Consider the following 57,671-nt stretch of genomic DNA (forward strand, 5'->3'; position numbering starts at 1 on the left):
GGGATAATTTGGCATTGACTACTTGGCACGCTGTTGAGTTCTCAAGGAACGGACGCACACCCACCACCAGTCCCTCGACCGGCCCCGGGGGCAACCTTCCGCAATTCTAGCACCTCCCACCGGCCCTGAAGACCCGCGCAGACCGCGTGGGCCCCGGCGCACCAAGAGCGGTGCGGCCAGTGGAGGATCGCCACCCGGAACCGGCCACCTCGCGGTGTCCGTGCCTTCCCTGCGGCGCGTCGAGAACGTTAGCAGCCCCTGCGGTCACCGCCAAATCCCCCGGCCGCTCGCGGAGACGGCCTGTCGAGAGGACGCCCGCGAGCACCGCCGGGCCGGGCTGGCCGTCGGCCTCGCTGCGCGCCCGCGAGCGCCGGCCGGTAGACGAGCCTCGCCGTCGGACCCGGGGAACCGGCTTCACTGCTCTGCGCCGAACCTGTCGCAGCCGCCGGACTGGCGGACCGGCGGACCGTCCACAGGGCGATCACGACGTCCCGCCCAGAGCCATGCGAGCGCTAAGGTCACCTACGTGCACCAAACAGCACCAAACACGGCCTCCACCGCGTTCGCGCTGCGCTGCGCCGCCCTCGCGGCCGTCGGCGCGCTGATCTGCGGTCTCGGGGGCGTCGCCTCGTGGTGGGCGCTCACGGCCGGCCCCCTGCCCGTCTCCGTCACCGCGGCGCTCGACCAGGTCGTCGCCCGCGGCGCTGCCGTCGTGCTCGGCCTGATCGCGGCGTGGTGGGGCACCGCCCTCGTGCGTCTCGCCGTCGTCGGCGCGCGGTGCGCACGCGAGGGCGCCGGACCCGACGGCGCACCGCAGCTGCTCGCCCGCTCGCTGCCCCATCCGGTGCGCCTCCTGGCGAGCGCGGTGCTCGGGGTCTCCGTGGTCGCCTCGACCGCCCTGCCGGCCACCGCCTCGGCGTCGCCACCGGCGGACCCGGGGCCGACGCGTCCCGCCGCCGTCGCCCCGGGGTGGCCGGGCGAGGTGCTGCGCGACCTCGGCGACGGCGCCGGCACCACCGCGCCGGCGCCGACCGCCAGCGCGTCAGCCGGACCCTCCCCGGACGGGCCGCCGACCGGCACGTCGGCCCCGGCACCGCCGGGCCCGGTGTTGCCGCCGCCGGCGTCCGGGCCCGACGCCGGGCGGCCCGGGGTGACCCCCTCCTGGCCGGCGGCGACGACGACGCAGGCGCCTCCCGTGCCGGCGCGTCCGCTGCCTGCGCCACCGGCGACCGAGCACCCGTCGCCTCGCGGCAGCGGCTCGGGCTCCGCTCCCGCGGCGCACCCGGCAGGTGACCTCGGGCGCGTCGTGGAGGCCCACCCCGGCGACCAGGCTGACGCGCACGCTCCAGGGTGGACGCCCGTGCGACCCACCCAGCAGGTGGTGTCCGCCGCCCCGGACCTCGGGCTGGACCGCGGCCGACCTGTCACCATGGACGACCATGAGGTGGTCGTACGCCGTGGGGACACCCTCTGGGACGTCTGCGCCCGTCATCTCGGTCCTGACGCCACAGCCGCGCAGGTCGCTGCCGAGTGGCCGCGCTGGCACGAGGCGAACCGCGCCGTCATCGGTCCCGATCCGGACCACATCGAGCCAGGTCAGCGCCTGCAGCCCCCCGCCGGCGCGACCCCATGAGCCCCAGCACGCTGACAGACCACCGACCCCGTGAGCACCGTCCGCCGGGCCCGCACCCAGCCAGGAGAGTCGTCGTGACCCGCACAGCCAGCACCGACACCCCGCCCGTCCGCGTGCTGCCCGTCCCCGTCAGCGAGCCGGAGCCGTTGCGGATGCCGACCGTCGAGCGGCCGTGGACGCCGCCGGCGGGTCAGGGCGTCCTGGCGCTGAGCTTCAGCTCCGCCAGGCAGCCGGACGCCGAGCTCGACCCGGTGTTCGGCCCGCAACCGACGAGCACCGAGGACCTCCCCGACCCGGAGGCCTTCTGCACGACGCTGGTGCGGGCGGTCGTGGAGGTGCTCGACGGCACCCGCCCCGTCGCCCAGCTGACCCGCTGGCTCGCCTCCGACGTCCACGCGGGCATCACGCGGCGCGCCGCCCTGGCGGCCCGCATGCGCCGGCGCGAGGAGACGCGCGCCGCCCGCCCTGCGGTGGTGCGCGCCGTGCGTGTGTGCCAGCCCGCTGACGGAGTGGTCGAGGGCGCCGCCGTGGTCATCAGCAGGGGTCGTGCCCGCGCCGTCGCCGTCCGGCTCGAGGGCATGGACCACCGCTGGCGCGCCACCGCCGTCGAGGTCGGCTGAGCCAACGGCGTCGACGGGGAGGACCCCCTGACGTTCGTCCGCCCGGGCGGGGTCGCCTCCGTCCCGGCCCGCGGTGCACCACCTGTCAGCGGCGCTTCTTCCTCGCCCGCCGCTGCGCGCGGTTGCCGTCGGCGCCGACGGCCTCGCCGTCCTCGTCCTCACCGCGCACCTCGACGCCACCCTCGCCGTCCACCGTCGGCGCCGTGTACTGCAGCCGCTGGACCCGGCCGCCGTCGTCGAGACCCTTCGCGATGACCTTGGGGGTCTCCTCCTCGGGGTGCTCCCCGGGCTCCTCGCCCTCGGCAGGCTGCGCCACCTGGACCTCGAGGTTGAACAGGAAGCCGACGGACTCCTCCTTGATGGCCTCCGTCATCGCCTGGTACAGCTGGAACCCCTCCCGCTGGTACTCGACCAGCGGGTCCCGCTGGGCCATCGCCCGCAGGGAGATGCCCTCCTGCAGGTAGTCCATCTCGTACAGGTGCTCGCGCCACTTGCGGTCCAGCACCGACAGGACGACGCGGCGCTCGAGCTCGCGCATCGCCTCGGGACCGACCTGCTCCTCACGCCGGTCGTAGGCGTGCTGGGCGTCCGAGGTGAACTCCTCGACCATCATCGGCGCGGTGAGACCGGCCCGGTCCCCGGCCGCCTCGACGAGCTCCTCCTCGGTGATGGACACGGGGTACAGCGTCCGCAGCGCGGAGAACAGCTGCTCCAGGTCCCAGTCCTCGGCGAAGCCGTCGGAGGTCGCCGCCTGCACGTAGCCCGTCACGACGTCGTCGATGAAGTGCCGGACCTGCTCGTGCAGGTCCGCGCCCTCCAGCACGCGGCGGCGCTCGGCGTAGATGACCTCGCGCTGCCGGTTCAGGACGTCGTCGTACTTCAGGACGTTCTTGCGGATCTCGAAGTTGCGCGCCTCGACCTGCGACTGGGCGGACTGGATCGCCCGCGACACCATCTTCGACTCCAGGGGCACGTCGTCCGGGATACCCGCGCGGCTGAGCAGCGACTCGGCCACCTGGGAGTTGAACAGCCGCATCAGGTCGTCGGTCAGCGACAGGTAGAACCGCGACTCCCCCGGGTCGCCCTGGCGCCCGGACCGACCGCGCAGCTGGTTGTCGATGCGCCGGGACTCGTGCCGCTCGGTCCCCAGGACGTAGAGGCCGCCGAGGTCGCGGACCTCGTCGTGCTCGTCGGCCACCTGCTGCTGGGCCTCCTCGAGCGCCTTGGGCCAGGCCGCCTCGTACTCCTCCGGGTCGTCGTTCGGGTCCAGCCCGGCGTCCGCGAGCGCCTGGACGGCGAGGAACTCGGCGTTGCCGCCGAGCATGATGTCGGTGCCTCGACCGGCCATGTTCGTCGCCACGGTGACCGCGCCCTTGCGGCCGGCCATCGAGACGATCGCCGCCTCCCGGGCGTGCTGCTTGGCGTTGAGCACCTCGTGCGGGATGCGGCGCTCGTGGAGCTTGCGGGAGAGGTACTCCGACTTCTCCACGCTCACGGTGCCCACCAGCACCGGCTGGCCCTTCTCGTGCCGCTCCGCGATGTCGTCAGCGACCGCGTCGAACTTCGACACCTCGGTCTTGTAGACCAGGTCAGCCTGGTCCACCCTCTGCATCGGCCGGTTGGTCGGGATCGGGATGACGCCGAGCTTGTAGATCTGCTGGAACTCGGCCGACTCGGTCATCGCCGTACCGGTCATCCCCGACAGCTTGTCGTACAGGCGGAAGTAGTTCTGCAGGGTGATCGTGGCCAGCGTCTGGTTCTCGGCCTTGATCTGCACGCCCTCCTTGGCCTCGATGGCCTGGTGCATGCCCTCGTTGTACCGGCGGCCCTTGAGCATCCGGCCGGTGTGCTCGTCGACGATCATGACCTCGCCGTTGGCGACGACGTAGTCCTTGTCGCGCTTGAACAGCTCCTTGGCCTTGACGGCGTTGTTGAGGTAGCCGACGTACGGGGTGTTGACCGAGTCGTAAAGGTTCTCGATGCCGAGGTAGTCCTCCACCTTCTCGATCCCCGACTCGTGGATGCCGACCGTCCGCTTCTTCTCGTCGACCTCGTAGTCGACCTCGCGGCGCAGCCGCTGCACGATCTTCGCGAACTCCGAGTACCAGCGGGTGGCGTCACCCTGCGCCGGGCCGGAGATGATCAAGGGGGTCCTGGCCTCGTCGATGAGGATGGAGTCCACCTCGTCGACGATGGAGAAGTGGTGACCGCGCTGCACCAGGTCGCCGACGTTCCAGGCCATGTTGTCGCGCAGGTAGTCGAAGCCGAACTGGGTGTTCGTGCCGTAGGTGATGTCCGCCCCGTACTGGTCGCGCCGCTCGTCCGGGCGCATGCCGTCCAGGACGCACCCGGAGGTCACCCCGAGGAAGCGGAAGACGCGCCCCATCAGGTCGCTCTGGTACTGCGCGAGGTAGTCGTTGGTCGTGACGACGTGGACGCCCTTGCCCGTCAGCGCGTTGAGGTAGGCCGGCGCGGTGGCCACCAGCGTCTTGCCCTCACCGGTCTTCATCTCGGCGATGTTGCCGAGGTGCAGCGCCGCACCGCCCATGAGCTGGACGTCGAAGTGCCGCTGGCCCAGGGAGCGCTTCGCGGCCTCACGGACGTTCGCGAAGGCCTCGGGCAGCAGGTGGTCGAGCTTCTCGCCGTCGGCGATGCGCTCGCGGAACCTGTCGGTCTCCTCCCGCAGCTCGGCGTCCGAGAGCTTGACGAAGTCCTCCTCGAGGGCGTTCACCTGGTCGGCGTAGCCCTGCAGCTTCTTGAGGACCCGGCCCTCTCCGACTCGCAGCAGCTTCTCGAGGATCGGCACGCGGACACTCCCAAGTCGGTCGAGGCTCTCCCGCGGGCTGCGGGTGCCGCACGGGTGCGGCGTCGTCATCGTACGGGGACCGCACCCGCCGCGGGCCACCTGCGCCCGCCGCGGCCGCCGGACCGCCACGCCGACGGCGTTGCCGCGCTCGCGCGCAGTCGGCAGGGTGTGCCCGTGGACGCACCCGAGCTGACCGGCGGCGACGGCACGGTGCGGCTGCGCCCCTACCGGCCGGACGACGTCCCGCACGTCGTCGAGCAGTGCCGCGACGCGACCACCACCCGCTGGGTCGGCGGGCTGCCGCGTCCCTACGGGACGGACGACGCGACGCGGTACGTCGAACGGGCCGCCGCCGGCTGGGCGGAGGGGTCCTGGCTCGCGCTCGCGGTCGAGCACGACGGCCGCTTCGCCGGCGGCACGACCCTGCGGCCGGACGGCCGCGGCGGCGCCGAGGTCGGCTACGGCCTGACTCCGGCCTCCCGCGGCCGCGGGGTGGCCGCGGCCGCCGTGAGGCTGCTGCTCGCCTGGGCGTTCGACGCGCTGCCCGTGGAGGTCGTGCACTGGCGAGCGGCCGTGGGCAACTGGCCCTCGCGCCGGGTCGCGTGGGCGTGCGGCTTCACCGTGGAGGGTCGGGTGCGAGGCCTGCTGCCCCACCCGGACGGGCGCCAGGACGCGTGGGTCGGCTCGCTGCGACGCGGCGAGCCGACCCGGCCGACGTCCGCCTGGCTGGACGTCCCCGAGCTGGTCGTGGGCGACCTGCGCCTGCGCCGCAACCGCCCCGAGGACGTCGAGCGGGTCGCGGAAGCCTGCGCCGACCCCACCACCCAGGCGTGGCTGCCGCAACTGCCGTCGCCGTACACGGTCGAGGACGCGCGCTGGTACCTCGAGAGCCGGCCCGAGCAGAACGCCTCGGGTGACGGCATCTACTGGGGCGTGGCGGACGTGGACGACGACGTCCTGCTCGCGCAGGTCGGGCTCATGGGACTGCGCGCGGAGCGCGGGGCCGGCGAGGTCGGGTACTGGACGCACCCCGACGCCCGCGGCCGCCGTGTCATGCAGCGGGCCGTCCGGGCGGTCAGCAGGCACGCGCTGCTGGCACCCGAGGAGGGCGGTCTGGGGCTGACGCGGGTCATGCTCAGGGTCGCCGACGGCAACGAGGCCTCGGCGCGGGTCGCGCTGGCGGCCGGTTTCACCGAGGTGGGGCGCGACCGGCGGGCGGAGCGGCTGCGGGACGGCTCGGTGCGCGACTTCCGCCGGTTCGACCTGCTGGTCGAGGAGATGGAGCAGGCGTGGGTGCACCCGGCGGCGCTGAGGTGAGCGCAGCGCACCAGGACCCGCGGGTGCGGCGCCCGCGGGAGCGGCTGTCCGCCGCGCAGGCGCGGCGGGTGGCCCTGCACGCCCAGGGACTGGCCCGGGCACGTCCTGCCGGGCCGGTCACGGCGCGCCACCTGCAGGGCGTCGTCGACCGCGTCGGCGTCGTCCAGGTCGATTCCGTCAACGTGCTGACCCGGGCGCACCACCTGCCCTTCTTCAGCCGGCTCGGCCCCTACGACCTCGCCGTCCTGGACCGGATGACGTCCCGGCCACCCCGGCGCCTCGTCGAGTACTGGGCGCACGAGGCGTCCCTCGTGGCCCCGTCGACGCACCGGCTGCTGCGCTGGCGGATGCACGGCCACGAGTCGTACGCCTGGGGCTGGGCGCTGCGCGCGGCGCGCGAGCACCCCGAGGTCGTCGACGCCGTCCTGGCGCACGTGCGCGCCCACGGCCCGTGCACGGCGAGCGAGGTCGGGGCGGCGCTCGAGCACGAGGTACCCATGCACGAGGGGCAGTGGGGGTGGAACTGGTCGGTCGTCAAGGGCGCCTGCGAGTACCTCTTCTGGGCCGGCCGCCTCACCTCGGCCGGCCGCACCCCCGCCTTCGAGCGCAGGCTCGACGTCCCCGAGCGCGTCCTGCCGGCCGAGGTGCACCAGGCCCCGGACCTCCCGGAGGCGGACGCCGTGCGCGCGCTGGTGGAGATCGCGGCCAGGGCGCACGGGGTGGCGACGGCGTCGTCCCTGCGCGACTACTTCCGGCTGCGGCCCGCACAGGGGGCGGTGGCCGTCGGGGAGCTGGTCGAGGCCGGCGTCCTGCACCCGGTGACGGTGGAGGGGTGGCCCCGGGCGGCCTACCTGCACCGCGACGCGCGTGTCCCGCGCGCCGTCACCGCCCGCGCGCTCGTCGCCCCCTTCGACCCGCTGGTGTTCGACCGACGACGCACCGAGGAGCTGTTCGGCTTCCGCTACCGGATCGAGATCTACGTGCCACGGGAACGGCGGGTGCACGGGTACTACGTGCTGCCCTTCGCGCTCGGGGACCGCCTCGTCGCCCGGGTCGACCTCAAGGCCGACCGCCCCGGTCGGCGGCTGCTCGTGCAGTCGGCCTGGGCCGAGCCGCTCGACCCGGCGACCGCGCCGCAGGTCCCGGAGGCGCTCGCGGCCGAGCTGCGGGACGTCGCGTCCTGGCTCGACCTGGACGACGTCGAGGTGGCGGGGGCGGGTGACCTCTCCCCCGCGCTGCGCGCGGTGCTGCCCCGGGTCTGAGGCGCCCTTCAGGAGAGGTCGAGGATCTTCTCGCGCACGGCGTAGACGACGGCCTCCATCCGGGAGTGCAGCTGCAGCTTCTCCAGGATGTTGCGGACGTGGTTCTTCACGGTGTTCTCGGAGATGAAGAGCTCCGCGGCGATGTCCCGGTTCGCCATGCCCCGGGCCACCAGCCGCAGCACCTCGAGCTCGCGGTCGGTGAGCCTGGGCACCGGGACGGGCGCCCGGGACTCCGCCCGGCGGCTGAGGGCCGCGAACTCCTGCAGCAGGGCGCCGGCCATCGAGGGGGAGATCAGCGACTGCCCCGAGACGACGGCGCGGATGCCGTCCGCCACGTCCTCGCCGGGGACGTCCTTGAGCAGGTAGCCGTTCGCTCCGGCCCGGACCGCCTGGAAGAGGTCAGACTCCTCGTCGCTGATCGTCAGGATGACGATCTTGGTGCTCGGGGCGACGTCCTTGATCGCCGAGCACGCCTCGATGCCGGACCGGCGCGGCATCCGGATGTCCATGAGGACGACGTCGGGCAGGAGCTGCTCCGCCCGGGCGACCGCCTCGGCCCCGTCGCCCGCCTCGCCGACGATCTCGATGTCCGGCTCGGCGGACAGCACCATCTCCAGCCCGCGCCGGTACAGGGCGTGGTCGTCGGCGACGAGCACACGGATGGGCTCCGCGTCGCTGCTGCCTCCCGGCGGTCGCCTGTCGCCCACCGCGCCGTCCTCGGCCACGAGCACCCCCTCGTCGGACCTGTGTCCCGCCCGATCCTGCCACCCGTCCGCACCCCGGTGCCCCACCCGCCGGCTGGCGAGACCGGGCACCTGGGTGCTGACGGGCCGGGACGGCGGTCGCAGGCGGCGTCGGACCGCCCGCGCCGACGGCGGGGCGGCGCCGTCAGCCGGCGGTCTGCTCCTGCAGCTCGTCCGGCGCGTCCTGCGCCGGGGCGGCCCCGGCACCCGCCTCGAGCCGGATGACGCCGTAGCTCCACCCCCGGCGCCGGTACACGACGGACGGTCGACCCGTGTCGGCGTCCACGTACAGGTAGAAGTCGTGGCCGACGAGCTCCATCTCGTACAGGGCGTCGTCGAGGGTCATCGGCCGGGCGGGGTGGTCCTTCTCGCGGATCACGACCGGCGAGTCGCCCCAGCCGTCGTCCGGCTCCTCGTCCTGCCCTGCGGGCGCGCCGTTGAGGGCCGCCGCCGCCGCACCGGCGGCGCCGGGCTCGCGGATGCTCGACGGCGCGTGCCGGCCGTGGTGGACCTTGCGGCGGTCGCGGGCGCGCCGGAGCCGCTCGAGGAGCTTCTCCTGCGCCAGGTCGAGTGCGGCGTACGGGTCGTCGGCGCACGCCTCGGCCCGGATGACCGGGCCCTTCACCCGTACGGTGATCTCCACCCGCTCGGAGGTCTGCGCCTGGCGAGGGTTCGGCTCGTGGCTCACGGCGACCTCGACGCGCTGGACGCGAGGCGCGAGCTGCTGGACCTTGGCGAGCTTCTCCTCGAGGTGGCGCCGGAAGCGCTCGGAGACCTCGGTGTGCCGGGCGGTGACCACGATGTCCACGGATGTCCTCCTGGTGTGGGCTGACTCGTACCGGTCGTCGGACCGACGACCTCGGCGCGCGGGGTGACGTCCCGCGGCGGCTCAGGCGGCCTCGTACCACCCCCTGCGCGGCGCTCGCCGCGAGGTCGCGGCCGGCTTCGGGGCCGGGCCGGCGACCGTCCTCGGTGCGACAGGGCCCGTCATGGCACGACGGTAGTCCACGGCCGCAGGCCCCGACAGCCGGAGCCCGCCCGGGCGCGGCGCGCCGACACGAACGGCCTCACCGGCCGTGCGGGGCGTCGACCGGGGCCGCGTCCGGGGCCGCGTCCGGGGCCGCGTCCGGGCGCCCCGAGCGGCGCGGGGTCGCGGCCAGGACGACGACCGCGTGCACGCGCGCCCCGGCGTCGCGCAGCACGGCCGCGGCCGCCGCGGCGGTGGCCCCGGTGGTCAGCACGTCGTCGACGAGCACGACGTCCAGGCCCTCGACCGACGCCCCGGTGCGCAGCCGCAGGCGGCCCGAGACGTTGAGCAGCCGGTCGGCGGCGGCCAGCCCCGCCTGGTCGCTGACACCGCGCGCCTGGTGCAGCACGGGCAGGCAGCGCGTGCGCCGTCCCGCGGACCGGCCTGCCGCGGCCTGGGCGCGAGCGAGGTCGCGGATCAGGTCCGCTCCGCGTCGCCGCCGCGCCGCCCGCGACGAGGGGACCGGCACGAGGTGCAGCGGCCGCCGACCCGTTGCCGCGAAGGCGCCGCGGCGCCCGGCGTCGAGCAGGACCTCTGCCGCGCTGCGTCCCAGCGCGGCGGACAGGTCCGACCGCCCGTCGTCCTTCCAGCGCAGCAGCAGACGGCTGACGACCCCCTCGTAGGCGCACCCGGCCCACGCGGGCGGTGCGCCCGCCACCGCCGTCGGCACCCGGTGCGCCCCCGTGGGCAGGAACGCCCGGCACGGGGGGCACAGCGTCACGTCGGGCGCGTCGCAGCCGGCGCACGCCGTCGGCAGCAGCAGCGCGGCGAGCGCTCGCCCCGCCGACCGCGCGGCGTCCGGCAGGGCTCCTGGACCAGGCGACGTGCACGATGCGGGTGCCGGCGCGGGCGGCCCCACGGCAGCCCTGGACGGAGGTGGTGCCACGGCGGTGAGCCTCGCGGGCGCTCGCAGGGGCCGCCAGCCCACCGGCGCGGGCTGTGGACGGTCGGGGGCCCGGCGCCCGCTGTGGACAGGCGTCGGGCCGGCGCCCCGGGCTCAGCCGGGGTAGCTCACCTGCCGGGCCCCGCCGAGCCCGCGGGCGGGGACCCAGGTGGCGCCGGCCTGCTCCAGCACCCCGTCGACCGTCCACACCAGGACCGAGCCCGGCCCGTTGCCGCCGGCCAGGCCCACGGCGCCCGGGGCGTGGGACAGCGACGACATCGACGGCGACCCGATCCTGAGCAGGTGCACCCGGACGTCGGACCCGTCGACCGACCGCCCCAGCACGGCGGCCTGCCCGGGAGCCAGCCACGCCGCCTCCTGCACCACCTCCAGGTGCGGGGCCACCACCAGGGGGCCCTCGGGGGACAGGGCGGTGGGGACCAGGTCGTCGTCACGGACGACGCCCGCGACGCGCACCCGGCCCCGACCGTCGGGCGCGGTGGAGGTGACCAGCGCCCGGGCCCCGTCCCGGGACAGTCGCAGGGAGCTGACCCGTTCGCCCGCCAGCCAGGGGGCGCTCACCCGGCTCACCCCGCCGTCCGGGCCGACCGCGGCCACGGAGCCGTCGGAGACCGCTGCAGCCGTCCACACCCACCCGTAGGGGTCGAAGGAGGGAAGGGTCAGGTCCGCCGCCGTCACCGACGGCGGCGGCACTTCGACCTCGCCGCGGGCGAGCACCCGCAGCTGGGAGCGCTGGGCCGTCAGGACGGCGAAGCGCCGCTCGGGCACCTCGACCAGCTGGCGGGGGTGGCTCACCGCCGGGTGCGACGGGCCCAGCCCGGCGAGCGACGGCAGGTCGGGGACGGGCTCGACCGCGCCACCCACGGCGCCGAGCACGATCGTGTCGCCCGCCAGGGCCACGGCCCGCGGGTCCACCGGCGCCTCCGCCGACAGCCCCGCGGGGACGACGGGCACCTCGATCGGCCCGCCGTTGACGGTGATCACCACGTCGTCGACCCCGGACACCGGCAGCAGCGTCGCCCTGAGCTGACCCAGCATCAGCGCCCGCCGGTCGGGCGAGGCGTCGAGGGCCTCGGCCGTGAGGTCCACCGAGGCCACGCCGTCCTCGATCCGGACCGAGCCGGGCGGCGCCAGCCGCGTCCCCTCGGGGAAGGCGTTCACGACCGCACCCGACAACCACGGGGACGGCCCGGCCAGCAGCTCGCGGGTCAGGACGGTGGCGTTGCTGGCGCGGCGCGGGAACCACCGCGTCTCGCGCACCATCAGCTGCCGGGTCGGCTCCAGGAAGTGCAGGTCGTGCGCGGAGTAGGTCAGGCCCAGGTAGGACTCGGCGACGAGCACCCCGTCGGGGACCTCGTCGACACGCCACTGGCCGTCCTCCCGGACCACGGTCATGGTCGTCTCCCGGGTGGTCCCGGGCGGTGCGGCCGTCCACCGGCCACCGGGGTCGATGGTGCCGGCCACCCCCACGGACACCGTCACGACGGCCCGGTCGGCGTCCGGTCCGTCGGCCTGCGCGCCGTCCGGGCCCGGGACCGCGCCGGCGTCGGCCACGTCGTAGTCGGGCGACGCACCGGTGTAGACGACGGTGCCGGCGTCCGGCTGCCACGACGCGGCCCGGCGCGAGGTGAGGAAGCTGCGGGCCGTCGTGTAGGCGCGCTCCGTCCCGCCGGAGAGCTCGGTGGCGACCGCGGCGTTGACGAACCCCTGGACGATCTGCAGCGGCGAGGCGCCCCGCGCCGGCTCGGGGGCGATCACGGACAGCCCCGCGAGGTCCTCCGCCCCGCTGCGCCCCTCCACCACGGGACCGTCCGTCGGCATCGTGGCGCAGGCGGTGAGCAGGGCGGCCGACACCGCGGCGACCAGCGTCAGGGGCAGCCGCCCCACCAGCCCCCGCACCGGCTTGCGGACCGGCCCCCTCACCGGTCGGCGACGGCGTGCCCGGCTCACGGCCGCACCGCCGGTCCGTCGTCGGCGGACCGCGCGGCGGACCCCGCGGCGGACCCCGCGGCTGGGGCCGGCGCGGCCGCGCCGTCCACGGGCAGGGTCGTCGGGCCACCGGTCGCCGGTTCACCCCGTGCAGGCGGCCGCGCGGACGGCCGGGGCGTGGGCCGTGCGGCCGCGCCACCGGCTCGACCGACGGCCGCCACCGGCACCAGGGGCAGGGGCGAGCGGTGCACCTGCACGCCGGCGCGGCGCGGCAGCGTGAGCCGGAACGACGCGCCCTGACCGGGCATGCCCCACGCCTCCAGCGTGCCCCCGTGGAGGTGCGCGTCCTCCAGGGAGATGGCCAGACCGAGGCCGGTGCCGCCGGACGTGCGGGCCCTCGCGGGGTCCGCCCGCCAGAACCGGTCGAAGACGCGCTCGGCGTCCTGCGGACGCAGACCGACGCCGCGGTCCCGGACGACCACGGCGACGGCGTTCGCGTCGGCGGCGAGCCGGACGTCCACGGGCCGGCCCTCACCGTGCTCGACGGCGTTGACCACGAGGTTGCGGACGATCCGCTCCACGCGCCGGGCGTCGATCTCCGCCATGCACGGGGTGTCCGGGACGAAGGTGCGCAGGTCGATGCCCTTGCGCTCCGCGAGCGGCTGGGCCAGGTCGACGACCCGGTCCACGACACCGCGGACGTCGGCGGGCTCGGCCTCCAGCGCCGCCGCGCCGGCGTCGAAGCGGCTGATCTCCAGCAGGTCCGCGAGCAGCTCCTCGAACCGGTCGAGCTGGGTGGCGAGCAGCTCCGCCGACCGGCGGACCGCCGGGTCCATCGTGTGCCGGGACTCGTGCAGCACCTCCCCCGCCATCCGGATCGTCGTCAGCGGGGTGCGCAGCTCGTGGGAGACGTCGGAGACGAACCGGCGCTGGAGCCGGGACAGCTCCTCCATCCGCTCGATCTGGGACTGCAGGCTGCCGGCCATGTCGTTGAACGAGCGCGCCAACCGCGCGAGGTCGTCGTCCCCGCGCTCGGCCATCCGCTCGTCGAGGCGTCCGGAGGACAGCCGGCCGGCGACGGCGGCGGCCTGCCGCACCGGCGCCACGACCTGCCGGGTGACCACGAACGCGACGGCACCGACCAGCACGACCAGCGCGGCGCCGCCGGCGAACAGGACCCGTTGGACGGCCTCCAGGGTCTCCTGCTCGCGCTGCAGGCTGAACACGAAGTAGAGCTCGTAGGGGCCCGCCAGCGGGATGGCCACCTGCTGCCCCACCACGAGGCCGGGCACCGTGCCGTCGCCCTCGGGGATCGCGACGGGCTGGGAGAACTGCCCCGTGGACGAGCGCAGGGCCTCCCGCAGCTGGACGGGGACGACGTCCTTGGGGAGCCCCGCGAGCTCGAGCAGGACCACGTCGCCGTCGTTGTTCGGGCTGCGCAGGAGGAGCACCCTGCGGTCCGACGGGAGCCCCGGCTGGGCCAGCAGCGGGACGGAGTCGTTGAGGAACTGCTGGACCCGGGCGGGCGTGTCGACCTGGGCCGTGGCCAGCGAGTCGCGGAACTCGGCCAGGGCACGACCGGCCTCGAGCTCGGCCTGGTCCCGGCGGGACTCGAACAGCCGGTCGCTGATCTCCGCGGCCAGGAAGGCCGCCACCAGGCTGACCGCCACCAGCCCCAGGACCATGGTGGTTGCCACGACCCGCAGCTGCAGGGAGCGCCGCCACGCCCGCCGGGCGGCCACCGCGCCGGTGCGCCCGTGGACCGCCACCCAGCGCGCGAGCCGGCTCACCGCGGGGAGCCGGGCCGGGGCCGAGCGCGGGACCGGCCGCGGCGGACGCGACGGGCTCACCTCAGGCCGGACCTGCCTTGTAGCCGACCCCGCGGACCGTCACCACGATCTCCGGCTTCTCCGGGTCGTGCTCGATCTTCGAGCGGAGCCGCTGCACGTGGACGTTCACCAGCCGGGTGTCGGCGGCGTGGCGGTACCCCCACACCTGCTCCAGCAGGACCTCGCGGGTGAACACCTGCCAGGGCTTGCGCGCCAGCGCGACGAGCAGGTCGAACTCCAGCGGCGTCAGCGGGATCGGGTCGTCCCCACGGCGCACCGCGTGCCCGGCGACGTCGATCGTCAGGTCGCCGATCGTCAGCGCCTCGGGGACCGGCTGGTCGCTGCGGCGCAGGCGGGCGCGCACCCGGGCGACGAGCTCCTTGGGCTTGAACGGCTTCGGCACGTAGTCGTCCGCGCCGGACTCCAGGCCGAGCACGATGTCGACGGTGTCGCTCTTGGCGGTGAGCATGACGATGGGGACGCCGGACTCCCCGCGGATCTGCCGACAGACCTCGATGCCGTCCTTGCCCGGCAGCATGAGGTCGAGCAGGACGAGGTCCGGCCGGACGGAGCGGAAGGCCTCGAGGGCCTCGTCGCCGTCCGCGCAGAAGGAGGGCTCGAAGCCCTCGCCCCGCAGGACGATGCCGATCATCTCGGACAGGGCGGTGTCGTCGTCCACCACCAGGATGCGACCCTTCATGAGGTCCATGGTGACACCTGCGGGAACGCGACCGGCCCGGCACGCGCCGCGGGCACCGGGACGCGCCGCCGTCGGGGGTCAGCCGGGGCCGGCGGGAGGCGGGGGGCCGGTCCACGACGGCGGGCCGTCCAGGCTGGTGACCTCCACCGTCACCGCACCCGCCGCGTCGGAGCCCTCCGCGGCGAGGAGCACGTCGCCGGCGAGGTGCGCCACCAACCTCGTCCCGGCGTCCGGGTCGTCGACGGCCCACTCCTCCGCCAGGAGCGCGCCGTCGGGGGCGTCGTGCCGGGTCGCCCCGAGGCGACGCACCGACCTCCGGCCCGCCAGCCCGGCGAAGCCGGGTCCGTCCAGCCGCAGCACGGGCACGGTGGCGGCGCGGGGCTGGTCCCCGGGGCCGGCCACCGCGCGCAGCAGCGCGACCAGCAGCCCGGGCGAGCCGCCGTCCAGCGGACGCAGGGACGTCACCCTCCGCCGGTCGGGGTCGGCGGGGCACGTCCAGACGAGCGCACGGCGGCCGTCGTCCAGGGTGGCCCGCTCCCCGATCGCCGCGGTGGCCGGGTCGGGCCCGGGCCCGACCCGGAAGCGCACGGGGACGAAGGCCGCGTCGCACGCGAGGTCGGCGGCGTCGGAGACGTAACGCCAACCGGCCGGCCCGGGCGCGCAGGAGAACGCCTCGGACCGGCCGGTGACGAGGTAGCTACCTCGTGGCACGCGCTGTCACCTCGGACGGCACCTCAGTACCGGTAGTGCTCCGGCTTGAACGGGCCGGCCACGTCCACGCCCAGGTACTCGGCCTGCGCCTTGGACAGCTCGGTGAGCCGGACGCCGAGCGCCTCGAGGTGCAGTCGCGCCACCTTCTCGTCCAGGTGCTTGGGCAGCACGTAGACCTGCTTGTCGTACTGGTCCGTCTTCGTGAACAGCTCGACCTGCGCGATCGTCTGGTTCGAGAACGAGTTGCTCATCACGAAGCTCGGGTGCCCGGTCGCGTTGCCCAGGTTCATCAGCCGGCCCTCGGACAGCACGATGATCGAGCGGCCGTCGGTGAACGTCCACTCGTGGACCTGCGGCTTGATCTCCGTCTTGGTGACACCGGGGACCTTGGCCAGGCCGGCCATGTCGATCTCGTTGTCGAAGTGGCCGATGTTGGCCACGATCGCCTTGTCCTTCATGCCTTGCATGTGCTCGGCGGTCAGGACGTCGAAGCAGCCCGTGGCGGTGACGAAGATGTCCGCCTGGTCCAGGACGTCCTCGATCCGGGCGACCTGGTAGCCGTCCATGGCGGCCTGCAGCGCGCAGATCGGGTCGATCTCGGTGACGATGACGCGCGCGCCCTGGCCGCGCAGCGACTCGGCGCAGCCCTTGCCCACGTCGCCGTAGCCGGCGACCACGGCGACCTTGCCGCCGATGAGGACGTCGGTCGCGCGGTTCAGGCCGTCGACCAGGGAGTGGCGGCAGCCGTACTTGTTGTCGAACTTGCTCTTCGTCACCGAGTCGTTGACGTTGATCGCCGGGAACAGCAGGGTGCCGGCGCGCTGCATCTCGTAGAGGCGGTGGACGCCGGTCGTGGTCTCCTCGGTGACGCCCTTGATGCCGCGCGCGATGGTCGTCCACCGCTGCGGGTCCTCGGCGAGGGTGCGGCGCAGCGTGTCGAGCACGACGCGGTACTCCTCGGAGTCGTCCTCGCTCGTCTCCGGGACGGCACCGGCGGCCTCGAACTCGACGCCCTTGTGCACGAGCAGCGTGGCGTCGCCGCCGTCGTCCAGGATCATGTTCGGGCCGGTGGCGCCGTCCGCGTCCGCGGGCCAGGCCAGGATCTGCTCGGTGCACCACCAGTACTCGGGCAGGGTCTCGCCCTTCCAGGCGAACACGGGCACGCCCTGGGGGTCCTGCGGGGTGCCGTCGCGGCCCACGACGACGGCCGCGGCGGCCTCGTCCTGGGTGGAGTAGATGTTGCAGGACGCCCAGCGCACCTGCGCACCGAGGGCGACCAGCGTCTCGATGAGGACCGCGGTCTGCACGGTCATGTGCAGGGAGCCGGCGATCCGCGCGCCCTGCAGGGGCTGCGCGTCGCCGTACTCGGCGCGCAGCGCCATCAGACCGGGCATCTCGTGCTCGGCGAGGCGGATCTGGTGGCGCCCGGCCTCGGCCAGGGAGAGGTCAGCGACCTTGAAGTCCAACGGGAGAACCTTTCGTCTACGGGGCGGGGTCAGCGGTCGACGGACGGCACGCCACCGCGCCGCGGCCGGCCGCGAGGCGGCACGCTGCGGTGCTGGACGTCGTCCCGATCGACCCGGCGCGGCCCCTCTGGGCCTGCGGCATCACCGACGCCGGACCGCCCCAGGGTACCTGCCGACGCGGGCCGGGGGCACGGGCGCGCCGCTGCGCCGTCCCGGGGGCGTCGCGCAGCTTCGCGCCCGGCGCGTGCCGGTCCTGTGCCATATTCCCTGCCGCAGCCTCCTGCCGCAGCACGGCACCCGTCCGCCTCCCCGCTCCCCGCGACCACCGGCGAACCGGCCGGCCCGACGTGGCAGCGGGCTGACGACGGGGACCCGGTGCCGGCGACGGACCGCACGGTTCCGCGCCGGTCCGACAGCCCGCCCCCGGGAGCAGGAGCGCCCTCCGTGCACGACACCACGCCATCGAGCACCCCTCCATCGAGCACCACACCCCCGCCCGCCGTGCACCCGACCCGTCCGCCGGGTGGGGCTCAGCAGCAGTGGGCCGCCCAGCCCTGGGCCGCCCAGCACCAGTGGGCCGGCCAGCACCAGTGGGCGGGCCAGCCCTGGGCCGCGCCCCCACCACCGAGCCGCCCGACGGCCCGGTGGGTCGTGCTCACCGCAGCGCTGACCGGCGTCGTGGGCCTGCTGCTCGGTGCCGCCCTCGGCGTCGCCGGGACCCTGGCGCTGACCGGTCGGGACGCCGGCGCCTGGGAGCTGGCGGGGCCGGCCGAGGAGCGGCTGCCCGAGCGGCTGCCGGAGCTCGTCACGTACGTCGAGGAGCGCACAGGACGGTCGTTCACCAGCGAACCCGTCGTCGAGGTGCTCGGTGACGCGGCCTTCGAGCGGGCGCTGGCCGAGCCGTCGCCGGTCGCCGAGGACCTCGCCGCGGGCACCGACCAGCCCGCGGGGGACTTCGCCGCCACGGCCGAGGCGCTCGGACTGACCGAGGACGCCGACCGGCTGACGGCCGACGCCGAGGGCTCCTGGTCCGGCGGCGTCGCCGGCTTCTACGACCCGGCCACGGACCGTCTCGTCGTCCGCGGCACCCAGTGGACGCCGACCGTGGAGGCGACCGTCGTGCACGAGCTCGTGCACGCGCTGCAGGACCAGCACGTCGACCTGGACGCCGCCACCGCCGCCACCCGGGACGACGACGACACCTACCTCGCCCTCAGCGCCGTCAGCGAGGGCCAGGCCAGCGTGGTGGAGACCGACTGGGTCGACCAGCAGGACGCCCGCTACCAGGACCTCTACTGGGACGAGGACGTCCCGGGCGGCTCGCTCCCGCAGGAGCCCCTGACGGAGGCCCTGTGGTACCTGCCGTACGACCTCGGCTGGACCGCGGTGACGGACCTGGAGTCCGCCGGTGGCACGGAGGCGGTCTGGCGCGCCCTCGCCGACCCACCGGTCACGCTGGAGCAGGTCCGCGACGCCGCGGCGTGGCAGGCGGGCGGCGCGCACCTGGCGGACCCCGTCCCGGTCGTCGCGCCCGCCGCCCCGCAGGGAGCCGAGGTGCTGGACACCGGGTCCCTCGGGACGTACCTGCTCACCCTGCTGACCGTCGAGGACCCGCAGGAGTGGTTCTGGCTCGAGGAGTCCGTGGCCGGCTGGGCCGGGGACCGCTACGTCACCTGGGTGCAGGGCGGCGGCGCGTGCACGGCCGCCGACGTCGTCCTGGACGACGGCAGGGCGCTGGAGGACCTGACCGCCGGCCTCGAGCCGTGGGTGGCCGCCGGCGGGGCGGTCACCGTGACGGGCGCCCCGGGGCCCGACGGCGCGGCGCCCGGGGCGGTGCTGCGCCTGCAGCGGTGCTCCGGGTGACCCCGGTCGCGTCGGCTCAGCGGACGCCGGCGACCCGGTGCCGCAGGTCCGGCTCCAGGTAGATCACGCGGGCGATCGGCACCGCGGCGCGGATCCGACGCTCGGCCGCGTCGATGGCGTCGGCGACGTCGTCGGCGCTCGCCGACGGCGGGACGGCGATCTTCGCGGCCACGAGCAGCTCCTCCGGACCCAGGTGCAGGGTCTTCATGTGGATCACCGACTCGACGCCGTCCCCCGGCAGCGCGGCCTCGAGGGCGGCGAGGTGCTCGCGGCTGGCCCCCTCCCCCACCAGGAGCGACTTCATCTCCACCGCGAGGACCACCGCGATGACGACCAGCAGCAGACCGATCATGGCCGTGCCCACCGCGTCCCAGCGGCCGTCGCCGGTGGCCAGCGTCAGCCCCACACCGGCGAGCGCGAACACCAGGCCGAACAGGGCCCCCAGGTCCTCCAGCAGGATGACCGGCAGCTCGGGGGCCTTGGACGTGCGGACGAAGTCCTTCCACGACCGGCCACCGCGCACCCGGTTCGACTCGATGACCGCGGTGCGCAGCGCGAAGGACTCCATCACGATGGCGACCAGCAGCACCGCCACCGGGACCCACTGCCACGACTCGATGGGGTGCGGGTCCGACCACTTGTGCCACGCCTCGTACAGGGCGAAGCAGCCGCCGAGGCTGAACAGGACGATCGCCACGACGAACGCGTACACGTACCGCTCGCGGCCGTAGCCGAAGGGGTGCTCGGGGGTCGCGGCGCGCTTGGCCCGCTTGCCGCCGAGCAGCAGGAGCGCCTGGTTGCTCGTGTCGGCCAGCGAGTGCACCGACTCGGCCAGCATGGACGACGACGACGTCAGCAGGTACGCGACGAACTTGGTGACCGCGATGCCCAGGTTCGCGAACATCGCCGTCAGCACCGCCCTGGTGCTGCCCTCCGCGGCCATCCGCTGCTCCTCTCGTCCCCGGCGCGGCGCGCCGCCCCTCCTGGCCGGCCGCGAGCGCGCACCGGGCGGCCGACAGGCTAGACCCGGGGCCGCACTCCCGCGTCCCAGCCTCCGCGCAGCGCGTCGCGCAGGTCGGCCACGTGCGGCGAGCTGGCCGGGTCGCAGCCGGTGGCGAGCGCGAGGTAGGTGGCGGCGAAGTCCACCCGGGCGACCAGCTGGGCCAGGCGCCCGAGCGGTGTCGCGGCGTCCGCTCGGACCTCGCTGGTGCGCACCCCCGCCTCGTCGGCGATCCGGCGCACCGCCCAGGAGACCTGCTCCTGCTCCGGTCCCAGCAGGACGAGGCGCAGCAGCGTGCGGGGCCCCGCGCGGCCGTCGCCCAGGGGGTCGGCGAGGGGGTCGGCGAACAGGTCGTCGACGGCGCGCGCGGCGAACGGGCCACCGAAGGTGGCGACGACGTCACCGGCGTCGTCCGGGAGGGCACCGTGCACGGCGGGCACCCGTGCGGTGCGGGACAGGACGGTCGCGGCCCGCCGCGCGGCCACCGCCCCGACGTCGTCGAGGCCCAGCAGCACCGGGACGCTCTCGTCGAGCTCGCGGGCGAGCACCTTGGCGGGGTTGACGAACGCCTCGGACGAGGGTCTGCAGGCCTCCGCCTCGGCGTCCAGCAGGTCGGCCACGGCCTCGAGGTCCGTGGGCCCGCCGAGCAGGCCGAGCCGCTCGCAGGCGCGCAGCACCGGGGTGAGCAGCGACCACGTCGCCGTGCGGGTGGTCGGGGCCGAGGTCGCCTCCCGGCCGGGCTCGGGCAGCGGCACGTGGACGCCCCGGGTGGCCGCCGAGACCTCGGCCAGCGGCGAGGACGCGGCACCGACCGTCAGGACGGCGGCCCCTCGGCGGCCGGCCTCGCGGGTCAGGGCGACCGGGCCCTCGGCGCCCCCGGACAGGCTGGTCGCGACGAGCAGGTCGAGCGGCCCGACCCAGGCGGGCAGGGCGCCGCCGGAGCGGTGCACCACCGGGACGGCACCAGCGGCTCCGACGAGGGCGGCGACGGCGTCGGCGACGACGGCCGACCCGCCGCGGGCCGCGACGACGACGGCTCGGGGCCGGTCCTGGGGCTCCCAGCGCGAGAGCGCCGAGTCGTCGGCGAGCTCGAGGGCACGGCGGACCTGGGCTCCGGCCCCGGCCAGCGCGCGCAGCGTCCCCGCCGGGTCCGCGGCCGCGAGGGCCTCCGCGTCGTCGAGGACCGACTCGTCGATCACGTCGTCACCGCTGCGGCGGTCGCGCCTCGTCGACGAGGAGCACGGGGACGCCGTCCTCGACCGGGTACGCCAGCCCGCACGCCTGCTCACGGCAGACCAGCTCGGGCCCGCGCGGCCCGTCGGCGTCGGCGAGCTCGCCCCTGCAGGCGGGGCAGCGCAGGATCTCCCGCAGCCAGGGCTCGATGGTGGCGGTCACGGTGCCTCCTGGGTGTCGACCGCGGAGGTGCCCGCGGCGTCGGTCGGTCCGGTCGTCGGTCGGGTCGTCGGTTCGGTCGTCGGTCGCGTCGGCGCGGTCGTCGGCCGGCCCTCGCGCACGAGGTGCAGCACCTCGTCGCGGACGGCGGCCATCGTGGCGTCGTCCACGGCCTCGACGTTCAGCCGCAGCAGCGGCTCGGTGTTGGACGCGCGCAGGTTGAACCACCAGCGGCCGCCCGGGTCGCTGACGGTGACGCCGTCCAGGTGGTCGACCTCGGGGCCGCGGTCGGCGAAGGCGTCCAGGACGCGCGCCGTGGCGGCACCGGCGTCGGCCACGGTGGAGTTCAGCTCGCCGCTGCTGCGGTACCGGCGGTAGCGCTCGACGAGCCGGGACAACGGCTGGTCGCCGCGCCCCAGCGCGGCCAGCACGTGCAGCGCGGCCAGCATGCCGGTGTCCGCGCCCCAGAAGTCGCGGAAGTAGTAGTGGGCGGAGTGCTCACCGCCGAACACGGCCCCGGTGCGCGCCATCTCCGCCTTGATGTAGGAGTGGCCGACGCGGGTGCGCACCGCCCGGCCGCCGGCCTCGGCGACCAGCTCGGGCACGGCCCTGCTGGTGATGAGGTTGTGCAGGACGACCGCAGGCCGGCCGTGCGCGCGCTCCGCGGCGACCTCCTGCACGGCGACGAGCGCCGTCACGGCACTCGGGTCGACGGGCTCACCCCGCTCGTCCACCACGAAGCACCGGTCTGCGTCGCCGTCGAAGGCCAGGCCGACGTCCGCCCCGTGCGCGAGCACGGCCGCCTGCAGGTCGCGCAGGTTCTCGGGCTCCAGGGGGTTGGCCTCGTGGTTGGGGAAGGTGCCGTCGAGCTCGAAGTACAGCGGGACCACGTCCAGCGGCAGCGCCGCCAGGCCGGCGGCGTCGCCGAGGACGGCCGGGGCGGTCAGTCCCGCCATCCCGTTGCCGGCGTCGACGACCACGCGCAGCCGCCGGCCTGCTCCCAGGTCCACGAGGGAGCGCAGGTGCGCCGCGTAGTCCGCGAGCACGTCGCGCTCGCTGCGGGTCCCGGCGACCGGCGAGGGCGGGACGCCGTCGCGCAGGTAGCGCTCCGCGAGGGCCCGCACGTCCTCCAGACCCGTCTCCCGGCCGACCGCCCGCGCCCCCGCGCGGCACAGCTTGATGCCGTTGTAGCGGGCGGGGTTGTGGCTGGCGGTGAACATGGCGCCCGGCGCGTCCAGCGCGCCGCTGGCGTAGTACAGGCCGTCCGTGGAGCACAGGCCGATCACCACGACGTCCGCGCCGCGGGTGGTCGCGCCCTCGGCGAACGCGTCGACCAGACCCGGCGACGAGGGGCGCATGTCGTGCCCGACGACGAGGGTCCGGGCGGCGGAGCCGTCCTGCAGCAGGACGTCCGCGGCGGCGGCTCCGAGGGCCCGCGCCTGGTCCGGTCCCCACTCGTCGGGGACGACCCCCCGGACGTCGTACGCCTTGACCACGGCCGCCAGGTCGGCGGAGCCCTCCCGTGCGCCGGACGCCGCGCAGGCGGCTGGTGTCGACATGCGCGCACCGTACCGGGGACGGGCCCGGCGGTGGGGCGGCGGTCGGCGCGGCGCGGGAGGTCCGTGCCGACCCAGGGCCGACAGAGGGCCGGCCCCCGGGGTCAGGCCGTCTTGCGGGTGCGCTCCAGCACCGTCTTGACGTCCAGCTCGACGCCGTCGTGGTCCCAGCGCCGGGTCTCGCAGCGGTGGCAGGAGGTGAACTGCACGGGGGTGCCGTCGGTGAGGGTCATGTCGAGCCGGGTGACCTGGGCGCTGCCGCAGGAGTGGCAGGCGGCCTGCGCGGCGGCCGGTCGCTGGGTCAGGGACCCCAGGGGCAGCGCCTGCGGCTGGTTGCCGCGGCGGCGGGAGCGCTGACGCGGCAGGGTGGTGGCACGGGCTGCGGCGGCGGTGGGGGCCATGACGGTGTCCTCCGGACTCGTGGTCTGCGGCGTGCGGCTCGCCCTCCGGGGCGGCGGCACCCGCTGTATCGGGCGCTACACGTCGGAAACTTGAATCCCGGACTTTCATGACGCACCCCGGATGCACCTTTCACCCGAACGGAGCATCCAGCGCCCGCCCGGTTCGCACCGTCCCGTACCGGTACCTCCCGGTCCACGCGGGTGACGGCGGGCCCCTCGCACCCGCCCAGGACCGGCCGGGTGGGCCCGCGACCTGCACCGCGGGTGCACGCGGGAGGCGGGCGCGACGTCCCGCGACGGCAGGGCGCCGCGGGGCCGGGGCGGCTCAGCCGTCGCGACCCCGGGCTGCGATCGGCCTCAGCCGTCGCGGTCGCGCAGGACGCGCAGGTGCCCGCGGCGGCCGACCTCGACCGCGTCGGAGGGTTCGGCGACGGGCGCGGGCCGGGCTGCCTCGCGGACGGCGTCCGCCAGCGCGAGCAGGTCGTCGTGGCTCGGGCCGGCCTGCGTGACGTCCGGGGCGATCCGCACGACCTCCCAGCCGCGCGGGGCGGTGAGGCGCTCGGCGTGCACGGCGCACAGGTCGTAGCAGTGGGGCTCGGCGTAGACGGCGAGCGGACCCAGGACCGCCGTCGAGTCCGAGTACACGTACGTCAGCGTGGCCACCGCCTGCCTGGTGCAGGCGCTCCTGCTGCAGCGACGCGATCCACCCACGAGGCGGGACGCTACCGCCTGGCGCACCCGCGCCGCCGCATTGGCCGCCCACCGCACCCGTGTCGTGCTGCCGCTCACCCGACCGGCGGCCGACCTACGCTGGGGGCGTGGCCACCTCCCCGTCCCCCGGCCCCCGTCCCGACCGGCGCGGTGACGCGGTGGCGCCCGCACCGGCGGACGGCGCCCGGGTGGGTCCCCCGCGCCCGACGCCCGCGACCGGTCCGGGTCCGTCCCGGCGCCGGCCCCGGCGACGCGACCGGCACGGTCGCGGGCTGCGCGGCCCCCTCCTGCCGGCCGGACTGCCCGGGGCCCGGACCCGCTCCGAGCGGTTCGACGAGCTGGTGCTGGACGCCGTGGACCGGGTCGCCGGCCCGTGGCGGCCCCAGGTCGACGCGATCGAGCTGGTCGTCGAGGACGTCCCGCCCGGCGACCCGTCGCCCTGGGAGGCGGGGGAGATCCCGCTGGGCCGGGTCTTCCCCGCCGAGCGGGACCTGCCGTCACGGGTCGTGGTGTACCGCCGTCCGGTGGAGACCCGGGCCACCGACGAGCAGGAGCTCGCCGACCTCGTGCGGGACGTCGTCGTCGAGCAGCTCGCCCACGCGCTCGGCGTCGACCCCGAACGGCTCGACCCGGGCTTCGGAGGCTGAGCCGGGCGTCGCCGTCCGGCACCTCGGTCAGGGCACTCGTCCCCCGACCGCGTGCCGGACGGCGACCGTGGGCGGGGTCGGTGCCGGCTCGCCGACGGTGACGAGCGACACCATCTCGGACCGGCGCAGCAGCAGCCCGGCCGCGACCGCGCCGTCCTGCACCTCGACGAGCACCCCGACCTCGGCGCCCGGCACCTCGGCGCGGCCGCGCGCCACGGTCGTGCCCGCCGGCACCTCGACGACGACGGCCTCGTCCGTGGTGCCGTCCGCGCGCACGGGCGTCAGCGCCACGCGCGCGGGGCCGCCGTCGGCGGCCGGACGGGTGCCGGTCAGCACGATCCGCGTGGACAGGCGCTGCAGCGTGGCGGCGGCCTCGGCGTCGCTGCCCGGCGCGGGCTCCTCCGGCGGCGGGTCCCCCGCCGAGGTCGCCACCGCGTCGGCCGTCGGCGGCAACGCCACCGTGGTGGCGCCGTCCTGCTCCGTCAGGTCCGGGGCGGACGCCGACCACGCCACGTCCGTCGGGCGAGCCGGGTCGGGGCCGCCGTCCGGCGCCCCCTCCCCCGCCAGGACGCCACCGCCGGCCACGAACGGCGTGGTGGACTCGAGGACCGCCGTCCACACCCCGTCCGGGACCGCCGGGTCCAGGGGGACGTCCACCACCGTCCCGGGCGCCACGGTCACGACCTGCCCGCCGCCCGAGACCTCGCGGTCGGATCCGAGCAGCCGCCACGTCACCACCGCGTCGGACGCGGTGCCGGCAGGCACCGCGACGCGCAGCGTCGAGCGCACCCCGCCGCCGACGAGCAGGGACGGCACCACCTGGCGGGTGGACGGCGGCGCCGACGCCGAGACGACGTCCACGCCGCCGGGGACCAGGCCGCGCAGCGCGCCGTCCTGGAGGAACGAACCGACCCGCCCCCCGGTGACGGCGACCCTGACCGCGACGGCGGGCTCCCCCGGCGCCAGACCCTCCAGCAGCACCTCGCGCCGCTCACCGGGCGGGACGACCAGGCCGCGCCCCGCCGCGGGCGACAGCGGACCGGTGCCCGTCAGGACCTCCAGGTCCACGGTGGCCGCCGTCCGCCCGGGGTTGGCCAGCACGACCCGGCCGCTGCGACCGGTCTCCGTCCCGCCTCCCACCAGCCAGGCGCTGGTCCCCGCGGTGACGCACGCACCGGCGGTGAGCCCACGCAGGTCCCCGTCACCCGTGAACGCCGTCTGCAGGCCGGCCACCGTGACCGACGCGTCGCCCGCCGGGGTCGCTCGCACCCCCAGCGGCCCGGCGTCGGGCAGCAGCACGGCCCCCGTGCCCTCGGTGACGTCGTCCCCGGCGCGCGACGCCGTCCCGGACGTCGTCCCGAGCGCAAGCGCCGACAGGTCGGCCGCCGCAGCGGGCCGCAGCAGGGTCGTCACGGACGCCGTGGGGGCCGTGGTGGCGCGGAACTGCTCGTCCGTCGCGTCGTCCTGGGCGCCCACCGCCCCGACGGCCTCGTCGTCCCGGCCACCGGTGAGGACCGGGGGCCCGGGGCAGGCCGCCAGCGCGGTCGCCGCCGGGGCCTGAACCTGACGGGCCGCCAGGGTCGTCGGGGAGGGGGCCGGCGTCGCGGTGGCCAGCGCCGTGACGCCGGCGACGGCGAGCACGACCGCCGCGCCCGTGACGGCGGACGGGACCCTCATCGCGTCCCCCGACGGCGGCCGCCCGGCAGCGGCGCGGCCAGCAGCACCGCCAGCAGCAGGACCACGGCCTGGGCGACGCGCCAGACCGGCTGCCAGGGGTCCACGTACTCCACGACCAGCCTGCCGCCGTCCGCCCCGACGTCGAACGCCTGGGCCCACCCGCCGTGCAGCGCCGGCTCCAGCCGGCGGCCGTCGAGCCGCGCCACCCACCCGGCGTCGGCCCGCTCCGCGAGGACCACGGTGCGCGCCTCCTGACCCGGCTCCGGTGGGAGCTCGGCGGTGGCGGCCACCCCGTCGGAGGGGACGACCGCGACCTGCGTCCCCTCGCCGTCGAGCAGGCGCACCGCCGCGGGGCGGTCAGCCGCGTCGCGTCCTCCCCCGGAGGGGGCCACGACGCGCCACGCGACGGCCGCCTCGGTCTGCCCCGAGCGGGTCAGCCCGACGGTGGCGTCCAGGACCCTGACGAGGTCGGCGTCCTCCTCAGCGGGAGCGGTCGTCCCGGCCGGCGCGGGGACGGTCCCGGGGCCGCTCCCGTCGTCGGCCTGCTCGGGGTCGGCCTGCTCGGGGTCGGCGACCTCCTCGGCGTCGGCTGCCGCCCGCTCGGGGTCGTCGGACCGCAGCAGCACGTACCCGACCCCCAGGTCGGCCAGCGCGGGCCGGGGGTCGCCGGCCCCCGTCACCAGCGCCACCACGGCGTCGTCCAGGGCCCGCAGGCCCCGGTCGGTGACCTCGGGCTGCGAGCCGTCGACGCTGGCGCCGGCGCGGCCGCCGGGGTCGGGGACGAGGCGCGCGGCGACGACGGTCGAGGCCTCGTCCGTGCCCGCGCCGCGGCCGCGGACCAGCGCGGCCACCACCTCGCCGTCCCGCTGGTGCAGGACGAGCGAGCGGACCCGGTCGGGTGAGACCGCGGCGTCCGCGGCGACGGCGGGCAGCAGCTCGGAGGCGCTGCGGTGGACCGGTGAGGCACCGTCGCCGGCCCCGCTCTGCCAGGTCCAGGCAGCCAGCCCGGCGACCGGGCCGGCGACCGCCACGGCGGCGACCAGGACGATCCCGAGCCAGCGCCAGTCCGTGCGGCCGAACCAGCGGGCGACGGGACGCCAGCGACGCCGCAGCCGACCCCCGGCACCCGAGCCGGAGGCGGTTCCCGCAGCCTTCGCGTCGGTCGCATCGGTCGGGTCGGTCGGATCGGTCGGATCGGCCAGGTGGGTCGGATCGGCCAGGCGGGTCGCGTCGGCCAGGTCGGTCGGGGCGGCGGCGGCTGGCACGGGGGCGGCGGCACCCGCGACGTCGCCGTCGGCCGCCGAGCCGGCGTCCCGGGACCGGCGCCGGGCCGTCACGCCGTCGGCTCCGGCGACACCGGCGACCAGCAGCCCGGCGAGCACCCCGCCGAGCGCCGGGCCGGGCCAGGAGCGGACGGTCGTCCCCAGGTCGAGGGCGACGTCCACGCGGGAGGCCAGGACGCCGGTGGTCAGACCGAGCAGGACCAGGCCCCACCCCCAGCGCGCGATCGCACCGGCGGAGCCGCTGCGCAGCAGCGCGAGCAGGGCGGGCAGCAGGACCGTCCCGGAGGCGACCGCGACCACGACGGTCGCCGTCGTGCCCGACAGCGCCGGCCACGACGCGGGCTCGGCCGGGTGGCCCAGCAGCTGCCACCACGCCGGCGCGGGCTCGAAGGCGGTGGGCGTGCCCGGCGACCCGACCAGCGCGCGCGGCGAGGTCAGGGCGTCCACCCACCACGGGCCCAGCAGGACCGCCGCCGGCAGCAGCGTCCACAGCAGGGCGGCGGCCCGGGACCGGTGCCGCGCGGCCGCGACCGCCACGAGCAGGACGGCTGCGGGGACGAGGACGGGCGCACCGGCGAGGACGACTGCGAGCGCCAGGCCCGCCCCGGCGGCCGGCGCCCACGCGTAGCGCACGAGCGGCGCCCGCACCGCCGACACCGCACCCCACAGCGCGTACGGCAGGGCGACGTGGGCGAGGACGGGTCCGAGCCGCCCCTGGTCGAGGGCGGTGACCAGCGCGGGCGCGCCGGCCCAGACCACGCCGGCCCAGGCGCGCAGGGCCCGGGAGCGCGTCAGCGTCCCGGCCGCGCCCCAGGCGCCGGCCCCCGCCAGCGGCAGGGCGAGCAGCCAGAGCAGCGTGACCGCGAGCCGCGGCGATCCACCGGTGAGCGCGGCGACGGCGGCGAGGACGAGGTGCAGCGGGTCCGCCGCGGCCGCGGTTCCGAGCCCGGCGGGCCGCCAGGCGGAGGTCGCCGCCGCCCACAGGTCACCCAGGGACGCGGGCGGCACGGCCAGGGCCCCGCCGGACACCGCGCCGGGGCCGACCAGGCGGTGCAGGGCCAGCGCGGACACGACGGCGAGCGCGACGACCAGACCGCCCACCGGCAGGAGGCCCCGCCACCGGTCGCCCCGGGCCCCGTCCGTGGCGGGTGCCGGGCGCGAGCGCGCCCGCCGCAGGTGCCAGCGCTCCCGGTGCCACCGCAGCACCTCGCCGGTCGGGGTCTGCAGCGGCCGCAGCTCGGCCCGCGGCCGGGTCCGGGTGGCCGCGGCACGACGCCGGCCGCGCCACACCCGGTCGACGCGCAGCAGGGCCGCCAGCGTCCCCCGCAGGTCCTCGGCGCCGCGACCGGGCTCCTTCGCGGCGACCCGCACGAGGAGGCGCGCCAGGGCACCGACCAGGAGGGCCGGGTAGAGCAGCGGGAGCAGCGCCGGGTGGGCGCCGACGAGGCGCAGGTGCGCGGTCTCGCGGCGCGTCACGACGGCGGGCTCGTCGGTCTCGACGACGGCCGGGGGGACGACGACGACGCGACGGCCGGCCAGGCGCGCCCGTCGGCAGAGGTCCAGCGCCGCGGCGCAGCTGCCGAGCGTGGGGTCCGTCCCACCCAGGCGCCGCAGCAGGTCGTGGTCGACGAGCATGCCCGCGGTGCTGACGGCGAGGACGTCGTCGCGGTGGTCGAGCTGGCCCTGGTCGACGTCGCCCGGCTCCACCCCGGTCATCCGCCGTCCCCAGCGGCTGGTGGTCGACCCGGCCTCGAGCAGCAGGCGGCGCCCGGAGGCGTCCCGCTGCTTGCAGCCGAGCACGCCGACGGACGGCCCGCGCTCGACCGCGCGCACGAGCTGGTCGAGGGCGTCGGGCGCGGGTGCGGCGCCGTCCTGCAGGAGCCACACCCACTCGGTCGTGGCGTGGCCGCGTCCCGGCGCCGAGGGACGCGCGCCGCCCCCTGACGCGGCGTCGCGCGCGGCACCGGGGGCTCCCTCCGGGGCGTCAGCGGGGGCGTCGTCCAGCGCGGCGACGGCGCGGGACGAGGCGGGGTGCAGGTCGTCGGGGCCGAGGTGGACGAGACGGGCACCGGGCAGCCGCCCGAACGGCTCGCGGTGGGCGGGGTGCGCGCCGGTCGGCTCGTCGGCCGACGGGTGGCTCGGCTGGTCGGTCGGGTCGCCGGTCGGGTCACCGGTCGGAGCACCGGTCGGGGCGTGCTCGGTCACGACCAGGACGGCGTCGGGTCCCCGGGTCTGCCCGGCCACGGCGTCGACGACCCGGTCGAGGGGGTCGCCGTCGCGCCGGGCCAGGAGCAGGGCGGTGACGTGCACCCGCCCAGCGTGCACGGAGCGGGCGGCCGGCGGGTCGGCGGGGGCGGCCCGGCCGGCGCCGGCGCCCGCGCGCGGGCCGGTGCGACCCGAGGGGTCCGTCGCCGAGCCCGCCGGCGGCTGGCCGGAGGGTGCGCGGTCGGTCCCCGGGTGCAGGCTCACGCGGCGGTCAGACGGCCTGCTTCTTGAGGCGGCGGCGCTCACGCTCGGACAGGCCGCCCCAGATGCCGAAGCGCTCGTCGTTGGCGAGCGCGTACTCCAGGCACTCGGCCCGGACCTCGCACGACGTGCAGACGCGCTTGGCCTCGCGCGTGGAGCCGCCCTTCTCCGGGAAGAACGCCTCGGGGTCCGTCTGGGCGCACAGCGCCCGTTCCTGCCACCCGAGCTCGCTCTCGTCCTCCCCGACCAGGTCGGGCGCGAGCGACGGAACCACCGACAACGCTGCGAACTCGTTCATCACGACCCCTGTCTCGACCCTGTCCCACCCCGACGCCAGCGTGACGAGTGAGCGACACCCGGTAACCACGCTCGTGGAATTACACGCGTGTCGCAGCGGGCTCGTCAAGCGGAACTCTGGTAACCGACCCCCGTGACTACCGCCGGGGTCACGCCTGTGACACAACATGTGGTGCCACCGCCGGGGCCGCACCCCTACCGACGGTGTTCGTGGCACGCCGTGAGCACATCGCGACCGATTTCTCACGATCCGTGATCGGCGAGCCACTCGGCGTCACCCACACGGCCGTACGCACGATGCGGGAGGATCGCCCCCATGCGCATCACCGCACTCGCCGGCGGAGTGGGCGGCGCCCGCTTCCTGCGCGGCCTGCTCACCCACCTCACCGACCGGCGGCCCGACGGCCGGGGCGGGACGACGGCCGACGTCACCGTGATCGGCAACACCGCCGACGACATCACGCTGCACGGACTGCGCGTCTGCCCCGACCTGGACACGGTGATGTACACCCTCGGCGGCGGGATCCACGAGGAACAGGGGTGGGGGCGCGCCGACGAGACCTTCGGCGTCGCCCGCGAGCTGGCCTCCTACGGCGCCGAGCCCGACTGGTTCACCCTCGGCGACCGGGACGTCGCGACCCACCTGATCCGGACCCGCATGCTCGGGCTCGGCTACACCCTCAGCCAGGTCACGGCCGCGCTGTGCGCCCGCTGGCGACCCGGCGTGACCCTGCTGCCGATGAGCGACGACGCCGTCGAGACGCACGTCGTCGTGGACGACGAGGACGCCGAGGGGGGCCAGCGCGCCATCCACTTCCAGGAGTGGTGGGTCCGCTTGCACGCCCAGGTGCCCGCGCGCCGCATCGTCGCCGTCGGCGGCGCCGAGGCCCGCCCCGCACCCGGGGTGCTCGAGGCGATCCGCGACGCCGACGTCGTCCTGCTGCCGCCGAGCAACCCGGTCGTGTCGATCGGGACGATCCTCGGCGTCCCCGGGGTCCGGGACGCACTGCGCGGGACCCGCGCGCCGGTCGTCGGCGTCTCCCCCGTCATCGGCGGTGCGCCCGTGCGCGGGATGGCCGACGCCTGCCTGCGCGCCCTGGACGTCGAGACGAGCGCCGAGGCGGTCGCGGGCCTGTACGCCGACTTCCTCGACGGGTGGCTGGTCGACGACTCGGACGCCCACCTCGCCGGCCGCCCCGTCCGCGGCGGCACGGTGTCCGTCGTCGCCGGACCGCTGCTGATGACCGACGTCACGGCCGCCGCCGAGATCGCCGCCCGCGCGCTCGACCTCGCCCACCACCTGGGCCAGCGGTGACCCGGGTGGTGGACCACGCGGGCGACCCCGCGGCAGGCCCGGCCCAGCAGGAGGCGCCCGCGCCACGGCTCGAGGCGATCGCCGTCCCCGGGCTGCCCGAGGTCCGGCCCGGCACCGACCTGGCCGCCGAGGTCGTGCGGGCGTGCGGCGCCGAGGGAGTGCGACTGGGAGCCGGCGACGTGGTCGTGGTGGCCAGCAAGGTCGTCGCCAAGGCCGAGGGGCGCTGCGTCGCGGCGGAGCGGCGCGAGCAGGTGCTGACCGAGCAGACCGTCCGCGTGGTGGCCCAGCGCCGGCTGCCGGACGGCCGGGTCACCAGGGTCGTGCAGTCGCGCAGCGGGCCGGTCCTGGCCGCCGCGGGCATCGACGCCTCGGACGTCCCCGAGGGCACCGTGCTGCTGCTGCCGGCCGACCCCGACGCGTCCGCCCGGGCCCTGCGCGCCGGCCTGCGGGCGCTCACGGGCACGGCTCCGGCGGTCGTGGTCTCGGACACGGCCGGGCGGCCCTGGCGCCACGGGGTCACCGACTTCGCGCTGGGCGCCGCCGGGCTGACCTGCCTGGACGACGTCCGCGGCGCGCAGGACCGCTTCGGCCGACCGCTCGAGGTCACCGTCCGCGCCGTCGCCGACGAGGTCGCGGCGCTCGCGGACCTCGTCAAGGGCAAGGCCCGTGGCCTCCCGGTCGCGGTGGTCCGCGGCCTGGAGCGCCTGGTCGTCGACGACGACGGGCCCGGTGCCGGCGCGTGCGTGCGGGTGGGCCCGGGCGACTGGTTCGCCCACGGGTCGGTCGAGGCGGTCCGCCACGCGCTGGGCGTGGACGAGGCGGACCCGCCACCCCTGGACCGCGACGGCGAGCCCGCCGCCGGCCGCGTCAGGCGGCTGGTGGCGCTGGCCACCGCGCCCCGGTCCGGCCTCGGCGCCCGCGACGTCACCACCGACCTCGACGTCCTCGCTGTCACGGTCGAGGTCGACGAGGACGGCGCGGGTCGGGTGCTGCTCTGCGGTCCCCCGGTCCTGTGCGGGTCGGCCGCCGAGCGCGTGACCGCGGCGCTGCGCTCGGAGGGGGTCGACGCCGTGGCGGACCTGCGCGCCGAGCCGGTGCAGGTCTCGGTCAGCGCGTGGAGCGGCTGACACCGACGTCGGCACCCGGCCGGGGGGCCGGGTGGACGCGCGGGTCCAGCGACAGCCCCACCCCCACCGGCTGCGACGCGAGGCGCCAGCCCAGCACCGGGGAGGCCAGCAGCGCCACCGCGCCCCAGGCCTCGAGCAGCTCCTCGAGGTAGGTCACCGCGGCGTACAGCGGGCCCTGGCCCCCGTCGTCGAGGACCGCGAACGCCAGCACCTCCAGACCCAGCGCCGCCCCCAGGAAGGTGCCCAGCCCCGCGACGAGCAGCCACCGCGAACGTCCCCGCAGCAGCCGGGCCACCCGCCAGACCGCCGCGACCACCAGCACCGCGGCGAGCGCTCCCGGGACCACCCACGCCGCCCGCAGCCACCCCTCGCCCGCGCCGAGCTCGCGACCGACCGGGTCGAGGCGCTCGTGCAGCGAGGCCAGGTCGTCCAGCGACAGGGCGGCCAGGACGACCGCCAGGACCCACCACGGCCCGGCCCGCAGTCCTGCGGCTCGACGCAGCGACGCCGTCACCGCGTGCGCCGTGGCGGCCAGCAGCAGCAGCGCCACGTTGAACCACGTCCACAGGTTCGCCTCGCCGGCCGGGTCCAGCAGCGCGCGCAGGGTGGAGTCGGGGTCCTCCAGGCCCGGCGCGAACGGCAGGTTCGGCACCGCGGCCCCGGCGGCCAGCAGCAGCAGCGCCAGCGCCGCGGGGACCGCGACCACGCGGCGCTGACCAGGTCGGGGCCCGGAGTCCTGACCGGTCGCTCTCACCGGGCCAGGCTACGGCCAGCCCCCGGGCGCTCCGGCACCGTCCACGACCAGGCGTCGCTAGGCTCGGCGCGTGCGGATCCTCGTCACCGGCGGTGCCGGGTACATCGGCAGCCACACCGCGCTCCGCCTGCTCGAGGCCGGCCACGACGTCACCGTCGTGGACAACCTGGCCAACTCCAGCCGCAGGGCGCTCGAGCGGGTGCAGGAGCTCACCGGCCGGGCCGTCCCCCTGCACGCGGTCGACCTGCTGGACGAGGACGCCCTGGACCGCGCGGTCGCGGACAGCGCACCGGAGGCGGTCGTCCACTTCGCGGCCCTGAAGGCCGTCGGCGAGTCCGTGGCCGAGCCGCTGCGCTACTACCGCAACAACGTGTCCGGCTCGCTGGCGCTGCTGCAGTGCCTGCAGCGGCACGGCTGCCGGCGCGTCGTCTTCTCCTCCTCCGCGACGGTGTACGGAGACCCCGACCGGGTCCCCGTCGACGAGGACGCGCCGCTGCGCCCGACGAACCCCTACGGCTGGACCAAGCTCGTCGTGGAGCAGGCCCTGCGTGACCTGGCGGCTTCCGACCCTTCCTGGTCCGTGGCCCTGCTGCGCTACTTCAACCCGGTCGGCGCCCACCCCTCCGGCCGGATCGGCGAGGACCCCCGAGGGACGCCGAACAACCTGCTGCCCTTCGTCGCCCAGGTCGCGGTCGGCCGCCGGGAGCGTCTCGTCGTCCACGGCGACGACTACCCGACGCCCGACGGCACCGGGGTCCGCGACTACATCCACGTGCTCGACCTCGCCGACGGCCACCTCGCCGCGCTGGAGCGGCTGGCCGACCGCACCGGCTGCCACACGTGGAACCTCGGGACCGGCCGCGGGCACAGCGTCCTGGAGGTGGTGCACGCCTTCGAGCGGGCCAGCGGGCGCCAGGTGCCCTACGAGGTCCGCGGACGGCGCGCCGGCGACGCCGCCGTCAGCTTCGCCGACCCGCGACGCGCGGCCAGGGACCTCGGCTGGCGCGCCCGGCGCGACCTCGACGCCATGTGCGCGGACGCGTGGCGGTGGCAGGAGCAGAACCCCCGCGGCTACGAGCAGGACTGAGAGCGGCTGGCCTCGGCGCCCGCCGCCTCAGCGCCTGCGGCCCCGTGGCGGCGGGGCGGGCGGCCGGGCCGGCAGGTGCGTCGGCAGGGTCATCCGCGGCGCGCGCCGGGGCCGGACCTCACCGGCCAGCTCGAGCAGGCGCTGGACCCGGTACCGGTGACCGCGGTACGGCTCGATCACCTCGGCGCACCCGTCGTCGTCCAGGACCTCACCGGTCAGGGCCCAGGAGACGTTGCGCGACACGTGGTAGTCGGCCCAGGAGAACGCGTCCGCGTCGCCGTGGGCGCGCTGGCGCACCTCGGCCGCCGTCCACACCCCGACGCCCGGCAGCGAGCGCAGCGCGGCCTCGACCCGCTGCGGCGGCAGGTCGAGCGTGCGCTCCAGGGCGCGTGCCCGCCCGGCCGCGTGCCGCACGACACGAGAGCGCCGCTCCTCCACCCCGGCCCGCAGCCACTCCCAGGACGGCACGTCGGCCCAGGCGCGCGGGGTCGGGGGCACGACCATGCCGCGCGCCGCAGCCGCCTCGTGACCGTCGGCCACCACCACCGCGGAGCCGTGGCGGCGGACCAGCAGCCGGAAGGCGCGGCGGGCCTCCAGACCGGTGACCACCTGCTCCACGGCGGCGGGCACGAGGGCCTCGAGCACGGCCCGGCTGCGCGGCACGCGCCACGCCGGCCGGGCGCGCCAGGCGGCGACGAGGCGCCCGTGCTGCGGCAGCGGGCGGAACCCGGCCGGGTCGTCCGTCGCGCCGAGCAGGTCGGGGACGCCGTCCAGCGCCCACTGCGCACCCGGTCCCCACGCACTGGCGGCGACCTCACCGAGGGCCGGACGGGGACGCAACCGCAGCAGGTAGCCGCCCTCGGGCGCGTGCCCGGTCCGCCAGTGCGTCCCGTCCGCCTCGCGTCGGAAGGTCGGGTCCCCGGACCCGCGGCGCAGCGCCGCGAGAGTCGCGGTGACGTCGACCGGGTGGCCCGGCACCCACCGGCGGTGCCCGCTGCGCCGGCCGTCGCCGTCCCGGCCGCCGACCGGGTGCACCGCGTCCTCCACGAGACCAGTGTCGGGTACCGCGGCGCGAGCACGTCCCGCGAGGGCGCTCGAGCGCCCGGGGGCCGTCCCGCGACGCCGCGGGCGCGGTGACCGAGGGCCGCCCCTCCTCCGTACACTGGCGCGGGCCGCAACCGCGGACCGCCGGCGCGCGCCGGCCACCACCGACCAGGAGCGAGCCGCAGTGGGCAAGAAGGCCGAGGCCAAGGACCGGCAGGCGAAGATGGAGGAGATGCGCCGCCGGCAGCAGGCGGAGGACCGGCGACGGCTCCTGCTGGTGATGGGCGCGGCGGTCCTCGCCGTCGTCGTCCTCGTCGGCGTCGTCGTCGTGGTCGTGCGCAACGAGCTGTCGAACCGGCCGCCGTCCGACCTGGCCGCCTACGGGGTCCCCGCCGCCGACGCCGACTGCGACGACGTCGAGCTCGACCCGGCCGAGGGCGTCAACGACCACCAGCCCGTCGGGACGGCGATCGAGTACGAGACCGTGCCGCCGTCGGCCGGGCCGCACTGGCCGTCGCCCGAGTTCCCGGCGAACGCGTTCTACACCGACGACGACCGCCCGGCGATGGAGAACCTCGTCCACAACCTCGAGCACGGCTACACGATCGTCTGGTACGGCGACGACCTCCCGCAGGAGCAGGTCGACGCGCTGTCCGACCTCGCGGACGTCGCCCGCGACGACGAGCGCACCGGCGGCAAGTTCATCGTCGCCGCCTGGGACGAGGAGCGCGGCGCCCTGCCCGAGGGCAAGCCGCTCGCCATGTCGCACTGGGGTGTCGACAACGGGTACCGGCAGTACTGCGGCCAGCTCTCCGGCGAGGTCGTCGACGACTTCGTCGAGGCCTACCCCTACACCGACTCCCCGGAGCCGAACGCGCAGTGACACCGGCCGCGCCCGCCCCCGCCGTCGCGGCGGCCACGTCGGTCGCCGCGCTCGTCGACGCCCTCGTGACCGCCGACCCGGGCCGACCCCGCGTGACGTGGTACGGCCCGGGCGGGGAGCGGGTCGAGCTCAGCTCGCGCGTGCTCGCGAACTGGGTGGCCAAGACCGGCAACCTGCTGGTGGAGGAGTGCGGCGTCGAGCCAGGCGACGTCGTCCGCGTCGACCTGCCGATGCACTGGCGGGCGGTGGCGTGCGCGCTGGGCGCCTGGGCCGTCGGCGCGTCCGTGCAGGCCCCTGGCGCGGGCCCGGCCGCCGCGGACGGCCAGCCCGCCGGTGCACGTCCCGCCGCCCTCGTCACCGACCGGCCGGCCTCCGCCCCGACCTCCGCGCCGTCCTCGGCCCCGACCGGCGTCCCGGTCGTCGCCGTCGCGCTGCCGGCGCTCGCGCGCGGGCTGCCGGCCGGGACGACCGGCTGGGACGTCGACTACGCCGCCGAGGTCGCCGGGTTCGCCGACGTCCTGCTGTCCGCCGAGCCGGACGCCGACGACACGCTGACCCGGGCCAGGGCCGAGGCGTCGGCAGCCGGGTGGCCCCCGGGGGCGCGCGTCCTGGTCGGACCCGCCGCCTGGCAGGGGCCGCGCACGGCCCTGGCCGCGCTCGCCGTGGACGGCTCCGTCGTCCTGGTCGGTGACGACCGGGCCGACGTGGACGCGCTCGCGAGGACCGAGCAGGTGGACGTCCGGGCCGGCTGACCCCCGCCCTCAGGACCCGCCGCGCCGCACCCGGGTGGGCCGCGCACCCGAGCCGATCCCCGACACCACCGTCGACAGCGCCCACCGGGCGCCCAGCCCCGCGCGCAGCACCCACCGCACCGGCGCCTGCCACCAGCGCGGGTACTGGCGCGTCATGTAGCGGATCGCGCTCGCGTGGTGGGCCTTGACCATGATCTGCGGCTGGTCGCGCCACGAGTGCCCGCCGACGTGCACCACCTCCGCCGACGGCACGTACACCACCTGCCAGCCGGCGCGGCCGAGCCGGTCGCACAGGTCGACGTCCTCGAAGAACATGAAGTACGACGGGTCGAAGCCGCCGACCTGCTCGAACGCGTCACGGCGGAGCAGCAGGCAGGAGCCCGAGAGCCAACCGCACTCCCCCTCGCGCGGCTCCCCGTGCTCCTGCCGGTAGGCGCGGGTCCAGGGGTTCGTGGGCCAGAACCAGCCGAACAGGGCGTGCCCCACGCCGCGGCCCAGAGACGGCAGGGCCCGCGCGGAGGGGTACAGGTGCCCGTCCGTGGTGACGATGCCCGGGCCCAGGACACCCGCCCCGGGCCAGCGTCCGGCGGCGTCCAGCAACGCGTCGAGGGAGCCGTCGCGCCACACGATGTCGGGGTTGGCGACCACCACCCACTCCGACCGGGCACCGGCGACGCCGACGTTGGCCGCGGAGCCGTACCCCAGGTTCCCGCCGGTGCGCACGACCGTCGCCCGACCCTGCTCCTGCGCCCGTTCCGGGGCACCGTCCGTGGACCCGTTGTCGGCGAGCACCACCTCGACCTCGCGGCCGGTCGCCACCTCGAGGCTGTCGAGGAACTCCTCGAGCGAGTCCCCCGGGGAGTAGGTGACGCTGACGACGCGCAGCGGGGCTCCCTCCTGCTCCTGCCGCGTCACCCGGCCACCTCGCCGAGGACCCGCAGGTGGGCGCGGGCCGACGCCTCCCAGGTGAACCGCTGCGCCCGGGCGAGGGCGTCGCGCCCGAGCGCGTCCCGGCGCCGTGCGGCCTCCCGCGGGTCGTCCCCGGCCAGCAGCCCGCGCAGCGCCGCGGCGAGCGACTGCGGGTCCGGCTCGCTGTACGCGACGGCCTCACCCCCGACCTCGGGCAGGGCGAGCCGACGCGTCGTCAGCACCGCGGCACCGCACGCCATGGCCTCCAGCACGGGCAGCCCGAAGCCCTCGCCGAGAGACGGGTAGGCCACCAGGGCCGCGCCGCCCAGCAGGCGCGGCAGGTCCTCCAGGGGCAGGTAGCCCGTGCGGACCACCCGCAGGTGCGACGGCACGGCCGCGAGCTCGTCGTCCAGGGCGCGGTCCCACCCCGCGGCGCCGGCCAGGACGAGGGGCGGCGGGTGGGGGTCCTCGGCGAAGGCCAGGGACCAGCCGCGGACCAGGCCGACGAGGTTCTTGCGGGGCTCGAGCGTGCCCAGGAAGGCCAGCCAGCCGCCGGCCGGCAGGTCCCAGCGGGCCGCGAAGTCGGCGACCTCGTCAGGCGACGGCGGCCGGAACGTCTCCAGGTCCACGCCGTGCGGCACCACCTCGATCCGCGCCGGGTCGGCGCCGGTCCACCGCACGACCTCCGACCGGGTGGCCGCGGACGGGACCACGCAGCGCCGGGCGACCCGCACGGCGGCCCGGGTGGCTGCGCGGAAGAAGCGGGCCTTCGTCGGCAGGTGCACCCCGGGGTCGCTGAAGAACGTCGCGTCGTGCAGCGTGACCACCTTCGGCAGCGGTGCGGCCGGGGCGGTGGTGTAGTGCGGGCTCCACAGCACGTCCGCGCCCGACCGCCGGGCGAGCAGCGGGAGACCGGTCTGCTCCCAGGCCATCCGGACCGGTCGCCGCTCCACCGGCTGGGGCAGCGGGTGGAGCCGCGCGCCCGGGGCCAGCCGCGACAGCACCTCCACGTCCCGGCGCTGGCAGGCCACGACGAGCTCGGCGCCGAGGCGGTCCATGCCGGCGAGCACCTCGTCCAGGTAGCGCCCCACGCCGCCGCGGTCCGGGGGCACCGCCGTGCCGTCGACCAGCACCCTCACGGCAGGACCCTCATGACGCGTCCACCCGGTCACCGGGGTCGGGCATCGGCGGGGCCTCCTGGATCGTCCTGGCCGCGCGGCGGTCACCGGCGACGGCCACCAGACTAGGCCCGCCGCCGGGGAGCCGGGGCGACCCCCGCGGGGTGGCGGCACCCCACGCCCGGGCGCCTGATGACGTGCCGCGGGCACACCGGTCGACGTCACGGCGGGCGGTAGGGTCCGGTCCGTGCCCGGCGCCGACGGCGGCCGGGTGGACGTGACGTCGACAGACGAGGACTGACGCGATGGACAAGGTGGTCCGCAGCGCGGCCGAGGCCGTCGCCGACATCGGGGACGGCGCGTCCCTGGCGGTCGGCGGGTTCGGCCTGTGCGGTGTGCCGAGCGTGCTCATCCAGGCCCTGCTGGACCAGGGCACCCGGGACCTGGAGGCGGTGTCGAACAACTGCGGCGTCGACGACTGGGGCCTGGGCCTGCTGCTGCGCGAGCACCGGATCCGGCGGATGGTCTCGTCCTACGTCGGGGAGAACAAGGAGTTCGCCCGCCAGTACCTGTCCGGTGAGCTGGAGGTCGAGCTCACCCCGCAGGGCACGCTCGCCGAGCGGCTGCGCGCCGGCGGCTCCGGCATCCCGGCCTTCTACACGATCACCGGGGCGGGCACGCAGGTCGCCGAGGGCGGGCTGCCGTGGCGCTACGACGCGCAGGGCGACGTCGTCGTCGCCTCCCCCGCGAAGGAGACCCACGACTTCGACGTCGACGGGGAGGTCCGCACCTTCGTCCTGGAGCGGGCGATCGTCACCGACTTCGGCCTGGTCCGCGCCTGGCGCGGCGACCGGCACGGCAACCTCGTGTTCCGCGACTCGGCCCGCAACTTCAACCCGCTGTGCGCGATGGCCGGCCGGGTGACGGTCGCGGAGGTCGAGGAGCTCGTCGAGCCGGGCGATATCGACCCGAACCACGTGCACGTGCCCGGGGTGTACGTGCACCGGGTGGTCCCGCTGACCGCGGAGCAGGCGGCGGACAAGAGGATCGAGAAGCGGACGACGCGTCCCCGGCCCGACGCGGCCGCCGCGGGCGCCGGCGAGGAGGTGGGCTCCTGATGGCCCTGACCCGTGAGCAGATGGCGGCACGCGCCGCGGCCGAGCTGGGCGACGGCTCCTACGTCAACCTGGGCATCGGCCTGCCGACGCTCGTGCCCAACTACGTGCCCGACGCCGTCGAGATCGTGCTGCAGTCCGAGAACGGGATCCTGGGCGTGGGCGCCTACCCGTTCGAGGGCGAGGAGGACGCCGACCTGATCAACGCCGGCAAGGAGACCGTCACCCTGCGGCGGGGCGCCTCGTTCTTCGACTCCGCCACGAGCTTCGGCATGATCCGCGGCGGCAAGGTGGACGCCGCGATCCTCGGCGCCATGCAGGTCTCCGAGCGCGGTGACATCGCCAACTGGATGATCCCCGGCAAGATGGTCAAGGGCATGGGCGGGGCGATGGACCTCGTCCACGGCGCGAAGAAGGTCATCGTGCTGATGGAGCACGTCGCCAAGGACGGCTCGTACAAGATCGTGCGGGAGTGCTCGCTGCCCTACACCGGTCGCGGCGTGGTCCAGCGGATCATCACCGACCTCGCGGTCATCGACGTCACCCCCGACGGGCTGCTCCTCGTCGAGACGGCGCCGGGTGTGGACGTCGACGAGGTCCGGGAACGGACCGAGCCCGAGCTGCAGGTCGCCGACCACCTGCGGACGGTGCCCGCCTGATCCGGTAACCCGCCTGACCCGGTAACCCGCCTGACCCGGTAACCCGCCTGACCCGGTAGCCCGCTGAGCCGGCTCGACCTCCCGACCGGGCCGGCTCAGCCGTCCTGGCGCACCGCGGCGACGACGACGTCCGCGCGCCCGTCCACGGTCAGCGGTCCCTCCCCGGCGGGCACGAGGACGGCGGCACCCCGGGCGAGCGCGCAGGAGCCGCCGTCCGTGCGCAGCACCGCCTCGCCGTCGAGGCACAGGACCACCCGCGGCCCTGCGTCGGGGACGGCCACCGGCGTACCGGTCGGGCGCACCCGCGTCAGCTGGAAGTCCGGGACCGCCGGCCGCCACGTCCGCCGGGCGCCCGCGACCGACGGGGCGACGAGGGGCAGGTCGCCGGGGGTGAAGTCCACCACGCGCAGCAGCTCCGTCACGTCCACGTGCTTGCCGGTCAGACCGCCGCGCAACACGTTGTCCGAGCAGGCCATCAGCTCGACCCCGGTGCCGTGCAGGTACGAGTGCAGGTTGCCGGCGACCAGCTGCAGCACCTCACCCGGCCGCAGGGTCGCGCGGTTGAGCAGCAGGGCGACCAGGACACCGGGGTCACCCGGGTGGGCCCGTGCCAGCTCGACCACGGTGCCGTCGACCTGGGAGTACGCCGAGCCCGCCGCGAGCCGCCGCGCGCAGGCCGCCGCCACGCCGTCGACGACCCGTCGGTCCGTGCCCGTCAGCGCCTCCTCGACCAGCGCGCGCAGGGTCGCGGGCGAGGGGTCGCCCAGCAGGCGGTCGCGCCACCGGTCGGTGAGGGGCTCGTCCACGCCGGCCAGCACGCCGGCCGTGGCGGCCGGGTCGCGGAACCCCGCCAGCACCTCGAAGTCCGTCAGGGCCAGCAGCATCTCCGGCTTGTGGTGGGGGTCCCGGTAGCAGCGGTCGGGGGCGTCCTGCGGGACGCCCCGCGCGTCCTCGGCCGCGTACCCGGCTCGGGCCTGCTCCGCGTCCGGGTGCACCTGCAGCGAGAGCGGTCGGTCGGCCGCCAGGACCTTCAGCAGGAACGGCAGCCGGTCGGCGAACCGGTCGGCCGCCTCCCCGAGCAGCTGCTCCGGCGCCCGCGCCACCAGGTCGTCCAGGCGGACGGTCTCACCGTCGACGACCGCGGTCGACGGGGAGTCCGGGTGCGCCCCCACCCACAGCTCCGCCTGCGGCCGGCCGTCGGCCGACGTCCCCAGGAGCTCGGGCAGCGCCGTCGCCGACCCCCAGGGGTAGTGCCGCACCGGGTTGGTCAGCTCGAGCACCGGGGGAGGCTACAGAGCACGGCCGGTGGGCGCCAGGGTCGTCTCAGCCGCCTGCGGCCGGTGCGGCACCAGCACCCCTCTCCGTGCCGTCCGGGCACCACAGCACGTACGACAGCACGACGCTGCCGGTGTGCAGCGGCCGCCGCACCGAGCCCGCGTCCCTGCACCCCTGCGGGGGGACACCGCCGTTGCGCGCCCTGGCCACCAGCCACCAGCCGGACCCGGGGCCGGCTGCGGTCCTCGCCTCCGGCTGCACGTCGCTCCCCCGCTCCGCGGCGAAGACCCCGGCCACCGACGGGTAGGAGGCGCAGTCGCCGACGTGGAACGGCGCACCGGCGGAGTCCGCCGGGGGCAGGTACGGGGCGCAGTACAGCGGACCCTCGGCCGGGACGCGGGTCAGGGCCTCGCGTCCGCTCAGCCACCACGAGTCCGTCTCCCAGCGGCCGTCGACCCCTCCGACGGCCGCCACCGGGCTGACCCACGCGTAGGCGTAGGGGAACAACCGCACCTGGTCCACGACCGGCACCGTCACGGCCACGACGAGGCCTGCCGCCACCCCCCAGCGCGCACCGCGGCCGCGCGAGGACGCCCACCGGACGGCCGCGTGCGCCCCGACCGCGGCCAGCACCGCCAGACCCGGCAGCACGTACAGGTGCTGGCGCAGCTGGTCGTACAGCACCGCCCCCGTCACCACCGCGACCGACGGGAGGGCGAGGACCTGGCAGAGCACCAGCAGCACGGCCGCCGGCCGCGGCGCCGCCAGGGCACGCAGGCCGTGCGCGGCGACGGCCGCGGGACGACCGGCGGTCCGGCCGCCCCGGACCCGTGCCGCCACCGCCGCGCCGGTCGCCGCCGCCGCTAACCCCGCCAGGACCAGGTGCAGCAGCGGGACGCTGGCGAGCGTCCAGGCCGGCAGGTACCACCACGGGGGTGTGCGCGGCAGCGCCACACCGGCGGTCAGCGTCGTGCCCTCCCAGGCGTAGTCGAGCGACCCCCGCACGGAACCCACCAGCCAGGCCACCGGGTTCGACGCCACCCCGGGGTGCAGGACCAGCACCATCACCGTCCCGGCGACGACCGCGACCAGCGACGGCGGACCGACGGTGCGCAGCCACGCCTGCACCGCCGCCCGTCCGCGCGGGGCGGTCCGGCCGGTCGGTGGCGCGGCGTCGGCGTCGTCCGGCGCGTCCTGCCCCGCAGGCAGGGTCCGGAGCGCGACCAGGGCCACGGCGAGCGCCGCGGACAGCGCGAACGGCGCCCACATGGCGGTGCGGGTGCCGACGCCGAGGAAGGTCCCCGCACCGAGCAGGCCGGCGACCAGCAGCACCGTGCGTCGAGGGGGACGCGTCCGTGTCGTGACCGCCACGCAGCAGCCGGCCGTGACGAGCGTGTAGCCCACGGCGACCGGCACGTCCTTCGGGTTCATGGTGCTGTACCCGGACCAGACCGGGACGGCGAGCAGGGCCCCGGCCCCCCACAGACCGGTCCAGCGCGCCGCGGTGACCCGGTGCGTCGTGAGCCCCACCGCCACGGCGGCCAGCAGCCCCAGCAGCGCCACCACCACGTGCCGGACGGCGTACGCCTCGGCGGAGGTGGAGACCACCTGCAGCGTGCCGTGCCCCAGCAGCACGTTGAGCGCCTGCGCGAGGGCGCTGTAGGCGGGACCGTAGACGTCCGGCGAGGCCACGGGGTGGTCCGGCAACGGCGCGCCGCCGGCCATGTACGGGGACGGCACGTACCAGCCGGTGCGCAGCAGCTGCTGCAGGCGGTCGACGTGGGTGGGCTCGTCGACCCCCACCCCGGTCCGGACGGCGCCCAGCAGGAGCAGCACCGAGGACACCACGAGCGCCAGCACCGCGGCGCCGGTCCCCAGCAGCGGCCCGGGGCGCTCGCGAACGAGAACGCGCAGGCCGGGGACGCCGGACCGGGTGACCTGGTCCGAGCGGTCCGGGGCGCGCGTCACCCCACGATCCTCCCCCACCGCCCCCGGGCGCGGGCCGTACCCCCGGGCCCGCCCGGTGGCCGCCCCGTCACCGGTAGCCTGCGCGCGTGCCCTGCGACGCGAACCTGCCGGCACGGCCGTCCGACGTGAGGCCACCGGCGTGAGCCTGCGCGTCGCCGTCACCGTCGAGCAGTCCTGGCACCCCGTGCCGGGGGGCACCGCGACGTCCGTGGTGCAGCTGCTGGAGGCGATGACCGCCCGCGACGACGTGCAGGTGGTCGGCGTCGCGGCCAGGCACCGCCGGCCGGCGCCGCCGGAGTTCGCCCCGCCCGTCCCCGTCCGCCACCTGCCGCTGCCGCGCCGGCTGCTGTACCCCACCTGGAACGGCCTGCGCCGCGGCGCCGTGCAGCGCGCGACCGGGCCGGTGGACGTCGTCCACGCGACGACGTTCGCCGTCCCCCCGCGGGCCGGTGCCCCGCTGGTGCTGACGGTGCACGACCTGGCCTTCCTGCACGCCCCCGAGCACTTCACCGCGCACGGCGTCCGCTTCTTCCGCCGCGGCCTGGAGGTCGCGCGCCGGGACGCCGACCTCGTCGTGGTCCCCTCGCGGCAGACCCTGGACGACTGCCTGGCGGCGGGCCTGCCGGCGGAACGGCTCCGGCTCGTCCCGCACGGCGTGCGCACGCTCCCGGTCGCGCCGGCGCGGGTCCGCGAGGTCCTGGACCGCCATGGCCTGCGCCGCCCCTACCTGCTGTGGTGCGGGACCCACGAGCCGCGCAAGAACCTCGCCACCCTGCTGCGCGCGTACGCGCTGGTGGCCGGGACGGTCGACGTGGACCTGGTGCTCGTCGGGCCGCAGGGGTGGGGCCCGTCGGCCCCCGACGTCGACGTGCCCGCGGACCGGGTGCACGCGGTCGGGTTCGTCCCCGACGACGAGCTGCACGCCCTGTACGCCGGCGCCCGGGCCTTCTGCTACCCGTCCCTGCGGGAGGGGTTCGGGATGCCCGTGCTCGAGGCGCTGTCCCACGGCCTGCCGGTCGTGACGAGCACCGGCACGCCGATGGAGGACCTGCTGGACGGCGGCGGGCTCGCCGTCCCGCCGCTGGACGTCACCGCCGTCGCGGACGCCCTCGAGCACGTGCTCGGACCGGCGCGCGACGAGCTGTCCGCGCTCGCGCTGCGTGCTGCCCGGGGCCGGTCGTGGGACGTCGCCGCGGACCGCACCGTGGACGTGTACCGCGAGGCCGTCGCCGCGCGCCGGACCTGACCTCGGCCGTCCCGGCGACCGCGGCGCGGCGCCCGTGACGGGCCGCGGGCCGGCGCGGGCGGTGGTGCACACTGGCCCGCATGCGCGGAATCATCCTGGCCGGCGGATCCGGTACCCGACTCCACCCGATCACGCAGGGCGTGAGCAAGCAGCTCGTCCCGGTGTACGACAAGCCGATGGTGTACTACCCGTTGTCGACCCTGATGCTGGCGGGCATCAAGGACGTTCTGGTGATCACCACCCCGCACGACGCGGAGCAGTTCCAGCGGCTGCTGGGCGACGGCTCGCAGCTCGGGATCTCGATCACGTACGCCCAGCAGCCGCGACCCGAGGGCCTGGCGCAGGCCTTCGTCATCGGCGCGGACTTCGTGGGTGACGAGCCGGTCGCGCTGGTGCTGGGCGACAACATCTTCTACGGCCCGACGCTGGGCAGCCAGCTGCAGCGCTTCTCCGACGTGGACGGCGGCGCCGTCTTCGCCTACTGGGTCGCCGACGCCACCGCCTACGGCGTGGTCGAGTTCGACGACCAGGGCCGCGCGCTGTCGCTGGAGGAGAAGCCGGCGGCGCCCCGGAGCAACTACGCGGTCCCCGGCCTGTACTTCTACAGCAACGACGTGGTCGACATCGCCCGCGAGCTCAAGCCGTCCGCGCGCGGGGAGCTCGAGATCACCGACGTCAACCGGATCTACCTCGACCAGGGCCGGCTGTCCGTGCAGGTCCTTCCCCGCGGGACGGCCTGGCTGGACACGGGGACGTTCGACTCGCTGCTCGACGCCGGCAACTACGTGCACACGCTGGAGGCACGGCAGGGTCTCAAGATCGGCTGCCCGGAGGAGATCGCCTGGCGGCAGGGCTGGCTGGACGACGCGGCGCTGCGCGAGCGCGCCGAACGACTCGCCAAGAGCGGGTACGGCGCCTACCTGCTGGAGGTCCTGGCCCGCGGGCACTGAGCGCGGGGCCGACGGACCCCCACTCGGACGCGGACCCGACGGACTCTGACCGGGGCCCGACCGGGCCGGCTCAGCCGCCGGCGGTCGGGTCCCCGTCCCCAGCCCGGGGCGTGGCCTGTCGGTCCGGGCGCAGCAGGCTCGCGGACGCGGCCGCCAGCCCGAGGTCCGCGACGACACCGGCGACCCGCACCACCAGGGCGACCGTGAGGGCGGCGGCCCCCGGCAGCGTCGTGCCCATGACCAGCACGAGCAGCCCGTCGCGGACCCCCGCCCCGGCCGGGGCCACGACCGCGAGGAGGCCGACCGACCAGCCGAGCGCGAAGGCGCCCACGGCGAGCGGGCCGTCCCCGGGCCCGGCACCCAGTGGGGCGGCCACCAGCCACAGGGCGGCCCCGTAGGCGAGCCACGCGAGCACCAGCCAGCACACCGCGCCCGCCCACGCGAGCCAGCGGGACGCGTGGGTGGGCGCCGACGCCACCTCGTCCCCGGGTCCGCCGGGTCCACCGGGTCCGGCGACGGCCCTGGTCGGGCGCAGCACCTCCAGGCGGCTCAGCAGCACCCGCAACAGCGGCGGCACGGTCAGCGCGACACCGGCGAGACCGCCGGCCACGAGCAGTCCGCCGGGCACGGGCAGCACCTCCGCGGGCAGCGTCGCCCCGGCGACCACCGCGCCGGTGGCCAGGTGCACGACGAGGAACACCGTGGTGGCCAGCGGCAGCACCCGCCGCGGCAGGTGGAAGCGGTGCGCCACGGCGACCTGGGCCGCGAAGGGCCACACCGACCCCGGGACGTACTTACCCGCCTGCGTGACGTAGAACAGCCGGTGCGCCGTCAGCAGCGGCAGGCGGTGCCCGAGCAGCCGCAGCGCCAGCCGCCACGACTCACCCGTGCACACGACCCCGAGCACGGTGACGACGAGGGCAGCGACCGCCGCGCCGGGGCCGACGGACGCCAGGGACGCGCCTACCGCCTCCCGGTCACGCCACACCGACCAGACCCCGAGCCCCACGGCGGCCACGAGCGCCGCGTAGGCCGCCGCGGTCAGCAGCCGTCGGCGGCCTCCGGCGGCCGGCCGCGCCGCGCCGCCGGGGACGGTCACCGTGCTGCGGGGGACGCGTGGGCCCGCAGCAGCGCCGTCTGACGAGGCAGCGGCAGGGTCGGCGCGAGGCCGCGGTGGCGCGTGACCTGCAGACCGCTGCGCCGGACCGCGTCGTCGTACCGGGAGCGCTGCGCGTCGTCGAGGAGGAGGACGCCACCCTCGGCCAGGTGGCCGGCCGCGGCGAGCAGGCACTCGGCCCGCGCCCGGCCGTCCACGACGACCAGGTCCCACGGCCCCGTCGCGCGCTCGACCGCCGCCACGTACTCCGCGAAGTCCAGCCCGGGAGCCACCACGCTGCCCACGCGCGGCGCGCCGGAGGGCTCCGGGCGCACCACCTCGAGGTGCACCCGGGCGGCCAGGGCCGGGTCCCGGTCGAGGAGGGCCGAGACGCGCCGCGCCCAGTCGTCGTCGTGCTCCACCGAGTGCACGTGGCCGCTGCGCGCAGCCAGCCACAGCGTGCTCGCGCCGGAGCCGTACTCCAGCACCCGCGCCGTCCCCCCGAGCGAGGCGAGGTGGCGCTCCACGGCCTCCGTCGCCGGGTAGGTCCACCACGGCACGTCGAGCTCGGCGAGGCGGTCCAGGTCGTAGATCGCGACCAGGCTCCGGACGTGGTGCGCGGCGCTGCCCCGACGCGGGACCGGCCCCGACAGCAGGCCGACCCCGCGGGCCGCGCGCCCCAGGCCGTGGGCCCCGGCGACGTACACCCGCTTCGCGACGCCCACGACCCGGCGGGCCGCTGACAGCCGCGCCGCGGGGGCAGCCGTGCCGTCCGGTCCGGGGGCGGGGGTGGAGCTCATCCCTGGTCCTCTCGCTCGTCGTCCTGGGGGTCGTCCTGCGGGTCGTCCTGGGAGGAGCCGGCGGGGACGTCGAGGCGTCGCAGGACGCCGTCCGCGCCGGCGACGAGCACCACGGGCTCGCCGACGTCGGGGGCCACGGCGCGCCAGCCGAGGGCGGGGTGGGTCGCCAGACCCGCCTGCGTGACGTCGGGTCGCGGCAGGTCGACCAGCCCCGCACCGACGACCCGGCCCGCGGCGTCCGCGACCAGGACGCAGTCGGCCGGCTCCCCGCCGACCACCGTCCACCCCTCGACGCGCAGCCCGTCACCGCGGACGACGCCGTCGACCTCGCCCTGCAGCGACGCGCCCGGCGCGGAGGCAGGTACGGGCTCGAGGGCGTCGAGGTCGACCCGGTCACCGAGGTCCGCGCCTCCGCACGCCACGTCGAAGTCGTCCGTGAAGGGGTAGACCCCGAGCCGCTGCGCCAGCTCCCGGGTCCCGGGCGGTACCGGGCGGGCGCCCACGACGTCCACGGCGTCGACCCGCAGCCCGACGGCCAGCAGCTCCTGCTCCGGGAAGATGGCCCGGGTGGCGCCCGCCGCACCGGCCGCCAGGCCGGTCGTGACGAGCGCACCGACCACGAGGCCCGAGGCGACGAGCGGCTCGCGGGTGGCCGGGACGCGCCACGCCGAGACCGCCGTCCCCAGCACCGCGGTGGTGACGAGGATGCTCACGGGCGCGTACCGGCTGGCGAGGCCGACAGCACCGCCCAGCTCGGGCCGCGAGGCCGCGATCATGGCGGCCGCCCCGGCGCCCAGCAGCAGCAGGGCGGGGAAGAACACGGCCGGTCGGGGCGGGACCGGCGTCCCCGGCCGCGGACCCTGCGAGCCCGGCCCCTGCGAACCCGCACCCTGCGGACCCGGCCGGAGCAGACGCACGCAGGCCGCCGCGCCCACGGCCGCCAGCACCGCTCCCGCCAGCGCCGCCGTCTCCACCGAGGAGGACGCGGTGAGCCCGCCGACCGTCGAGAAGAACGTCAGCACCCGGTCCGGGACGGACGGGTCGACCTGTGCCTGCGGACCGGTGGCGGGCCCGTCGAGGACGAACCACCCCGCGAGCACCAGCGCACCCAGCACCAGCGGGGTCAGCACCCGCAGCACGCCGTCGCGGCGCAGCAGGGCGACGAGCGCCAGCGCCGGCCACACGGGGAAGGCCGTCCCGTAGCAGGCGCTCGCGGCCCCCGCCGCGACGACGCCGGGCACGAACCTGCCGCGAGCGGCCAGGACGAGGGCGGCCGTGGCCAGCAGGTTCGCGGACCACCACGCGACGCCGCTCATGCCGAAGACGACGTTGTGCACGCCCTTCATCGAGAAGGCCAGGAAGGCGACGGCGACCACCGTCGCGGCGCGCACCCACACCGGCTGCCAGGTGGGCAGCTCGCGGACCACCAGGACGGCGAACCCCGCGGCCATCAGGACGGTCAGGACCCCCAGACCCCGGTTGGAGCCCGAGAGGACGGTGGCGTCCAGCCAGTACACGACCCCGGGCAGGAACGTGGGGTGCTCGTTCTGCAGCGTCAGCACGCCCCGCAGGTCCAGGCCGCCGCTCGCGGTCGTCACGCGCTGCAGCACGTACCAGTAGTCGTAGAAGTTCAGCCGGGGGGCGGTGAGGGCCGCCGACAGGATCAGGGCGAGCGGCAGCCCCGTGCCGACGACCACCAGGAGGGTCCGGACCCACCGCACGGTCCGCGCCTCGCCGGGACGACCGGGCCCACCCGTCGGCGGCCCGGTCGCGGTGCTCACGTCGGTGCCGGCCGGCTCCTTCTCGGCCACGTCCTTCTCGGCCACGTCCTTCTCAGCCACGTCCCGGGCCGCGCCCGTGCACGCTCTGCTCGGCCACCAGCCGCAGCGGCTCGTCCTCGCGGAGGCGACGTGACACCAGCAGCTCCGCCAGGATGCCCAGGGAGACGAGCTGGACCCCGACGAGGACGAGCAGGACCCCCGCGAGCAGCAGCGGCCGGTCGCCGATCGGCTCCGCCGTCACGGCCCAGACCACCGCGAGGTAGGCCAGGACCGCGCCACCGAGCACTCCGAGCAGGATCCCGGCCCCACCGAGGAGGTGGTTGGGCCGCCGTCCGAAGCGCGTCAGGGCGACCACCGTGAGCAGGTCGAGGGCGCCACGGGCGTACCGCTCCAGCCCGAACTTGGACCGACCGTGCACCCGGGCCCGGTGGTTGACGCCCTTCTCCTCGACGGCGAACCCCGCCGAGTGCGCGAGCGCGGCGATGTAGCGGTGCAGCTCTCCGTACAGCGGGAGGTGCTCGAAGACCTCGCGGCGGGCCACCTTGAGGCCGCAGTTGTGGTCGTTGAGACGCAGCCCCGTCACCAGTCCCGTGACGCGGTTGTACAGCCGCGAGGGCAGCCGCTTGTGCAGGGGGTCCTTGCGGTCGACCTTGTGGCCGCTGACCAGGTCGGCCCCCGCCTCGATCCGGGCGAGCAGCGCGGGCAGCTCGGCCGGGTCGTCCTGCAGGTCGGCGTCCATCATCGCGACCAGCTCACCGCGCGAGGCCGAGACGCCCGCCGCGAGCGCGGCGGACTTGCCGAAGTTGCGGCGCAGCCGCAGGCCCACGACGCGCTCGTCGTCGGCGACGAGCCGCTGCACGACGTCCCACGACCCGTCCCGGCTGCCGTCGTCGACGAGGACGAGCTCCCAGCTGCGCGGTGCGCCCGGGACGGAGGGGTCCAGCGCGGTGCGCACCTCGTGCAGCAGCTGCGGAAGCGACTCCGCCTCGTCCACGAGCGGCACCACCACGGACAGCTCGGGTCGCTGCGGGTCGGGCTGGTGGGGGTCGGGCTGGTGAGGCTCGGGCTGGTGGCGCTCGGGAGCGGCGGCGCGGGCGTGCTCGACGGGGACGGCCGCGCCGGTGGTGCGCTCGGTGGGGGCGGTGCTCACGCCGCTCCCCCGGCCGGCGCGGCCACGTCCGCCAGGACCGACGGCGCGGCCACCGCCCAGCGCTCCGCCCAGTCCCCGACCGGCTGCACACCCGCGGCGACCAGGGCGTCGTGCCCGAGGACGGAGTACGCCGGGCGCGGCGCAGGGCGCACGTAGGCGTCGGAGGTCGTCGGCCGGACCATCGCGGGGTCCAGACCGGCGGCCGCCACGACGGCGCGCGCGAAGCCGCACCAGCTCGTGCGGCCCGACGAGGTGGCGTGGTACGTCCCGGACGGGGCGCCGGCCGCGACGAGCCGGACGGCGAGGTCGGCGACGTCCCCGGTCCAGGTCGGCTGGCCCACCTGGTCGTCCACCACGTCGAGGTGGTCCCGCGAGGCCGCCGCCCGGGCGATCGTCCGGGGGAAGCACCCGCCGTTCGCCCCGTACAGCCACGCGGTGCGCAGCAGCAGGTGCCGGGGCGCGTGGGCGCGCACCGCCCACTCCCCCGCCAGCTTGGTGCGGCCGTAGGCCGACACCGGCGCCACCACGGCGTCCTCGGCGTACGGGGTCGTGGCGGCCCCGTCGAAGACGTAGTCGGTGGAGACGTGCACGACGAGCGCGTCGTGCCGGGCGGCGGCCCGGGCCACGTGCGCCGCGGCCACGGCGTTCACCGCGAACGCCTCCGGCTCGTGGGCCTCGGCGTCGTCGACGGCCGTCCACGCGGCGCAGTTCACCACGACGTCGTGACCGGCGACGGCGGCCTCGACGGCGGCGTGGTCGCCCACGTCGACCACCGAGCGGTCGGCGGCGGTGACCTCGTGGCCCGCCGCCCGCGCGGCCTGCACGACGTCCTGTCCCAGCATCCCGGCTGCCCCGGTGACGATCCACCTCACGGGGGTCGACCCTACCTGCCGGCCCCCGGGGAACCGGGTTCGCCGGGCCGCGTCCCGGCCGGCCGCACCCGCCTGCGGCGCGCCGCTAGCCTGGCCACCGCCGGCGGTTCGGCCGGCCGCCCCGTCACCGCAGGAGGACCACCGTGCAGATCCGTCCGCTGTCCGTCGACGGCGCCTACGAGGTCACCCCACGCCAGTTCGGCGACCCCCGCGGGGTCTTCCTGGAGTGGTTCCGCACGGAGGCGTTCACCGAGGCGCTCGGCCACCCGCTCGACCTGGCGCAGGCGAACTGCTCGGTGTCCGCGGCGGGCGTGGTGCGGGGCATCCACTTCGCGGACGTCCCGCCCGGCCAGGCGAAGTACGTCACGTGCGCCCGCGGGGCGGTGCTCGACGTGGTGGTCGACCTGCGGGTCGGCTCGCCCACGTTCGGCCGGTGGGACAGCGTGCTCCTCGACGACGTCGACCGGCGGGCCATCTACCTCGGCGAGGGGCTCGGGCACGCGTTCATGTCGCTCGAGGACGACTCGACGGTGCTCTACCTGTGCTCGACCGGGTACGCACCGGAGCGCGAGCACGGCGTCCACCCGCTCGACCCCCAGGTGGGGATCGAGTGGCCGACCACGGCGCGCGACGGCTCCGCGCTGACGCCCCAGCTGTCGGACAAGGACTCCGCTGCCCCCTCCCTGGCCGAGGCCGCCGACGCGGGGCTGCTCCCGGACGCGGCGGCCGTGGCGCGGTGGACGGACGGGCTGCGCTCCGGGCGCTGACGGGCGGTCCGCCGGCCGGCGGAGAGGGGCCGGACGGGGGTGGGCCGGGTGGTACATTCCTGCGGTCCCGACCGGGCGCCGGGTACCCCTCCGGGCGCTGCCGGCGAACACCACAGAACCAGGAGACCAGGCGTGGCGGAGAGCCCGACCGACGGGACCGGCACGTACGTTCCCGGTTACTTCGAGACCCGACTCGCCCCCAACGCCTCGCGCAGCGGCGTGTGGAAGCACATCTGCGACTACCTGGGGCGCCGGTGGGTCGCCGCCGACGCGGCGGTCCTGGAGCTCGGCGCGGGCTGGTGCGACTTCAGCAACCACGTGCGAGCCCGTCGCGTCGTCGCGATGGACCTCGACGCGACCGTCCGCAAGGGCGCGGCCGACCACGTCGAGGCCGTCGTGGGCGACTGCGCCGACCTGTCCCGGTTCGCCGACGGCGAGTTCGACGTGGTCTTCGCCTCCAACCTCCTGGAGCACCTGGACCGCGAGACCGCCGGCCGCCTGCTGGCCGAGTCCGCGCGGGTGCTGCGACCTGGTGGTCGGCTGATCCTCATGCAGCCGAACTTCCGGCTCAACCCGGGCGGGTACTTCGACGACTACACGCACGTCGCGATCTACACCGACCGCTCCCTGCACGACTACCTCGTCTCCGAGGGGTGGACGGTCGAGGACGTGCGCGCCCGCTTCCTGCCCCTGTCGATGAAGTCCAAGGCGTCGGGCCTGACCTTCCTCGTGCCGTGGTACCTGCGGTCCCCGGTCAAGCCCCTGGCGGGGCAGATGCTGGTGGTCGCCACGCCGTCGCGTCCCGCGCCGCGGTGACCGCCGGGGTGACCGCGGGGCCGCAGGAGGGGGCGACCGCCTCGCCGCCCGGGGCCGTGGGGCGCCGACGCGGAGCCGGCGCGCGGGTCGCGGGTCTGCTCGTGCTGCCCTACCTGCTGCTCGGGCTGGTCTGGTCGGTCACCAACCCGCCCGGCGCCTCCCCCGACGAGGCCGACCACCTGGTCAAGGCGCTGGCCGCCGCGCGGCTCGACATCGGCACCGCGTACGAGGGGGAGCCGCGCGACACGGCCGCCGGACGGCGCAACGCCTCGATCAGCCGGGTGGTGGAGGTCCCCGCCCGGCTGGCCCCGGACGGCTTCACCTGCATGGCCTTCTCCACGGTCCCGCCGACCTGCCTGCCGGCCGACGACGGCGTGGAGCCCGGGCTCGCGACGCGGGTCACCACCGTGGGCGCCTACCCGCCGTTCGGGTACGCCCCGATGGGGCTGGTCGCCTCGCTGGCCGACACGCCGAACCGCGCGTTCCTGCTCGCGCGGCTGACCGGCCTGGCGATCTCGACCGGCCTGCTGTTCCTCGGCGTCTGGCACCTCGTCCGCTGGCTGGGGCGGGGGGCGGCGGTGGGACTGGCCGTGGCCCTGACCCCGATGGCGGTGTTCTCCGCGGCCTCGGTGTCGACCAGCGGCTTGGAGATCATGTCCGCGGCGGCCGTCGGTGCGGTCGCCGTCGTGGCCACCCGCCACCCCCGCTCGCTGGCCGACGGCCCGACGCTGGCGGTGCTCGCGGTGTCGGCCTCGGCCCTCGTCCTCTCCCGCCAGCTCGGGGCGGTGACCCTCGGCATGATGGCCCTCGTGGTGCTGCTGCGTGGCGGGGCCCCGGTGGTGTGGGAGCAGCTGCGCCGGCTGCGCCCGGCCTTCCTGGCCGCAGCCGGCACGGTCCTGGCCGCGACGGCCGTCGTCGTCACCTGGGAGCTGCGTTACGACCACCCGGCCGAGACGGGCACGGCGCTGTCCGCCGACGCGGCCGGGACCTTCTGGGAGCAGGCGTACGGCTACGTCCACTCCGGGGTGGGCAAGTTCGGCTGGCTCGACACCCCGCTGCCGGGGACGGCCGTGGCGGTCTGGGTCGTGGTGGCCGTCCTGCTGTGCGCCGGGGCCGTGCTGCTCGGCCGGCGCGGGGACCGGTGGACGGTGACGGCCACCGTCGCGCTGACGGCCGCGGTCGCGTACGTCACGCACGCCACCGTGTTCCACCCCATCGACGCCTCGCTGCAGGGCCGCCACGTCATCGCGCTGTTCCTGCTCGCCCCGCTGCTGTCCGGCGTGGTGCTGGTCGAGCGGCTCGTCGAGCTCGGGGACCCCGTCCGGGACGCGGTCCGTCGCCTCTTCGTGCTGGTCGGCGTGTCGATGGCGGGGCTCCAGCTGTTCGCCCTCCTCGTCAACGCCAGGCGCTACGCCGTGGGCCTGGACGGCCCGATCCTGTTCCTGGGCGACGCGGTCTGGGAGCCACGCCTCGGCTGGCTCCCCTGGCTGCTGCTCGCCGCCGTGGCCGCCGTCGGGCTGGCCGTGACCACCGTCCGCAGCGCCTCGTCGCCCCTTCGCGCGCCCGCACCCCCTGGAGAAGCCCATGTGGAGAGGTAAGACCCTCTCGGTCGTCCTGCCGACGTACAACGAGAAGGACAGCATCGCGGAGACGATCCGCCGCTTCGAGGCGCTCGGCATCGTCGACGACATCCTGGTCGTCAACAACAACGCCGCCGAGGGGACCTCCGAGGAGGTCGCCACCACCGGTGCGCGCGAGGTGCTCGAGACCACCCAGGGCTACGGGGCCGCCATCCAGCGCGGCCTGCGCGAGGTCGACACCGACCTCGTCTGCGTGTGCGAGCCGGACGGCACGTTCGACCCCGGCGACCTGTTCAAGCTGCTGCCGTTCACCACGGAGTGCGACTTCGTCGTCGGGTCGCGCACGGTCTCCAACTTCATCTGGGAGGGCGCCAACATGGGCTGGTTCCTCCAGTGGGGCAACTGGGCCGTGGCGAAGGTGATCGAGGTGCTGTTCAACACCTCCTACCTCAGCGACGTCGGGTGCACGTTCCGCGTGGTGTCCCGTGAGCGGGTCCGGGACGTCCTCGCCCACGCCACCGTGAACGGCTCCTCGTTCGGCCTCGAGATGCTCATGCTCGCGGTGATCCGGCACGCCAAGATCGTCCAGGTGCCCGTGAACTACCACCCCCGCGTCGGTCACTCGTCCGTCACCGGTGACATCCGCAAGACGATCCCGCTCGGCCTGGAGATGCTGCGGATGGTCCTGCGGATGCGGGTGCGGATGGCCCGCCTGCGCCGGTGACCCCCGCCCCGGGGGGCCCGCGCGCCGTCACGGCCGCGCGCGGCGCCTCCGGGCTAGGCTGGAGCGCCCCTCCCCCGTCGAGAGCAGGATCATGACGCCCACCAACCGGCTCGGACGCGCCTGGTCGGCGCTCGTCCGCCAGCTCGCGGCCTTCGGCGCGGTGGGTGCCGTCGCCTTCGTGGTGGACGTCGGCCTCTTCAACGTGCTGCGCTTCGCCGGTGAGGACGGCGGCGTCCTCGCCGACCACGTCCTGACGGCCAAGGTGGTCTCCTCCGCCGTCGCCACGGTCGTGTCCTGGCTCGGCAACCGGTACTGGACCTTCCGCCGCACGCGGCGGCCGGCCGCCCACCACGAGTTCGTGTGGTTCGTCGTGATGTGCATGCTCGGGCTCGCGATCAACCTCGCGATCCTGTGGTTCTCGCACTACGTCCTGGGCTTCCAGTCGGCGCTCGCCGACAACATCGCGGCGAACGTCGTCGGGCTCGGTGCCGGCACCCTCTTCAGGTTCTGGGCCTACCGGCGCTTCGTCTTCACGCACGAGATCGCCCAGATCGAGGGGGAGTCCCCCGAACAGGTGAACGAGGCTCACGCGAAGTCACCGATCGCGCACCGTCCATGACCTAGACTCCACGCCGGGTGGAGCGACCCCGTCCACCCGGGGGAGGTCAGGTCAGTGTCCGCGTCACCGTCCGTGCCGTCGTCGGCCCGGCCCCCGTCGTCACGGCGCCGCCTGGTCGCCCTCGTTCTCGTGCTGCCGCTGCTGCTGGCCGGGTTCGTCAGCCTCGACCCCGTCGCCCGGCCGGCCGCCGCCGACGACGTCGTCCAGCGGCCCCCGGACGGGCAGGTGAACGTCAGCGGGCGCGGTTTCGGGCACGGCCGCGGGCTCAGCCAGTACGGCGCCTACGGGGCCGCGCTCCAGGGTCTGACGCACCGCCAGATCCTCGGCTTCTACTACGCGAGCACCGGCATCGGCACGACCGCCGTGACGCAGCGCCGGGTGCTCCTGACCGCCGAGGACGCCGACCTCGTCGTCACGAACGTCCCGGGCCTGCGCGTCACGGACGCGGCGACCGGCGCCGTCATCGACCTCGGCCAGTACGCCGGGACCTGGGGCCGGGTCCGGATCGGGGTCGACGCGGGCGGCCTGTACGTCCAGGGGGACGCAGGCGGCGGCCAGTGGGTCACCCTCGGCAACCCGGCGTGGCCAGGCAACCGGACCCCCGGTCCCCTGACGCTGTCCGGCGCCAGCCCGCTGTGGCTGTGGACCCCCTCGGGCGCGGTGAGCCCCTACCGCGGCCAGCTCACCGCGACACGCAGCGGTCAGGCGACCAAGCCGCTGTACGTCGTCAACACCGTCGGCATGCAGGACTACCTGCGCAGCGTCGTCCCGTCCGAGATGCCCGCGTCCTGGCACCTCGAGGCGCTCAAGGCCCAGGCCGTGGCCGCCCGCTCGTACGGGGCCCAGCAGTGCCCGCAGGGTGGCACCTACCCGGCCACCTGGGCCTACGACGTCGTCGACACCGTCGCCTGCCAGGTCTACCGCGGCATGGGCGTCGAGCAGCCGCGCAGCACCTCGGCGGTCGACGCGACCTCCGGCGAGGTCGTGACCTACGCAGGCACCACCCTGCGCACCGAGTTCAGCG

The 57,671-nt window shown here is 76.3% G+C and carries 50 protein-coding genes (1 of these 50 running past the window's edge); 21 read left to right on the plus strand and 29 right to left on the minus strand.

Going from position 1 to position 57,671, the window contains the following annotated elements; translation table 11 throughout:
* Nucleotides 1-526: 526 nt before the first annotated feature.
* Complete coding sequence (locus ACYVQV_RS09540; protein WP_461023046.1) at nucleotides 527-1,633, plus strand: LysM peptidoglycan-binding domain-containing protein; 1,107 nt, start codon at nucleotides 527-529, stop codon at nucleotides 1,631-1,633.
* 74 nt (nucleotides 1,634-1,707) lie between these two features.
* Entirely contained in the window at nucleotides 1,708-2,253 is a 546-nt protein-coding gene (locus ACYVQV_RS09545) for an Rv3235 family protein (protein WP_461023047.1), read from the plus strand.
* Between the two features lie 85 nt (nucleotides 2,254-2,338).
* Here ACYVQV_RS09545 and secA read toward each other — a convergent pair whose 3' ends face one another.
* Complete coding sequence (secA, locus tag ACYVQV_RS09550) at nucleotides 2,339-5,059, minus strand: preprotein translocase subunit SecA (protein WP_461023048.1); 2,721 nt, start codon at nucleotides 5,057-5,059, stop codon at nucleotides 2,339-2,341.
* Between the two features lie 174 nt (nucleotides 5,060-5,233).
* On the opposite strand from secA, the gene ACYVQV_RS09555 reads away from it, so the two are divergent.
* Both ACYVQV_RS09555 and ACYVQV_RS09560 read left to right on the plus strand, forming a co-directional pair.
* Complete coding sequence (locus tag ACYVQV_RS09555; protein ID WP_461023049.1) at nucleotides 5,234-6,376, plus strand: GNAT family N-acetyltransferase; 1,143 nt, start codon at nucleotides 5,234-5,236, stop codon at nucleotides 6,374-6,376.
* Nucleotides 6,373-7,638: a winged helix-turn-helix domain-containing protein gene (locus ACYVQV_RS09560; RefSeq protein WP_461023050.1), complete on the plus strand. Its 1,266-nt coding sequence runs from the start codon at nucleotides 6,373-6,375 to the stop codon at nucleotides 7,636-7,638. The genes ACYVQV_RS09555 and ACYVQV_RS09560 overlap by 4 nt, the downstream gene beginning before the upstream one ends.
* Before the next feature lie 8 nt (nucleotides 7,639-7,646).
* Here ACYVQV_RS09560 and ACYVQV_RS09565 read toward each other — a convergent pair whose 3' ends face one another.
* The 8 genes from ACYVQV_RS09565 to ahcY all read right to left on the minus strand — a co-directional run bounded on the left by ACYVQV_RS09565 (nucleotide 7,647) and on the right by ahcY (nucleotide 16,947).
* Complete coding sequence (locus ACYVQV_RS09565; RefSeq protein WP_461023051.1) at nucleotides 7,647-8,369, minus strand: response regulator; 723 nt, start codon at nucleotides 8,367-8,369, stop codon at nucleotides 7,647-7,649.
* Between the two features lie 157 nt (nucleotides 8,370-8,526).
* Nucleotides 8,527-9,189, minus strand: coding sequence for a ribosome hibernation-promoting factor, HPF/YfiA family (hpf, locus tag ACYVQV_RS09570; protein WP_461023052.1), 663 nt, complete (start codon nucleotides 9,187-9,189; stop codon nucleotides 8,527-8,529).
* Nucleotides 9,190-9,448: 259 nt separating this feature from the next.
* Nucleotides 9,449-10,129: a phosphoribosyltransferase family protein gene (locus tag ACYVQV_RS09575; RefSeq protein ID WP_461023053.1), complete on the minus strand. Its 681-nt coding sequence runs from the start codon at nucleotides 10,127-10,129 to the stop codon at nucleotides 9,449-9,451.
* Between the two features lie 276 nt (nucleotides 10,130-10,405).
* Nucleotides 10,406-12,235 (minus strand): LpqB family beta-propeller domain-containing protein, encoded by a 1,830-nt coding sequence (locus ACYVQV_RS09580; protein WP_461023054.1) that lies wholly within the window; start codon nucleotides 12,233-12,235, stop codon nucleotides 10,406-10,408.
* Nucleotides 12,236-12,258: 23 nt separating this feature from the next.
* Nucleotides 12,259-14,031, minus strand: coding sequence for an MtrAB system histidine kinase MtrB (gene mtrB / locus ACYVQV_RS09585; protein ID WP_461023055.1), 1,773 nt, complete (start codon nucleotides 14,029-14,031; stop codon nucleotides 12,259-12,261).
* Between the two features lie 61 nt (nucleotides 14,032-14,092).
* A complete protein-coding gene (gene mtrA, locus ACYVQV_RS09590) occupies nucleotides 14,093-14,770 on the minus strand; it encodes an MtrAB system response regulator MtrA (RefSeq protein ID WP_461023056.1) in 678 nt (225 codons plus the stop codon).
* A gap of 78 nt (nucleotides 14,771-14,848) precedes the next feature.
* Nucleotides 14,849-15,481, minus strand: coding sequence for a hypothetical protein (locus ACYVQV_RS09595; RefSeq protein ID WP_461023057.1), 633 nt, complete (start codon nucleotides 15,479-15,481; stop codon nucleotides 14,849-14,851).
* Nucleotides 15,482-15,504: 23 nt separating this feature from the next.
* On the minus strand, nucleotides 15,505-16,947 hold the full coding sequence (ahcY, locus tag ACYVQV_RS09600) for an adenosylhomocysteinase (RefSeq protein WP_461023058.1): 1,443 nt from the start codon (nucleotides 16,945-16,947) through the stop codon (nucleotides 15,505-15,507).
* 501 nt (nucleotides 16,948-17,448) lie between these two features.
* On the opposite strand from ahcY, the gene ACYVQV_RS09605 reads away from it, so the two are divergent.
* Nucleotides 17,449-18,810, plus strand: a complete 1,362-nt coding sequence (locus ACYVQV_RS09605) for a hypothetical protein (RefSeq protein ID WP_461023059.1) — start codon at nucleotides 17,449-17,451, stop codon at nucleotides 18,808-18,810.
* A 16-nt stretch (nucleotides 18,811-18,826) separates the two neighbouring features.
* Here ACYVQV_RS09605 and ACYVQV_RS09610 read toward each other — a convergent pair whose 3' ends face one another.
* The 6 genes from ACYVQV_RS09610 to ACYVQV_RS09635 form a co-directional block, all read right to left on the minus strand.
* Nucleotides 18,827-19,753: a cation diffusion facilitator family transporter gene (locus ACYVQV_RS09610; protein ID WP_461023060.1), complete on the minus strand. Its 927-nt coding sequence runs from the start codon at nucleotides 19,751-19,753 to the stop codon at nucleotides 18,827-18,829.
* Nucleotides 19,754-19,830: 77 nt separating this feature from the next.
* Nucleotides 19,831-21,009 carry an SIS domain-containing protein gene (locus ACYVQV_RS09615; protein WP_461023061.1) on the minus strand — a complete coding sequence of 393 codons (1,179 nt, stop codon included), beginning with the start codon at nucleotides 21,007-21,009 and terminating at the stop codon, nucleotides 19,831-19,833.
* A gap of 4 nt (nucleotides 21,010-21,013) precedes the next feature.
* Nucleotides 21,014-21,205, minus strand: a complete 192-nt coding sequence (locus tag ACYVQV_RS09620; protein WP_461023062.1) for a Trm112 family protein — start codon at nucleotides 21,203-21,205, stop codon at nucleotides 21,014-21,016.
* On the minus strand, nucleotides 21,202-22,761 hold the full coding sequence (locus ACYVQV_RS09625; RefSeq protein ID WP_461023063.1) for a phosphomannomutase/phosphoglucomutase: 1,560 nt from the start codon (nucleotides 22,759-22,761) through the stop codon (nucleotides 21,202-21,204). The genes ACYVQV_RS09620 and ACYVQV_RS09625 overlap by 4 nt, the downstream gene beginning before the upstream one ends.
* 101 nt (nucleotides 22,762-22,862) lie before the next feature.
* The gene (locus tag ACYVQV_RS09630) at nucleotides 22,863-23,159 is read right to left on the minus strand and encodes a hypothetical protein (RefSeq protein WP_461023064.1); all 297 of its coding nucleotides are present in this window, start codon (nucleotides 23,157-23,159) and stop codon (nucleotides 22,863-22,865) included.
* A gap of 357 nt (nucleotides 23,160-23,516) precedes the next feature.
* Complete coding sequence (locus ACYVQV_RS09635; protein ID WP_461023065.1) at nucleotides 23,517-23,897, minus strand: DUF3499 domain-containing protein; 381 nt, start codon at nucleotides 23,895-23,897, stop codon at nucleotides 23,517-23,519.
* Between the two features lie 80 nt (nucleotides 23,898-23,977).
* Between ACYVQV_RS09635 and ACYVQV_RS09640 the strand changes: the two genes are divergently transcribed.
* On the plus strand, nucleotides 23,978-24,517 hold the full coding sequence (locus tag ACYVQV_RS09640; RefSeq protein WP_461023066.1) for a metallopeptidase family protein: 540 nt from the start codon (nucleotides 23,978-23,980) through the stop codon (nucleotides 24,515-24,517).
* A gap of 27 nt (nucleotides 24,518-24,544) precedes the next feature.
* On the opposite strand, the gene ACYVQV_RS09645 is transcribed toward ACYVQV_RS09640, so the two are convergent.
* The 3 genes from ACYVQV_RS09645 to ACYVQV_RS09655 all read right to left on the minus strand — a co-directional run bounded on the left by ACYVQV_RS09645 (nucleotide 24,545) and on the right by ACYVQV_RS09655 (nucleotide 30,241).
* Complete coding sequence (locus tag ACYVQV_RS09645) at nucleotides 24,545-26,194, minus strand: DUF5719 family protein (protein ID WP_461023067.1); 1,650 nt, start codon at nucleotides 26,192-26,194, stop codon at nucleotides 24,545-24,547.
* The gene (locus ACYVQV_RS09650) at nucleotides 26,191-29,787 is read right to left on the minus strand and encodes a glycosyltransferase (RefSeq protein ID WP_461023068.1); all 3,597 of its coding nucleotides are present in this window, start codon (nucleotides 29,785-29,787) and stop codon (nucleotides 26,191-26,193) included. The genes ACYVQV_RS09645 and ACYVQV_RS09650 overlap by 4 nt, the downstream gene beginning before the upstream one ends.
* Nucleotides 29,788-29,953: 166 nt before the next feature.
* Nucleotides 29,954-30,241 carry a WhiB family transcriptional regulator gene (locus ACYVQV_RS09655; protein WP_461023069.1) on the minus strand — a complete coding sequence of 96 codons (288 nt, stop codon included), beginning with the start codon at nucleotides 30,239-30,241 and terminating at the stop codon, nucleotides 29,954-29,956.
* A 315-nt stretch (nucleotides 30,242-30,556) separates the two neighbouring features.
* Here ACYVQV_RS09655 and cofD point away from each other — a divergent pair, with 315 nt between their 5' ends.
* Complete coding sequence (gene cofD / locus ACYVQV_RS09660; protein WP_461023070.1) at nucleotides 30,557-31,555, plus strand: 2-phospho-L-lactate transferase; 999 nt, start codon at nucleotides 30,557-30,559, stop codon at nucleotides 31,553-31,555.
* Between the two features lie 5 nt (nucleotides 31,556-31,560).
* The gene (gene cofE / locus ACYVQV_RS09665; RefSeq protein WP_461023071.1) at nucleotides 31,561-32,682 is read left to right on the plus strand and encodes a coenzyme F420-0:L-glutamate ligase; all 1,122 of its coding nucleotides are present in this window, start codon (nucleotides 31,561-31,563) and stop codon (nucleotides 32,680-32,682) included.
* On the opposite strand, the gene ACYVQV_RS09670 is transcribed toward cofE, so the two are convergent.
* A complete protein-coding gene (locus ACYVQV_RS09670; RefSeq protein ID WP_461023072.1) occupies nucleotides 32,663-33,436 on the minus strand; it encodes a hypothetical protein in 774 nt (257 codons plus the stop codon). The genes cofE and ACYVQV_RS09670 overlap by 20 nt on opposite strands.
* Before the next feature lie 70 nt (nucleotides 33,437-33,506).
* Here ACYVQV_RS09670 and galE point away from each other — a divergent pair, with 70 nt between their 5' ends.
* Complete coding sequence (gene galE / locus ACYVQV_RS09675) at nucleotides 33,507-34,523, plus strand: UDP-glucose 4-epimerase GalE (protein WP_461023073.1); 1,017 nt, start codon at nucleotides 33,507-33,509, stop codon at nucleotides 34,521-34,523.
* Between the two features lie 27 nt (nucleotides 34,524-34,550).
* Here the strand turns inward: galE and ACYVQV_RS09680 are convergent, their stop codons facing one another.
* Nucleotides 34,551-35,570 (minus strand): DNA-3-methyladenine glycosylase family protein, encoded by a 1,020-nt coding sequence (locus ACYVQV_RS09680; protein WP_461023074.1) that lies wholly within the window; start codon nucleotides 35,568-35,570, stop codon nucleotides 34,551-34,553.
* Between the two features lie 181 nt (nucleotides 35,571-35,751).
* On the opposite strand from ACYVQV_RS09680, the gene ACYVQV_RS09685 reads away from it, so the two are divergent.
* Nucleotides 35,752-36,450 (plus strand): DUF3105 domain-containing protein, encoded by a 699-nt coding sequence (locus ACYVQV_RS09685; RefSeq protein WP_461023075.1) that lies wholly within the window; start codon nucleotides 35,752-35,754, stop codon nucleotides 36,448-36,450.
* Complete coding sequence (locus ACYVQV_RS09690) at nucleotides 36,447-37,202, plus strand: TIGR03089 family protein (RefSeq protein ID WP_461023076.1); 756 nt, start codon at nucleotides 36,447-36,449, stop codon at nucleotides 37,200-37,202. Before ACYVQV_RS09685 ends, ACYVQV_RS09690 begins: the two co-directional genes overlap by 4 nt.
* A gap of 9 nt (nucleotides 37,203-37,211) precedes the next feature.
* On the opposite strand, the gene ACYVQV_RS09695 is transcribed toward ACYVQV_RS09690, so the two are convergent.
* Both ACYVQV_RS09695 and ACYVQV_RS09700 read right to left on the minus strand, forming a co-directional pair.
* Nucleotides 37,212-38,117: a glycosyltransferase family 2 protein gene (locus ACYVQV_RS09695; protein WP_461023077.1), complete on the minus strand. Its 906-nt coding sequence runs from the start codon at nucleotides 38,115-38,117 to the stop codon at nucleotides 37,212-37,214.
* Nucleotides 38,114-39,250 (minus strand): glycosyltransferase family 4 protein, encoded by a 1,137-nt coding sequence (locus ACYVQV_RS09700; protein ID WP_461023078.1) that lies wholly within the window; start codon nucleotides 39,248-39,250, stop codon nucleotides 38,114-38,116. The genes ACYVQV_RS09695 and ACYVQV_RS09700 overlap by 4 nt, the downstream gene beginning before the upstream one ends.
* A gap of 284 nt (nucleotides 39,251-39,534) precedes the next feature.
* Here ACYVQV_RS09700 and ACYVQV_RS09705 point away from each other — a divergent pair, with 284 nt between their 5' ends.
* Both ACYVQV_RS09705 and ACYVQV_RS09710 read left to right on the plus strand, forming a co-directional pair.
* Nucleotides 39,535-40,347 (plus strand): CoA transferase subunit A, encoded by an 813-nt coding sequence (locus tag ACYVQV_RS09705; protein WP_461023079.1) that lies wholly within the window; start codon nucleotides 39,535-39,537, stop codon nucleotides 40,345-40,347.
* Nucleotides 40,347-41,003 carry a CoA transferase subunit B gene (locus ACYVQV_RS09710; RefSeq protein ID WP_461023080.1) on the plus strand — a complete coding sequence of 219 codons (657 nt, stop codon included), beginning with the start codon at nucleotides 40,347-40,349 and terminating at the stop codon, nucleotides 41,001-41,003. Before ACYVQV_RS09705 ends, ACYVQV_RS09710 begins: the two co-directional genes overlap by 1 nt.
* Nucleotides 41,004-41,098: 95 nt before the next feature.
* Here the strand turns inward: ACYVQV_RS09710 and manA are convergent, their stop codons facing one another.
* Together manA and ACYVQV_RS09720 are read right to left on the minus strand one after the other, a co-directional pair.
* Nucleotides 41,099-42,283 (minus strand): mannose-6-phosphate isomerase, class I, encoded by a 1,185-nt coding sequence (gene manA / locus ACYVQV_RS09715; protein ID WP_461023081.1) that lies wholly within the window; start codon nucleotides 42,281-42,283, stop codon nucleotides 41,099-41,101.
* 43 nt (nucleotides 42,284-42,326) lie between these two features.
* The gene (locus ACYVQV_RS09720; protein WP_461023082.1) at nucleotides 42,327-44,246 is read right to left on the minus strand and encodes a hypothetical protein; all 1,920 of its coding nucleotides are present in this window, start codon (nucleotides 44,244-44,246) and stop codon (nucleotides 42,327-42,329) included.
* A gap of 139 nt (nucleotides 44,247-44,385) precedes the next feature.
* Between ACYVQV_RS09720 and ACYVQV_RS09725 the strand changes: the two genes are divergently transcribed.
* Both ACYVQV_RS09725 and rfbA read left to right on the plus strand, forming a co-directional pair.
* Nucleotides 44,386-45,492 carry a glycosyltransferase family 4 protein gene (locus tag ACYVQV_RS09725; RefSeq protein WP_461023083.1) on the plus strand — a complete coding sequence of 369 codons (1,107 nt, stop codon included), beginning with the start codon at nucleotides 44,386-44,388 and terminating at the stop codon, nucleotides 45,490-45,492.
* A gap of 80 nt (nucleotides 45,493-45,572) precedes the next feature.
* Nucleotides 45,573-46,442 carry a glucose-1-phosphate thymidylyltransferase RfbA gene (gene rfbA, locus ACYVQV_RS09730; RefSeq protein WP_461023084.1) on the plus strand — a complete coding sequence of 290 codons (870 nt, stop codon included), beginning with the start codon at nucleotides 45,573-45,575 and terminating at the stop codon, nucleotides 46,440-46,442.
* A gap of 70 nt (nucleotides 46,443-46,512) precedes the next feature.
* Here rfbA and ACYVQV_RS09735 read toward each other — a convergent pair whose 3' ends face one another.
* The 5 genes from ACYVQV_RS09735 to rfbD are packed head-to-tail and all read right to left on the minus strand — an operon-like array spanning nucleotide 46,513 to nucleotide 52,141.
* On the minus strand, nucleotides 46,513-47,541 hold the full coding sequence (locus ACYVQV_RS09735) for a lysylphosphatidylglycerol synthase domain-containing protein (protein ID WP_461023085.1): 1,029 nt from the start codon (nucleotides 47,539-47,541) through the stop codon (nucleotides 46,513-46,515).
* Nucleotides 47,538-48,338: a class I SAM-dependent methyltransferase gene (locus ACYVQV_RS09740; protein ID WP_461023086.1), complete on the minus strand. Its 801-nt coding sequence runs from the start codon at nucleotides 48,336-48,338 to the stop codon at nucleotides 47,538-47,540. Before ACYVQV_RS09740 ends, ACYVQV_RS09735 begins: the two co-directional genes overlap by 4 nt.
* A complete protein-coding gene (locus ACYVQV_RS09745; protein WP_461023087.1) occupies nucleotides 48,335-50,179 on the minus strand; it encodes a hypothetical protein in 1,845 nt (614 codons plus the stop codon). The genes ACYVQV_RS09740 and ACYVQV_RS09745 overlap by 4 nt, the downstream gene beginning before the upstream one ends.
* Nucleotides 50,172-51,269 carry a glycosyltransferase family 2 protein gene (locus ACYVQV_RS09750; RefSeq protein ID WP_461023088.1) on the minus strand — a complete coding sequence of 366 codons (1,098 nt, stop codon included), beginning with the start codon at nucleotides 51,267-51,269 and terminating at the stop codon, nucleotides 50,172-50,174. Before ACYVQV_RS09750 ends, ACYVQV_RS09745 begins: the two co-directional genes overlap by 8 nt.
* Entirely contained in the window at nucleotides 51,266-52,141 is an 876-nt protein-coding gene (gene rfbD, locus ACYVQV_RS09755; protein ID WP_461023089.1) for a dTDP-4-dehydrorhamnose reductase, read from the minus strand. The genes ACYVQV_RS09750 and rfbD overlap by 4 nt, the downstream gene beginning before the upstream one ends.
* Nucleotides 52,142-52,284: 143 nt before the next feature.
* Here rfbD and ACYVQV_RS09760 point away from each other — a divergent pair, with 143 nt between their 5' ends.
* The 6 genes from ACYVQV_RS09760 to ACYVQV_RS09785 all read left to right on the plus strand — a co-directional run.
* On the plus strand, nucleotides 52,285-52,908 hold the full coding sequence (locus ACYVQV_RS09760) for a dTDP-4-dehydrorhamnose 3,5-epimerase family protein (protein WP_461023090.1): 624 nt from the start codon (nucleotides 52,285-52,287) through the stop codon (nucleotides 52,906-52,908).
* A gap of 132 nt (nucleotides 52,909-53,040) precedes the next feature.
* Complete coding sequence (locus tag ACYVQV_RS09765) at nucleotides 53,041-53,724, plus strand: class I SAM-dependent methyltransferase (protein ID WP_461023091.1); 684 nt, start codon at nucleotides 53,041-53,043, stop codon at nucleotides 53,722-53,724.
* Nucleotides 53,721-55,322 carry a DUF2142 domain-containing protein gene (locus ACYVQV_RS09770; protein ID WP_461023092.1) on the plus strand — a complete coding sequence of 534 codons (1,602 nt, stop codon included), beginning with the start codon at nucleotides 53,721-53,723 and terminating at the stop codon, nucleotides 55,320-55,322. The genes ACYVQV_RS09765 and ACYVQV_RS09770 overlap by 4 nt, the downstream gene beginning before the upstream one ends.
* Nucleotides 55,309-56,028: a glycosyltransferase family 2 protein gene (locus ACYVQV_RS09775; RefSeq protein ID WP_461023093.1), complete on the plus strand. Its 720-nt coding sequence runs from the start codon at nucleotides 55,309-55,311 to the stop codon at nucleotides 56,026-56,028. The genes ACYVQV_RS09770 and ACYVQV_RS09775 overlap by 14 nt, the downstream gene beginning before the upstream one ends.
* Before the next feature lie 91 nt (nucleotides 56,029-56,119).
* Nucleotides 56,120-56,647: a GtrA family protein gene (locus ACYVQV_RS09780; protein WP_461023094.1), complete on the plus strand. Its 528-nt coding sequence runs from the start codon at nucleotides 56,120-56,122 to the stop codon at nucleotides 56,645-56,647.
* Between the two features lie 54 nt (nucleotides 56,648-56,701).
* Nucleotides 56,702-57,671, plus strand: the start of a protein-coding gene (locus tag ACYVQV_RS09785; RefSeq protein ID WP_461023095.1) for a SpoIID/LytB domain-containing protein. It continues 1,715 nt past the right edge of the window; the window shows 970 of its 2,685 coding nt (coding positions 1-970); its start codon is at nucleotides 56,702-56,704; the stop codon falls past the right edge of the window.

The sequence above is a fragment of the Thalassiella azotivora genome (assembly GCF_054781695.1).

What these genes read in the sequence shown, in the direction of transcription:
- mtrA (WP_461023056.1), bottom strand. Translation starts at nt 14,770, where the DNA reads ATGAAGGGTCGCATCCTGGTGGTGGACGACGACACCGCCCTGTCCGAG.
- ACYVQV_RS09610 (WP_461023060.1), bottom strand. Translation starts at nt 19,753, where the DNA reads ATGGCCGCGGAGGGCAGCACCAGGGCGGTGCTGACGGCGATGTTCGCG.
- ACYVQV_RS09625 (WP_461023063.1), bottom strand. Translation starts at nt 22,761, where the DNA reads ATGTCGACACCAGCCGCCTGCGCGGCGTCCGGCGCACGGGAGGGCTCC.
- ACYVQV_RS09630 (WP_461023064.1), bottom strand. Translation starts at nt 23,159, where the DNA reads ATGGCCCCCACCGCCGCCGCAGCCCGTGCCACCACCCTGCCGCGTCAG.
- ACYVQV_RS09645 (WP_461023067.1), bottom strand. Translation starts at nt 26,194, where the DNA reads ATGAGGGTCCCGTCCGCCGTCACGGGCGCGGCGGTCGTGCTCGCCGTC.
- ACYVQV_RS09655 (WP_461023069.1), bottom strand. Translation starts at nt 30,241, where the DNA reads ATGAACGAGTTCGCAGCGTTGTCGGTGGTTCCGTCGCTCGCGCCCGAC.
- cofD (WP_461023070.1), top strand. Translation starts at nt 30,557, where the DNA reads ATGCGCATCACCGCACTCGCCGGCGGAGTGGGCGGCGCCCGCTTCCTG.
- ACYVQV_RS09705 (WP_461023079.1), top strand. Translation starts at nt 39,535, where the DNA reads ATGGACAAGGTGGTCCGCAGCGCGGCCGAGGCCGTCGCCGACATCGGG.
- ACYVQV_RS09710 (WP_461023080.1), top strand. Translation starts at nt 40,347, where the DNA reads ATGGCCCTGACCCGTGAGCAGATGGCGGCACGCGCCGCGGCCGAGCTG.
- rfbA (WP_461023084.1), top strand. Translation starts at nt 45,573, where the DNA reads ATGCGCGGAATCATCCTGGCCGGCGGATCCGGTACCCGACTCCACCCG.
- ACYVQV_RS09740 (WP_461023086.1), bottom strand. Translation starts at nt 48,338, where the DNA reads ATGAGCTCCACCCCCGCCCCCGGACCGGACGGCACGGCTGCCCCCGCG.
- ACYVQV_RS09775 (WP_461023093.1), top strand. Translation starts at nt 55,309, where the DNA reads ATGTGGAGAGGTAAGACCCTCTCGGTCGTCCTGCCGACGTACAACGAG.
- ACYVQV_RS09780 (WP_461023094.1), top strand. Translation starts at nt 56,120, where the DNA reads ATGACGCCCACCAACCGGCTCGGACGCGCCTGGTCGGCGCTCGTCCGC.